55 protein-coding genes and 1 pseudogene (2 of these 56 cut by a window edge) are annotated in these 57,671 nt (G+C 36.0%); 6 read left to right on the top strand and 50 right to left on the bottom strand.

Annotated features, from left to right (window positions below; all coding sequences use genetic code 11):
- The 5 genes from ybaK to DBX25_RS20570 form a co-directional block, all read right to left on the bottom strand.
- Positions 1-114 carry the 5' portion of a Cys-tRNA(Pro) deacylase gene (gene ybaK, locus DBX25_RS09070; RefSeq protein ID WP_108670465.1) on the bottom strand. 363 nt of this gene lie to the left of the window's left edge, so the window shows 114 of its 477 coding nt (coding positions 1-114); the start codon lies at positions 112-114; its stop codon lies off the left edge, out of view.
- Positions 115-213: 99 nt separating this feature from the next.
- Positions 214-354: a hypothetical protein gene (locus DBX25_RS20820; protein WP_170110124.1), complete on the bottom strand. Its 141-nt coding sequence runs from the start codon at positions 352-354 to the stop codon at positions 214-216.
- A gap of 39 nt (positions 355-393) precedes the next feature.
- Positions 394-1,029, bottom strand: a complete 636-nt coding sequence (locus DBX25_RS09065) for an FMN-dependent NADH-azoreductase (protein WP_108670464.1) — start codon at positions 1,027-1,029, stop codon at positions 394-396.
- Positions 1,030-1,221: 192 nt separating this feature from the next.
- Positions 1,222-1,986, bottom strand: coding sequence for a MerR family transcriptional regulator (locus DBX25_RS09060; protein ID WP_108670463.1), 765 nt, complete (start codon positions 1,984-1,986; stop codon positions 1,222-1,224).
- 141 nt (positions 1,987-2,127) lie between these two features.
- Entirely contained in the window at positions 2,128-2,283 is a 156-nt protein-coding gene (locus tag DBX25_RS20570; protein WP_157950926.1) for a hypothetical protein, read from the bottom strand.
- Positions 2,284-2,531: 248 nt separating this feature from the next.
- Here DBX25_RS20570 and DBX25_RS09055 point away from each other — a divergent pair, with 248 nt between their 5' ends.
- Together DBX25_RS09055 and DBX25_RS09050 are read left to right on the top strand one after the other, a co-directional pair.
- Complete coding sequence (locus DBX25_RS09055) at positions 2,532-2,711, top strand: hypothetical protein (protein WP_108670462.1); 180 nt, start codon at positions 2,532-2,534, stop codon at positions 2,709-2,711.
- Between the two features lie 284 nt (positions 2,712-2,995).
- Complete coding sequence (locus DBX25_RS09050) at positions 2,996-3,400, top strand: hypothetical protein (RefSeq protein ID WP_240620223.1); 405 nt, start codon at positions 2,996-2,998, stop codon at positions 3,398-3,400.
- Positions 3,401-3,451: 51 nt separating this feature from the next.
- Here DBX25_RS09050 and DBX25_RS09045 read toward each other — a convergent pair whose 3' ends face one another.
- The 10 genes from DBX25_RS09045 to DBX25_RS09005 form a co-directional block, all read right to left on the bottom strand.
- A complete protein-coding gene (locus DBX25_RS09045; protein ID WP_108670461.1) occupies positions 3,452-3,880 on the bottom strand; it encodes a cytidine deaminase in 429 nt (142 codons plus the stop codon).
- A 61-nt stretch (positions 3,881-3,941) separates the two neighbouring features.
- Positions 3,942-5,840, bottom strand: coding sequence for a ribosomal protection-like ABC-F family protein (gene abc-f, locus DBX25_RS09040; RefSeq protein WP_108670460.1), 1,899 nt, complete (start codon positions 5,838-5,840; stop codon positions 3,942-3,944).
- Positions 5,841-6,051: 211 nt separating this feature from the next.
- Positions 6,052-6,183 carry an RAxF-45 family protein gene (locus DBX25_RS21755; protein WP_420812934.1) on the bottom strand — a complete coding sequence of 44 codons (132 nt, stop codon included), beginning with the start codon at positions 6,181-6,183 and terminating at the stop codon, positions 6,052-6,054.
- Positions 6,184-6,308: 125 nt separating this feature from the next.
- Positions 6,309-7,298: an LCP family protein gene (locus tag DBX25_RS09035; protein WP_108670459.1), complete on the bottom strand. Its 990-nt coding sequence runs from the start codon at positions 7,296-7,298 to the stop codon at positions 6,309-6,311.
- A 71-nt stretch (positions 7,299-7,369) separates the two neighbouring features.
- Positions 7,370-8,320 (bottom strand): phosphotransferase enzyme family protein, encoded by a 951-nt coding sequence (locus tag DBX25_RS09030; RefSeq protein ID WP_108670458.1) that lies wholly within the window; start codon positions 8,318-8,320, stop codon positions 7,370-7,372.
- Positions 8,321-8,492: 172 nt separating this feature from the next.
- Positions 8,493-9,701 carry a methionine gamma-lyase gene (megL, locus tag DBX25_RS09025; protein ID WP_108670457.1) on the bottom strand — a complete coding sequence of 403 codons (1,209 nt, stop codon included), beginning with the start codon at positions 9,699-9,701 and terminating at the stop codon, positions 8,493-8,495.
- A 208-nt stretch (positions 9,702-9,909) separates the two neighbouring features.
- Positions 9,910-10,104, bottom strand: coding sequence for a hypothetical protein (locus DBX25_RS09020; protein WP_157950925.1), 195 nt, complete (start codon positions 10,102-10,104; stop codon positions 9,910-9,912).
- Positions 10,105-10,193: 89 nt separating this feature from the next.
- Complete coding sequence (locus DBX25_RS09015; RefSeq protein WP_108670455.1) at positions 10,194-11,414, bottom strand: DEAD/DEAH box helicase; 1,221 nt, start codon at positions 11,412-11,414, stop codon at positions 10,194-10,196.
- 61 nt (positions 11,415-11,475) lie between these two features.
- Positions 11,476-12,801, bottom strand: a complete 1,326-nt coding sequence (locus DBX25_RS09010) for an ATP-binding protein (RefSeq protein ID WP_108670454.1) — start codon at positions 12,799-12,801, stop codon at positions 11,476-11,478.
- Between the two features lie 282 nt (positions 12,802-13,083).
- Positions 13,084-14,049, bottom strand: a complete 966-nt coding sequence (locus DBX25_RS09005; RefSeq protein WP_108670453.1) for a DUF4097 family beta strand repeat-containing protein — start codon at positions 14,047-14,049, stop codon at positions 13,084-13,086.
- Between the two features lie 364 nt (positions 14,050-14,413).
- On the opposite strand from DBX25_RS09005, the gene DBX25_RS09000 reads away from it, so the two are divergent.
- On the top strand, positions 14,414-14,971 hold the full coding sequence (locus DBX25_RS09000; protein ID WP_108670452.1) for a 3D domain-containing protein: 558 nt from the start codon (positions 14,414-14,416) through the stop codon (positions 14,969-14,971).
- Between the two features lie 318 nt (positions 14,972-15,289).
- Positions 15,290-16,357: a M20 family metallopeptidase gene (locus tag DBX25_RS08995; RefSeq protein WP_108670574.1), complete on the top strand. Its 1,068-nt coding sequence runs from the start codon at positions 15,290-15,292 to the stop codon at positions 16,355-16,357.
- 623 nt (positions 16,358-16,980) lie between these two features.
- On the opposite strand, the gene DBX25_RS08990 is transcribed toward DBX25_RS08995, so the two are convergent.
- The 3 genes from DBX25_RS08990 to DBX25_RS08980 form a co-directional block, all read right to left on the bottom strand.
- A complete protein-coding gene (locus DBX25_RS08990; protein ID WP_108670451.1) occupies positions 16,981-18,810 on the bottom strand; it encodes an ABC transporter ATP-binding protein in 1,830 nt (609 codons plus the stop codon).
- Positions 18,791-20,530 (bottom strand): ABC transporter ATP-binding protein, encoded by a 1,740-nt coding sequence (locus tag DBX25_RS08985; RefSeq protein ID WP_108670450.1) that lies wholly within the window; start codon positions 20,528-20,530, stop codon positions 18,791-18,793. Before DBX25_RS08985 ends, DBX25_RS08990 begins: the two co-directional genes overlap by 20 nt.
- A gap of 262 nt (positions 20,531-20,792) precedes the next feature.
- Positions 20,793-22,166 carry an aspartate kinase gene (locus DBX25_RS08980; RefSeq protein ID WP_108670573.1) on the bottom strand — a complete coding sequence of 458 codons (1,374 nt, stop codon included), beginning with the start codon at positions 22,164-22,166 and terminating at the stop codon, positions 20,793-20,795.
- Between the two features lie 201 nt (positions 22,167-22,367).
- Here DBX25_RS08980 and DBX25_RS08975 point away from each other — a divergent pair, with 201 nt between their 5' ends.
- Positions 22,368-23,228 (top strand): STAS domain-containing protein, encoded by an 861-nt coding sequence (locus DBX25_RS08975; RefSeq protein ID WP_108670449.1) that lies wholly within the window; start codon positions 22,368-22,370, stop codon positions 23,226-23,228.
- Between the two features lie 99 nt (positions 23,229-23,327).
- Here the strand turns inward: DBX25_RS08975 and DBX25_RS08970 are convergent, their stop codons facing one another.
- The 13 genes from DBX25_RS08970 to DBX25_RS08910 all read right to left on the bottom strand — a co-directional run bounded on the left by DBX25_RS08970 (position 23,328) and on the right by DBX25_RS08910 (position 31,506).
- Entirely contained in the window at positions 23,328-23,534 is a 207-nt protein-coding gene (locus DBX25_RS08970; protein WP_108670448.1) for a zinc ribbon domain-containing protein, read from the bottom strand.
- Positions 23,535-23,592: 58 nt separating this feature from the next.
- On the bottom strand, positions 23,593-24,318 hold the full coding sequence (locus DBX25_RS08965) for a CoA-transferase subunit beta (RefSeq protein ID WP_108670447.1): 726 nt from the start codon (positions 24,316-24,318) through the stop codon (positions 23,593-23,595).
- The gene (locus DBX25_RS08960; protein WP_108670446.1) at positions 24,315-25,145 is read right to left on the bottom strand and encodes a CoA transferase subunit A; all 831 of its coding nucleotides are present in this window, start codon (positions 25,143-25,145) and stop codon (positions 24,315-24,317) included. The genes DBX25_RS08965 and DBX25_RS08960 overlap by 4 nt, the downstream gene beginning before the upstream one ends.
- A gap of 13 nt (positions 25,146-25,158) precedes the next feature.
- The gene (locus tag DBX25_RS08955) at positions 25,159-26,490 is read right to left on the bottom strand and encodes a CoA-disulfide reductase (RefSeq protein ID WP_108670445.1); all 1,332 of its coding nucleotides are present in this window, start codon (positions 26,488-26,490) and stop codon (positions 25,159-25,161) included.
- Between the two features lie 72 nt (positions 26,491-26,562).
- Positions 26,563-26,817 carry a EutN/CcmL family microcompartment protein gene (locus DBX25_RS08950; protein ID WP_108670444.1) on the bottom strand — a complete coding sequence of 85 codons (255 nt, stop codon included), beginning with the start codon at positions 26,815-26,817 and terminating at the stop codon, positions 26,563-26,565.
- A gap of 36 nt (positions 26,818-26,853) precedes the next feature.
- The gene (pduL, locus tag DBX25_RS08945; protein ID WP_205685198.1) at positions 26,854-27,519 is read right to left on the bottom strand and encodes a phosphate propanoyltransferase; all 666 of its coding nucleotides are present in this window, start codon (positions 27,517-27,519) and stop codon (positions 26,854-26,856) included.
- A 13-nt stretch (positions 27,520-27,532) separates the two neighbouring features.
- Positions 27,533-27,811, bottom strand: coding sequence for a BMC domain-containing protein (locus DBX25_RS08940; RefSeq protein ID WP_108670443.1), 279 nt, complete (start codon positions 27,809-27,811; stop codon positions 27,533-27,535).
- 30 nt (positions 27,812-27,841) lie between these two features.
- Positions 27,842-28,117, bottom strand: a complete 276-nt coding sequence (locus DBX25_RS08935) for a BMC domain-containing protein (RefSeq protein WP_108670442.1) — start codon at positions 28,115-28,117, stop codon at positions 27,842-27,844.
- A gap of 52 nt (positions 28,118-28,169) precedes the next feature.
- Positions 28,170-28,472: a BMC domain-containing protein gene (locus DBX25_RS08930; protein WP_240620222.1), complete on the bottom strand. Its 303-nt coding sequence runs from the start codon at positions 28,470-28,472 to the stop codon at positions 28,170-28,172.
- The gene (locus tag DBX25_RS08925) at positions 28,469-28,756 is read right to left on the bottom strand and encodes a BMC domain-containing protein (protein ID WP_108670440.1); all 288 of its coding nucleotides are present in this window, start codon (positions 28,754-28,756) and stop codon (positions 28,469-28,471) included. Before DBX25_RS08925 ends, DBX25_RS08930 begins: the two co-directional genes overlap by 4 nt.
- Positions 28,757-28,776: 20 nt before the next feature.
- The gene (locus DBX25_RS08920; RefSeq protein WP_108670439.1) at positions 28,777-29,112 is read right to left on the bottom strand and encodes a BMC domain-containing protein; all 336 of its coding nucleotides are present in this window, start codon (positions 29,110-29,112) and stop codon (positions 28,777-28,779) included.
- Positions 29,113-29,120: 8 nt separating this feature from the next.
- Complete coding sequence (locus DBX25_RS08915) at positions 29,121-30,665, bottom strand: aldehyde dehydrogenase family protein (RefSeq protein ID WP_108670438.1); 1,545 nt, start codon at positions 30,663-30,665, stop codon at positions 29,121-29,123.
- A 46-nt stretch (positions 30,666-30,711) separates the two neighbouring features.
- A complete protein-coding gene (locus DBX25_RS08910; RefSeq protein WP_205685197.1) occupies positions 30,712-31,506 on the bottom strand; it encodes a class II aldolase/adducin family protein in 795 nt (264 codons plus the stop codon).
- A 284-nt stretch (positions 31,507-31,790) separates the two neighbouring features.
- Here DBX25_RS08910 and DBX25_RS08905 point away from each other — a divergent pair, with 284 nt between their 5' ends.
- The gene (locus tag DBX25_RS08905) at positions 31,791-32,552 is read left to right on the top strand and encodes a DeoR/GlpR family DNA-binding transcription regulator (protein WP_108670436.1); all 762 of its coding nucleotides are present in this window, start codon (positions 31,791-31,793) and stop codon (positions 32,550-32,552) included.
- A gap of 452 nt (positions 32,553-33,004) precedes the next feature.
- Here DBX25_RS08905 and DBX25_RS08900 read toward each other — a convergent pair whose 3' ends face one another.
- The 19 genes and pseudogenes from DBX25_RS08900 to DBX25_RS08810 form a co-directional block, all read right to left on the bottom strand.
- A complete protein-coding gene (locus DBX25_RS08900; RefSeq protein WP_108670435.1) occupies positions 33,005-33,253 on the bottom strand; it encodes a hypothetical protein in 249 nt (82 codons plus the stop codon).
- A 12-nt stretch (positions 33,254-33,265) separates the two neighbouring features.
- Positions 33,266-38,224, bottom strand: a complete 4,959-nt coding sequence (locus DBX25_RS08895) for a DNRLRE domain-containing protein (protein WP_108670434.1) — start codon at positions 38,222-38,224, stop codon at positions 33,266-33,268.
- A gap of 394 nt (positions 38,225-38,618) precedes the next feature.
- Positions 38,619-39,173: an SMI1/KNR4 family protein gene (locus DBX25_RS08890; protein WP_108670433.1), complete on the bottom strand. Its 555-nt coding sequence runs from the start codon at positions 39,171-39,173 to the stop codon at positions 38,619-38,621.
- Positions 39,174-39,313: 140 nt separating this feature from the next.
- Positions 39,314-39,610 (bottom strand): hypothetical protein, encoded by a 297-nt coding sequence (locus tag DBX25_RS08885; RefSeq protein WP_108670432.1) that lies wholly within the window; start codon positions 39,608-39,610, stop codon positions 39,314-39,316.
- Positions 39,611-39,781: 171 nt separating this feature from the next.
- Positions 39,782-40,210, bottom strand: coding sequence for a hypothetical protein (locus tag DBX25_RS08880; RefSeq protein WP_108670431.1), 429 nt, complete (start codon positions 40,208-40,210; stop codon positions 39,782-39,784).
- 291 nt (positions 40,211-40,501) lie between these two features.
- Positions 40,502-40,942, bottom strand: a complete 441-nt coding sequence (locus DBX25_RS08875) for an ACT domain-containing protein (RefSeq protein ID WP_108670430.1) — start codon at positions 40,940-40,942, stop codon at positions 40,502-40,504.
- A gap of 113 nt (positions 40,943-41,055) precedes the next feature.
- On the bottom strand, positions 41,056-41,442 hold the full coding sequence (locus DBX25_RS08870; protein WP_108670429.1) for a DUF5071 domain-containing protein: 387 nt from the start codon (positions 41,440-41,442) through the stop codon (positions 41,056-41,058).
- Between the two features lie 197 nt (positions 41,443-41,639).
- Complete coding sequence (locus DBX25_RS08865; RefSeq protein WP_108670428.1) at positions 41,640-42,173, bottom strand: hypothetical protein; 534 nt, start codon at positions 42,171-42,173, stop codon at positions 41,640-41,642.
- A gap of 217 nt (positions 42,174-42,390) precedes the next feature.
- On the bottom strand, positions 42,391-42,936 hold the full coding sequence (locus DBX25_RS08860) for a GNAT family N-acetyltransferase (protein ID WP_108670427.1): 546 nt from the start codon (positions 42,934-42,936) through the stop codon (positions 42,391-42,393).
- A gap of 122 nt (positions 42,937-43,058) precedes the next feature.
- Complete coding sequence (locus DBX25_RS08855) at positions 43,059-43,898, bottom strand: tyrosine-type recombinase/integrase (protein WP_108670426.1); 840 nt, start codon at positions 43,896-43,898, stop codon at positions 43,059-43,061.
- 235 nt (positions 43,899-44,133) lie between these two features.
- Positions 44,134-44,494: pseudogene (gene arsC / locus DBX25_RS08850) on the bottom strand (arsenate reductase (thioredoxin)).
- A gap of 16 nt (positions 44,495-44,510) precedes the next feature.
- A complete protein-coding gene (locus tag DBX25_RS08845) occupies positions 44,511-44,804 on the bottom strand; it encodes an aquaporin (protein WP_240620221.1) in 294 nt (97 codons plus the stop codon).
- A gap of 98 nt (positions 44,805-44,902) precedes the next feature.
- On the bottom strand, positions 44,903-45,658 hold the full coding sequence (locus tag DBX25_RS08840) for a hypothetical protein (protein WP_108670425.1): 756 nt from the start codon (positions 45,656-45,658) through the stop codon (positions 44,903-44,905).
- 20 nt (positions 45,659-45,678) lie between these two features.
- Positions 45,679-51,261 carry a DNRLRE domain-containing protein gene (locus tag DBX25_RS08835; RefSeq protein WP_240620220.1) on the bottom strand — a complete coding sequence of 1,861 codons (5,583 nt, stop codon included), beginning with the start codon at positions 51,259-51,261 and terminating at the stop codon, positions 45,679-45,681.
- Positions 51,262-51,683: 422 nt separating this feature from the next.
- The gene (locus tag DBX25_RS08830) at positions 51,684-52,889 is read right to left on the bottom strand and encodes an efflux RND transporter periplasmic adaptor subunit (protein WP_108670424.1); all 1,206 of its coding nucleotides are present in this window, start codon (positions 52,887-52,889) and stop codon (positions 51,684-51,686) included.
- Between the two features lie 13 nt (positions 52,890-52,902).
- Complete coding sequence (locus tag DBX25_RS08825; protein WP_108670423.1) at positions 52,903-53,559, bottom strand: hypothetical protein; 657 nt, start codon at positions 53,557-53,559, stop codon at positions 52,903-52,905.
- A gap of 556 nt (positions 53,560-54,115) precedes the next feature.
- Positions 54,116-55,057, bottom strand: coding sequence for a LysM peptidoglycan-binding domain-containing protein (locus DBX25_RS08820; protein ID WP_108670422.1), 942 nt, complete (start codon positions 55,055-55,057; stop codon positions 54,116-54,118).
- A 135-nt stretch (positions 55,058-55,192) separates the two neighbouring features.
- Positions 55,193-56,212, bottom strand: coding sequence for a LysM peptidoglycan-binding domain-containing protein (locus DBX25_RS08815; protein ID WP_108670421.1), 1,020 nt, complete (start codon positions 56,210-56,212; stop codon positions 55,193-55,195).
- 400 nt (positions 56,213-56,612) lie between these two features.
- On the bottom strand, positions 56,613-57,671 hold the 3' portion of the coding sequence (locus DBX25_RS08810; RefSeq protein WP_108670420.1) for a polysaccharide deacetylase family protein. Its footprint extends 45 nt past the window's final position; the window shows 1,059 of its 1,104 coding nt (coding positions 46-1,104); the start codon falls outside the window, past its right edge; it ends in the stop codon at positions 56,613-56,615.

Below are 57,671 nucleotides of genomic sequence, written 5' to 3'. Positions count from 1 at the left end.
TTGAGCAACAGAAACACCATCTATTTTCCCGTCATCCGTACTATAGGTCATCATTTTATAGTCTATTTTTTCTTTATCCAATATTCGCATGGCATTTGTTTTTACTTTTTTCATGGGTATCTCCTTGTCAGATATCATTGAAATAAGTATACAAAATTAAATGCTGCGACTCTATATACTTCTCCAAAAGAAAAAGAGCTATAACGATAGCTCTTAGTTCATAATATATGGATTTCCACTAATCAGTTTTCTCATTTCATCCGTTATTTGAAACGATTCCTGATTAGTCATTTCATCTTTTATCTCGTAGTTTCCTTGCAGACTTCCATCAAAATGTATGGGCTTTTGATCCATAGTTGTCACCTCTCCTATTTATGGTAATTATACCATTTATTAAAAAGTGTGAGCCATATCTTTTGCACGTGCTATAGCATTTTCTTTTATTTCTTTGGCTTTATCCGGCATTGCCGCATGACCCTCCACAAATAACCCATCAAACGACGGAACTCCATAGAACTGCATAATTACCTGCAAATACCGATGACCCATTTCCATAGCCGCCGCAGGTCCTTCTGAATAAATTCCACCACGTGCTTGAATATGTAAGGCTTTTTTTGAAGTCAACAGTCCAACAGGTCCTTCAGGTGTATATTTAAAAGTTTTTCCCGCCACAGAAACGGAATCAATGTACGCCTTAAGAATTGGTGGGAATGAAAAATTCCATAGTGGCGTTACAAACACATACTTATCAGCAGCTATAAACTGTTCACATAATTGGGAAAGACGACCAACTTTTGCTTGTTCTTCAGCGGATAACTCATCAAAACCTTTGCCACTTTGGAGTTTCCCCCAACCACTGAATACATCTACATCAATATGAGGAATATCTTCTTTATATAAATCAAGATGGGTAACCTGATCATCTGGATTTACTTCTTGGTACTTATCGATAAATGCTTTTCCTACAGCCATACTGTAGGATACGGCATCATCATGTGGGTGTGCTGTTATATAAAGAACGTGTGCCATTATATAGCTCCTTTATTGAAAGAATATCTTTTACTATGTGCAAATTCTTCAATAAATAAACATGTTATTAATTGAACGATACATAAATCTACACCGTCCCGAAAATTTTAATGAAGGATCGAATGACATTTAGTCTACCTCACCAAAAAAGACAATACCACATCAAATATGTAGCATTGTCTTTTAAATTAGTTACTTCCTAAAACCTGTATATATATGAACCGCATCTCTTAAAAACTCTGCTGTACCTGGTTGTTCTTTATCGTAGTATGCCTTAAATCTCTCGTCATCTACATACATTTGTGCAAGACCGGCATGCGCCTCTTTACTGTATTCACTCCAATAAAAGGTAAGCCATTTTTTATGCAAGTCTGCTGCTTTTTGAGCAATTTCACTAGCAGGGTCGCCGTTTTTGAAGGCTTTGGCTAATGTCTCTGTTACTTCATTTGCAAGACGAGTAACCTCATTATGTTGCTCCTGTGTCATATTTTTTACCTTTTCATTGCTCTTATTGACAACTTCGTCACCATACTTATCTCGAATTTCTTTTCCATATTTCTTCTCGTTTTCATCTATCATTTTTTGCTTAAAGCCTTCAAACTTTTCTTTATCTGACATTGTAATTCTCCCTTCAGTTAAGGCGATTGTTTTTTCCACATTAGCAATCAGTAAATCCAACTGCTTTCTTTTGTCTAGGAGTTTTTCACGATGTTCTTTAAGTGCTTTGGCACCATCAAAGGAAGGGTCAGTCACGATTTCCTTGATTTTATCTAAACTGATTCCGAGTTCTCTAAAGAATAATATTTGTTGTAGCCGATCCACTTCTGCTTGACCGTATATTCGGTATCCTGAAGAGTTCATTCTTGCCGGCTTAAGAATGTCAATCTCATCATAGTACCGAAGTGTTCTAGTACTAATCCCAGCCATCTGGCCAAGCTTCTGCACTGTATATTCCATCCTTCCACCTCCTGACAACTCTACTCTACACCTTAACGCTACGTGAAGGTCAATACAGATTGAATATAAAAAAGCTTCTTTGAGTACATTTTTACTCGAAGAAGCTAACTTATTGCAATTTCTATATTACTTTCACTAACGTTATATACAAAATTTAAATTGTTTATAAGTTATGCAATATTTTTTACTTGGATCCACTGGGTACAGATGATATGTCTCAACGAATTTCTCTTGAATATTCATTTCTTCCCTTTTCAGTTTAACCATTTCCTCAATTGTAAAGTGATTAATATTCACTGTAATCGCCTCCTTGTTCTTACTGTTAATATACGAAATTAACGAACAGGATACATTCTTCGGTAGTTTGATTTTCACCTACAACTTAAGGCTGAATTATTTTCCTACTTACTCAGCGACTTTCCTCAGACCGATGTCACTTTGCTTTTTTAAATTAACTCTGGATTACTTATTCCTTTTAATAAGAATAAAAAATTGACCAATCCCCAAACTAAAACTGTTTCTATTATTTATCGAAGGAGGATATTATGGCGAAACGAACACAAAAGCACGACGGTGATCAAAAGAATAAACAAGGCTTTAATGCGGCAGTTACCGATTCAGAATTTGGTCAAGAAATGGGTAGTGAAGTAGCTAATCAACTTCATAAAGAAAAAGCCAAAAAAGCTAGAAAATCAAATGCAATGGCTCAAAAAATGAATGATTAGTAAAACATACAAGATATAAGTGAAAGAGGGTGTCCATTGACACCCTCTTTCAGCGTTTGGTAATAAATTGATCTGTTTCGGTAATAAAATTGAGATTTTCGGTAATAAAAATCAAACGTTCGGTAAATTGTGATAATAATTTGGTAAAATCAGCTTAATCTCAGAAAAACCTAGTGTTTATAGTCACCTTTTTCCAAGCTACAATCATTACTATAAATATACTGTACTATTTCCTTTCCCCTCACAATAAAATAGAATATCTGTTCGTTGTGGAGGGGGAAACTTTGATAAATAAAAATGAATTGCTCATGACAGGTGATATGCTTAGCAAGTATTACGAGCTTAACAAGAAGAAAAAAGAAATAGAATTAGAGCTGAATGAATTAAAGGATTTATTTCACCAGTATTTCGATAACCAAATGGGAACAAAAGACAAAGCCGAAGTAACCATTAATGGCTACAAACTTCAGAGACAGATACGAAAAACAGAGAAGTTTAACGACGACTTAACTATTCAAAGACTAGAAGAATTAAAGATGAACGATCTTATACAAGTAATAAGAAAGCCCGATGATGTGAAAATTAAGGCCGCCATTAATCTTGGATTGATTAATCCAAATGATTTGGAGGGATGCATAACCACCTCCTTTTCTCCAGCGATTTCCGTCAAACCCGTAACACCAAGATAACAGGAGCCCAAGTGGCTCTTTTTTCTACTCCTTTTTTAATCAAACGATTGATTAAATTTTTGTCCTAGTATATTTCATTGGGAGTAAATCTGAGACATCACATTTCACGTTTTCTTGTTCGTACGGGATTATCACTTTCATGTCAATTCCATAATCGTTTAATAGCTCTCTACACATCCCACATGGAGTGACGACATTAATTTCTTGTATTTCCTCTTCTAAATCAGGATGGCGTACTGCAACTATCGTATCAAACTCTTTATAGCCTTCTGATATGGCTTTTCCTATTACCATAGCTTCTGCACATACCGTAATTCTACCAATATAGGCCTCTACATGTACCGCTGTAAAAATTTCACCAGACTTCGTTCTTAAGGCTGCACCTATATGGTGACGGTCTAATTCATAACACTTTTTTATTATCTCTTGAGCAGCTTGTATCAACTCATGGTCTTGTTCAGATAATTTCATGATATTCATTGCATTTTCCCCTTATCATGTAATTGGCAAAACAGCACAAAGGGGGTAAGTCCCCTTTGCCTTAGTTTAAAACGCTTTCTAAAGTACGATATAGTTCTTCTCTTTTTTGCTCTAAATCCCTTTGTTTAGTAAACATCGATTGGAGAGTGTCTAAGTCACTTTCGTTTTGCATAGAAGCTTCTATTAAAAGAAGCTCCCCTTCAACCATTTCAATTTCCTTTTCCAGCTGGTCTATATTCACGGTTTTTTCTTTCAACTTAACTTGGTTTCCAGTAGGTTTTGCGGATGACTTTTTCGGTGATTCGTTCATCCCTGACTTTATATCCTTCTCGTTTTTTTCAATTAACTTCTTTTTTGCCCATTGATACGGCCCTTCAAAAAAGTGCATGTTCTTATTTTGAATCCAATAGGTTTTATCGAATAGTTTATTTAATAAATAGCGGTCATGCGATACTGCTAAAATGGTACCATGAAAATCTTCAAGGGCATCCTCTAATACTTCACGGGAATCAATATCGAGATGATTGGTTGGTTCATCTAAAATTAACAGATTAAGATCTAGGTGCATTAATTGTGCTAGACGTAGTCGCATTCTCTCTCCACCACTCAATTGCTCCACTTTACGAAAGACGGCAGGTCCGTAAAATAAAAACTTGGCAAGTAGATGCCTAGCTTCTCCTTCTGCAACCTTGATTTCCTCTCTAAATGCCTCTAAAACAGTTGTATTAGGATTGTCAGTATATAAATGCTGTGACAAATAGCCAATCTTCACATTACTTCCAACGTATACACTCCCTATTTCTGGTTTCAGTTCACCTAAAATCATTTTCAATAAAGTGGACTTACCTGTTCCATTATCACCTACAATCGCAGTTCGATCTTTATATTGGATGTGAATGTCTACCGCCTCAAATAATGTTTTTGTCGCGAACACTTTACTAACATTCTTAATTACAACTACATCTTTTCCACTACGATCTGCCTTCTCAAATTCAAGGTCCATTTTCTTTCTATCTAAGATTGGTTTTTTTAGCTTTTCCATCCGGTCTAGTGCTCGTTGCATATTTGTTGCCCTCTTATGGAGGGCTGCACTTGGTGGATTAGAACGATTCGCCCAATCCCGCAATCGCTTAATCGCTTCTTTCATTTTTTTTATTTTTCTTTGCTGCTCTTGGTACGCCTGGAATTCATCTAGTAGCTTCTTTTCTTTTTCAATCATGAATCCAGAATAATTATGGTGGTACAAACAAATCTCACCATCCTCTAAATCCAAGATTTTATTTGTGACTTCGTCTAGAAAATAACGATCATGGGATACGATCACAACCGTCCCTTCATAATCCTGCAAATACTCCTCTAACCATTCGACAGCACTGATATCAAGGTGATTGGTAGGCTCATCGAGTAATAATAAATCAGGCTGTTGAAGCAGCATATACCCAAGACAAATCTTAGTTTGCTCGCCTCCACTTAGCGTCATAAATTCGGTCTCTAACAAACTTACTATCTTCAAACCATTTGCCACTTTTGAAACTTTAGCATCTATTTCATATCCATCTAAATGGATAAACTTTTCTTGAAGATTCCCGTAATCTTTGATTAGAGAATCTAGTTTGTCTGGATTTTGTTCGGATGACATGAGAATTTCAAGATCATTCATTTTGTTGAAAATTTCCCGCGCCTCAGAAAAAGCAGAGTATAATACTTCCTTACCTACTGTTTTTTCCTCAAAATTTGGAATTTGTGACAGATATCCGATTTTAGTACCCTTCTTAATATGGATGACTCCAGCATCTACTGGTTCCATTCCACTGATTAATTTTAGGATGGTAGACTTGCCACAACCATTGCGACCTACAAGACCTACTCTGTCCCTTTCCTGTATTTCGAACGACAAATCCTCAAATACTGTATTTCCTCCGAACATTTTTTTCACTGAGTTTAAACTGCACATTATCATATATTTAATCTCCTTAATTTCTAATTATTAAAAAACAAAAAAGGGTAAAGAAGCGGTATATGGACGCGCTTCCTTACCCTTGGATCGATTCTTCGATTGAAAATAATCGATACACAAAAAAGAGCCCAAAAAGGACTCTCATCATTAAACAATATGTTATGGATCCGTGTCATCACAGACTACTCATATGTTTAAAAGGCGAAGAGAACTTTTACCGTTTCAGTTTCGATATGCAATTTCTAAAAAAGGGCAGACTCCCCCCTTGAAATTTTGCACCATGAAAAATTGCACGAATTACATACATAAACTGTTGTTCTTCACGCAATATTACTGAACGGCTCATTTCTCTTCACCTCCTTATCATAATAGTTTAAATTATAAGAACATTGTATCAAAGTTCCCGCTTCAATTACAAGACTTTCCATCTACTTATTATTATGTAAAACACTCACTATCCGGAACGTCGATTTATTTAATCGTATCTCCATTTTTTGTAGAAGCTATATCTAAAAAATCTATCAGCGCTTTTTTGTTCATCTCGAGATCCGGAATCAATACTTGACCCGCATGTTTCACTCTTGTTTCTGAAAAGGAACCCTTAATCGGAATAATCATTGTTGTGATTTCACTCTTATTTAATACTATGTCTTTCACAATCCCAATAGCCATCATTGGCTCCATATTTGTATCAATATATGGCTGCACTGTTCCTATGATTTTTGGTAGTTTAGATATTCCATTTAAACTAATCAATTCATCCTTTAATGCATTCATTACTTTCTGTTGACGCTCAACTCGAGCAAAATCTCCTCTTGCATCATAGCGAAAGCGTGCATAGCCGAGAAGTTCTTTTCCATGTAATTTTTGAAGTCCCGGTTGTAACGTCACACCAATGTTTTTAGACATTTTTTTCTCTACATCTATTTCAATACCTGATGGCGTTAATGTATCAACAATTTTTTCAAACCCTTTAAAATCAACAAGCGCATAGTAGCTTACATCTATGCCGAAATTTTCTTTGATGGTTTTCCTAAGTAACTCAGGTCCACCTAAAGAAAAAGCAGCATTAATTTTGTTCTTACCTTGGTCTGGAATTTTAACATACGTATCACGCATTATTGACACAAGCTTTAAGGCTTCCGTTTTGGTATTAAACTGCCCGAGCATGATACTATCACTCCGTGAAGTCTGTTTCTCATTAAGTGAGTCTATTCCTAACAAAAGAATATTATATGTTCCTTCTAAAGGAGTACCTTCAAATGTTTCAGGCGGAGGTGGCTTGAATTCATATTTAGTTTCAAATACTTGGGATGGTGCTGCTTGTTTGACACCTTGATCATATTGATAAAAGGAAAATCCAACCCCTGCTACGATGAATAACAGTAAAACTAGGAGAAATCTTTTTACATACTTTCTAATTTTTTTCCGTTGCTGTTTTTTACCTACTCGTGTATCCACAACTAACCACCGATTTCTGTATTTATTAGATTGAATTTATTATTCTCCTAGTTGTCCAGTTATTTTCATGTTTACGAAAATTTACTCCAGAATTCCTGATTCATATCTCCGATGATTGCCCCGGACTTAATCCTTGATTCAATTTCAAGTATGGTATAGGATTGCCAATCCTCCATCACATTGTTTGCCCATACTTTTTTAAATAATGAATATAAGAAAATATCTCTCAATTGTAGAAATATTGGAGTTTGGTGCAGAATAGTGTTTGACAAAAAATGTTCTGAACGATATCCATCAAAAAATGGATCGATAAAATATGTAGAAAACGGTTCTTCGGTCTGAAGGAATGATTGACTCTGCCAATAAGCATGGAATATTGAAGCAGCAATATCCTGTGCAAACCAGTTATATGCACAGTCATCAAAATCAAATAAAGTAATTACATTATTTTTGACATAGAAGTTTCCTTGATGAAAATCATTATGTATCAGTCCATATACTGAATCATTCTTATAATAACGATTAACTTCATTTTGTAAGGTGAAAAATTGGCGGTTAACAAAGTCTTCTACGGGGGGCTCATCCATTCTATATAATTGCCTTGAATGTTCACTCCAACTTTTCCGGCTCATTTTTGGGAATTGCTTTGAAAGAGAATGCATTTTCCCCATTATTTTTCCCCAATTATAGAACATCCTTTTGTTCCATTTTCTTGAGTCAGTGACATCTACTCTCTCACCTTTAGCTACTTCAAAAGCACACATAAAGAGATGATTTTCAAATTCAATTACATTATTGTGTATAGGCCCAGCGACCGTAACTCCAAAATCCTTCAGCTCATCTAAAAATTTTAGTTCACTATTTAGCTCTTCCTTTGACCTGCGCCTTGATAAGCGGAGAATCCATTCCTTATTTACTCCTCTATATAGGAATACATCATTCTGAAATCCAGATGACAAAGGGATAATTTGTTCATGGTTACAGCCAAAATATTCGGTTACCTTTTTTATATATTTTTCCATACATTCTCCTTAGGAAGTCATTATCATCCATTAAACTGAATTATAAAAGTAGAAGCAGCTTTTCACGAAAGGAATACGTTTGAAGAAGGTATACTCAAAAGGGTGACTTTTAAGTCTACCCTCACTTTCCACCAAGGAAAAAATGAGATTAGACTTATTGTCACCCTCTTTGTCATATTTGAATTTCGAATCTATTTCCCAAAGTTGCCAAGCCTTGCTCAATATCATCCCACAGGTCTTCCCAAGATTCTAGTCCAACGGAAAGTCGGATTAGTTGATTCGAAATCCCCATCTTCAGCCTTGTTTCTTCCGGAATAACAGAATGAGTCATGGTCGCAGGATGTTGGATTAAAGTCTCTGCATCACCAAGACTGACAGCAATTTTTATTAATTTTAATGAGTTAAGGAATTTCTGAGCATCCTCCTTAGTTCCGTTAATCTCAAAGGAAATGAGTCCACCACCTTGTTTCATCTGACTTTCTACTATTCCATAATCGGGATGAGTGCGGTCACCAGGATAATAGACGTTTGAAATCTCTGGATGTTGCTTTAATTTTTCAAAGAGTTTCTCTGCATTAAAGGTATGACGGTCCATTCTAACTGGCAAGGTTTTTAAACCCCTAAGTAGTAGCCAAGCATCAAAAGGGGAAATAATACCGCCAATGTCCTTTTGTGTCGTCAGACTAACTCCTTGTATAAAATCCTTCTTCCCTACTACCAAACCAGCTACCACGTCTCCATGTCCACAAATATATTTCGTTGCACTGTGGATAATAATGTCACAACCCAATTCAAGTGGTCTCTGTAAATATGGGGTAGAGAATGTATTATCCACCACGACTGGAATTCCATATTCCTTTGCTACCTTTGCAACCATTCTTAAATCAATCACTTTCATGGTTGGGTTGATTGGTGTTTCCACATAAATACATGTCGTGTTTGGTTGAATGGTCTTTCTTAACACTTGTTCATCATCCATCGCACAAAAATCATGGTGAATATTATACTTTTCTTTCATTAGTTTAAGTAGTCCGAACGTACAACCGTATAATCCTTGCGAACAGACAATATGATCATTCGCTTTTGTCAAAGCAATTAAGACAGCCGATACCGCAGCCATGCCTGAACCAAAGGCAAGACCAGCCTCTCCTTTTTCTAGTGCTGCGATTCTTTCCTCAAGTGCTTTAACTGTGGGATTACCAAGTCGAGAATAGATATATCCATCTTCATTCCCTGCAAAGCGACGTTCCCCCTGCTCTGCACTATCGAATGTAAAAGTGGAAGTTTGAAAGATTGGTGTAGATAAGCTGCCTAGATGGTCCTTCGAATCATATCCTTCATGAATAACAGACGTTTCAAAATTCTTATAGCCTTCTCCCATACGTTCTCTCTCCTTTATATCTAGTTCCTTCACCTACTATCATATGTGATTTCCCTAATAAATGTAAGCGTTTTCTTTTTTTAGTAGCCATATGATAGCGCATAGGCAATCATAATTACCCTTTTTGACTGGGGATTAATCTCTTTTTATAAGGCCGTGTTTAACTCCCAATTTGATTTCTTCCTCCGGAAACCCAAAAAGCGCTCCATCAGCGGTTTACTGACATCTTCTTCAAGGGTTTTTGAACAACTTCAATGGTTTTACGACCAACTACAATGGTTTTACGACCAACTACAATGGTTTTACGACCAACTTCCACGGTTTTACGACCAACTACAATGGTTTTACGACCAACTTCCACGGTTTTACGACCAACTTGTCGAATCATCAGGCATAAAAACAATACTTCTCATTCATACGGGTACAAAATAAACATCTTCCTTTAACATAACCAAAATAAAAAAGAGCGCTAAAATAAGCGCCCACGGTGTATTATTTCCTTTTTCCTTGCCCAGAGAATGACTTCTTTGCAGTAGGTTTCCCCGATGAAGGTTTTGATTTCTTTTCCATCGGTTGTTTTCTTTCGTCTGCAATTTGGCCTTTGAAGAACACTTTTTTAGTTAGGTCAATCCCTAATTTATTTACTAATCGTTTTAAGTCCCGTTCCTCTTGTGGTGTTACTATGGAGATTACCGTGCCTTCAGCTCCGGCTCTCCCCGTACGCCCAGATCGGTGGGTATATTGTTCAATTGTTCTTGGAATGTCAAAATGAACAACATGTGTAAGTCCTTTTATATCAAGTCCACGAGCTGCTACATCTGTACTTAAAAGAATTGGATATTCCCCTTTACGAAAGCCCTTCATAGCTCGTTCTCGGTCCGATTTTTTCGATTCTGAATGTAGTGCAGCTGCCGTTAAATCTTTATATCCTAGCTTAGATAAAGTTAGAGTAATTTCACCGATATCCTTCATAAAGACGAGTCCCTTCATGTGAGGTAATCGAGCAATGCTCTCTAAAACTTTAATTTTGTCACGTGACTCAGAAATAAAATATAGATGCTCCACTTTGGCAGGTGGTAAGTCTTCTTTCCCTACCATGATCATCTCAGGTTCATTCATCATAGCTTTGGCTTGTTCCAATGCTTCTTTTTGAACAGTTGCTGAGAACATTAGTAATTGACGATCCTTCATGGTACTTTTAATGATTTTTTGAATAGTACCGCTATGTTCAGGGACTAATAAAGTGTCACCTTCATCAAGTACAATCGTCTTCACTTCATGCATTTTTAATTTTTTCAAGTCAATGAGCTCTTGAATTTTACCTGGAGTTCCTACTACAATTTGAGGACGATTTTTAAGCTTCTCCAGTTGCCTTTTAATATTGGCTCCACCGATGAATGATGCGGAAACTACCCCACTATCTTTTGACCATTTCTGGATTTCAGAGTGGATTTGCATGACCAACTCCCGTGAAGAAGCCATAACCACAGCCTGTACATTCTGAGAGGATGGGTTTATGTTCTCAAGTATTGGAAGCAAATAGGCTAATGTTTTCCCTGTTCCGGTTGGTGATTCAGCTATAACATCTTTTCCAGTAAGAACTAATGGAATTGATTTACTTTGTACTGCAGTAGGTTCTTGGAACCCTTCCGTTTCCCATGCCTTTTGTATAAATGGTTTCATACTCTTTATTGAAAAATTGGTTTGATCCATATTGTTCTCCTTTATCCGGTTGAATGAATTGTCATCCCATCTAATAAGCTGTTTCATTTTATCATATTTCAAGTTTATTGCTAACCGCATCACCAATTTCTTCATATAAAGGAATCTTTACTTTCACAGAAGTCCCAGATCTCTCCTTACTATGAATTTCAATTTTCCCATGATGTCTTTCAATGATTTTGAAACATACTGCTAACCCAAGACCTGTACCACTAGTCTTAGTAGAATAAAAAGGTTCCCCAAGGTGCTTTAACTTTTCTTCACCCATTCCAATCCCATTATCTTGTATAATGACACAAGCGTATTGTTCTATTTTCTGAAATTCAATGAAAATTTCCCCATGCCCCGTCATAGCTTCTAACCCATTTTTAATTAAATTGATAAATACTTGTTTTAATTGAGTGCTATCGCCATAAATGAACAAAGGATGAATGACCCTTTTTTTTACTACTATCTCAGTATCATGTAAGCTCGCTTGTGCATCCATCAATAGCAGAACTTGATTAATGATGTCCAAGAGATTTTCTTTTCTAAAAATGACATCTTGTTTTTTCCCTAAAATCAGCATCTCTCCAGCAATCAGATTGATTCGATCAACCTCTGAAAGCATAATATCTACATATGATTCATCAAAACTTTTGTTTTTTTTCATTAATTGTAAAAAACCTTTTATGGAAGTAAGTGGATTCCGCACCTCATGAGCAACAGCGGCAGCAAGATGACCAATGGCTGACATTTTTTCCGAGCTAATCATTAACTCTTCATCGCGTCGTATGCTTGTAATATCTCTAGCAATGCCAAACAATCCAATGATTTCTTCATCTACTATAATAGGGAGCAATGAACAACGCATAATTTTTTTTTCATTAAGAGCAGTAATGATTTTCATCTCAAACTTACTAGTACTGCCTTTCAGAACTTCTAAGTAATATTGATGAACCTGCTCGTGATCTTCTTTAACTATGAATTGTCTTGCTTGTTTACCCTTCAAAAAAGATTCTTTAAAACCAATTACTTCTTCACCTTCAGGGTTCACCCTTACGAAATTCCCCTCTTTATCTAACTCAATGACAGCGTCAGGATTATGATTAAATAATGATTGATAGTGTTCATTACTTGCTTGTAATAAAAAATCCTTTTCCATAAGCTCCATTTTGGATTGTACTACACGTTTTGTTTGACGATAAATTAAACCATATAAAATGAGTCCAGTAATAATGATATAAAACCACCCTTTTGTTCGTTGGAACAAAAGATAAACCTCTAAATTCTCATTCGCCAATTCCATTGACATATAGTCAGTAACCACTACCCAAATGATTCCTATCAAGGTATAGATCAAGGAAATTCTCAAGGCAATCTTATGAGATTGTTTCATGCTGCATTCACCTTTATCTTCCTATTTAAATGAAGGGAAGTCGATTTCCCCAATTATCCTTCTTATTTTAGCCTTAAACCCTTTGGTTTACAAAGACAGGATAGGTAAAAGAAATGATTCATTATTTTTACTGAAAACTATGGGATAAAGAATCAACGATTTACTAAAATTTAGGGATAGTCAACCTCATATATTCTATAATTGGAACTTGTCCTTCCTTCAATTGACGACATTACATACTTAAACAACAAAAACCGAACCATTTTGGTCCGGTTATATGTGTTATTCACGAATATCAAAATCTCCGGATGTGGTACGTACTTTAAGCAATACTTCACCATTTCCGATTTTTCCAACTATCCGACTTTCCGATTTCTCAGAAAAAGAAATACCTTCCATTTCTACAGTTCCATCACCTGAGGTGGAATCGAAATCGATTTCCAGTGATTTAGGGGTATCACTTATCTCCATTTTTACATCACCGCTAGTGGATTCTACTGTGATATTTTGATCGATTGTTTCTTGCTTCAATCGAATATCACCAGAAACCGTGTCGGCAAGCCCTTCACCATACATCTCTTCAAGCAAAATATCTCCAGAGGTGCTTTCAAACTCCCATTTCTTCGCATGTAGTTCCCTTGCTTTAATATCTCCACTGGTTGATTTCAGTAGCCCCCCGTTAGTTTCCAACTGATTGACATTGATATCTCCACTAGTGGTTTTACTAAGTAAGCTATCCATGATCTTTACGTTATCGATTGATAAATCCCCAGAGATTGAGGTTATTTCAATCATTTTCGATTCTAATTCCGTAATGGTAACATCGCCAGAAACGGTCGTAATCATTAACTGATCATACACTCTTTTTGGAATTGTTACTTCAAGGACGGCTTCCTTACGTCCCCAGAGCATATCAATGGGCCATGATGAAAAGGTTTGGTTATCATCTGTTCCGATTTTCATCTCTTCTTCACCTTCTGTGACCTGTATCTCATAATGGTCCTTATATCTCTTGCTTACTACTCCAGTCATCTCGATAGTCACTTCATCTTGATTTCGAACCTTTAAAACAATATCTGTCTTAGGAGAATCAATAGTAATATGACTAACACCCTTACCTTCGAATTCTTGCTTCTCATTCAACGAAACCGTGGAAAAAGAGAAGCCATTCATAAACTTACCCGCTACAAGTCCACCTGCAATAATCAGTAATAATACGATAAATACAAAACTCATCAATCGTTTCATAAAGGCACTCCTCTTCACAATTCCTCCGAAATCATACCCTTCCAATATATTATGTATTACTAAAATTTACCACATAAAATTCGGGAATATCCTTATAGTTAACACTTTGGACATTTAATTGACTACAAAATCCTTCTGTCTATAGAGGGATAGCCTAATAAACTTTTAGTTGAAAAATGTAAATTCTATTAATCCTAGTAAATAATTGTGAAATCTGAACTACATTTCTCCATTAATTGATGAAAAAGTAACAGAATGTTAAAGTCTTTTAATGTTTTGTAAAGTAAATAGAAACTCTATGAAACATAAATGAAATATTTAAGAGTTATAGTATTCTTATGTTAAATAAAGGAGACAAAAGAATTTGAAAAAGTTACTAGTCGCCATACTGTCATTAGGCATCCTATTATCCACTACAAATATTACAACTGAAGCAGCAGCATCTACATATACCGTAAAATCTGGCGATACATTATTCGGAATCGCTAAAAAACATAAGTTAACCATTACTCAATTAAAAAACTTGAACAATTTGAAAACCGATACAATTAAGCCAAAACAGGTGTTAAAGGTTGCAGCGGTTAAAGTAGCAGCTAAACCAGCTGTAAAAGTTGCTTCAACAAAGCCCGTTTCCAAAGTTCTAAGCATGACAGCAACAGCTTATACAGCAAGTTGCAAGAGTTGCAGTGGTGTAACTGCAACTGGTTTGAACTTAAAGAAAAACCCTAACCTAAAAGTAATTTCAGTCGATCCAAAGGTTATTCCTTTAGGGACGAAAGTATATGTTGAAGGTTACGGCTACGCAATTGCAGCAGATAAAGGCAGTGCTGTAAAAGGAAATAAGATTGACGTTTTCATTCCTAATAAACAACGTGCCCTTCATTGGGGTAAAAAAACTGTCAAAGTAACAGTATATAAATAATTTGTATAAAGAGGCCAACGATAAGAAATTTCTCATCGTTGGCCTCTTTTGTTTTGGAAAAAGTGTGTTGTTTCGGAGGCCCATGAATCTTTGAAAGTGTAATCGTCCATCTTTTCATGCTTTTTGTTCCTGGAGACTAACTAAAACCAGTGGGAAATAGAGGGATGTGAGAACTCATTGTTGGGTTTCCCCCCCTCCCCCAGACAACAATCTATGAGAGAAGTGGATTTATTTTAAACTCATGAAGGATTTCATCTAATAGAGGAGAATGTTATCAATATTATAGGGTAAATGGAAGGCATGGAGGTAATTCACATTATGGATGCAACATGGATGACAGTATTACAAGATTTAGTGAAAATAGATAGTTCTTCAAAAGAAAGAGCAAACTACGCAGTAGACTTATGCGCTACATGGCTAGAATCACTAAATCTCAATGTCGAAACACTTGAGAACAATGGTTATAAGATGCTTATTACCACGATTGGGAGTGGTCAGGAGACTATTATTCTCAACGGACATGTTGATGTAGTCCCAGCGAAGGAAGAGCACTTTCAACCAGTGATTAAAGATAACAAGTTATTTGGAAGAGGAACTGCTGATATGAAGGCTGGAGTTGTAGCATTTATGTGGGCTGTTTCTGAACTAAAAGATCAAATACTATCCAGAAAAGTTCAATTACAAATTGTTTCTGATGAGGAAACAGGTGGCCATCATTGTTCTGCATACTTAGCTCAAAACGGCTACACGGGTAATTTCGTTATTTGCTCAGAACCTACCCAACTTGGAATTGGTCTTCAAGCAAAAGGAATTTTACGGCTCGATGTCACCATTCGTGGAGCATCCTCTCATAGCAGCCGCCCATGGGAAGGAAATAACGCCATTGAGCTAGCATATGGTTTCCACAATCAGTTGAAACGACTTCCTTTCTCACAAGAGTCTAGTGAATGGTACTCCTCTCCTTCTATTAATTTGGCCAAAATAAGTGGTGGAGACGTTTATAACATGGTTCCTGATACTTGTATATTAAGTTACGACATCCGTTACTTGCCTGAGCAAAAGACTGAAGATATTTTATCGCAAATTCAGTCCATCCTTCCTGATAAGAGTGAAATCTACAAAATAACGGAAGCCCCTCCGGTTACAACTTCAAGGGAGAACCTGTGGATTTCAAAATTGTCTTCTTCAATATCTAAGTATACGAAAAAAGAAGCTGTCCTTTTTGGTCAGCATGGGGCGGCGGATACGCGTTACTTCTCTGAGATCGGAATACCCGCCGTAGAGTTTGGTCCTACAGGAGGACATTGGCACGGTGATGATGAATTTGTAGAAATCCAATCGATTGAAATATATAAAAACATGATTGTGGATTTTTGTAAGAAATAATCCTATTACTTTTGAAATCAAAAAGTGGGTTTAATGTGTATTCAAAAAGGTTAAATAACCTTTGATTAGAAAATTAGATGCGCCAAGTTTTAGCGAAGGCGTTGTCCCAAATACAAAATAATCCTATAACTTCTGTGTAAACGGATCACCTAACAATAGAATACGCGGAATATAACTTGACATTGATTTCAAATAGTGATAAAATGTTAATTCTGATTGACCCAACAATTTAGAAAGGTGTGGAATTTACTATGAAGATGAATGGCATTTTAGATTTTCATTTGAGTAGAACTTATTCACACTGGATCGGCTACGGAGCCGTAAGGATGTAAGAGAGGCAGGGCTTACGTCGTTTAAGTTCATAGACTCAAACGGCTATTTGAATATCATCGCGGCAATATTTAATACTTACAATATTTTATTCTAATAGAAGTTATATCTGCGTCAAATTTTCAGCCTTCCAAGTGTGTATGGAACGCTATCTGATTTGATCCTATGAAGAATAGTGTAATTGGCTCCACCCTGTAAGAACCATAAAGGCTTATTGAGTGGAGAATGAATCTATTCGAACTTAATATTTCTCATCTTTCAAAAAAAGCGAGCCCATTAGGCTCGCTTTTTTATTACACTTGTTCTGCGTGTCCACTGATATGGAGACTATGATAAAAACCTTTGCTTTTTAGCAACTCTTCATGTGTCCCTGATTCAATAATCGCTCCATCCTGTAAAACAATAATTTGATTAGCATTCTGAATGGTGTTCAATCGATGAGCAATGACAAAACTAGTCCTTCCATACATTAGTTTTTTCAATGCCTGCTGAATTTTTAATTCAGTTACCGTATCAATACTTGATGTCGCCTCATCTAATATTAGAATTGAAGGGTTTGCTACAAAGGCTCTAGCAATGGAAAGAAGCTGCTTCTGCCCTTGACTAATACCGGCACCATCTTGATTCAATAATGTATCATAGCCGTTTGGAAGCTTCATAATGAATGAATGGGCATTCGCTTTAATAGCAGCTTCCCTCACTTCTTCATCGGTTGCATCCAATCTTCCATAACGAATATTTTCTATGACAGATCCTTGGAACAAGAAGGAATCTTGTAAAACAAAGGCCATATGTGCACGAATACTTTCCCTTTTAAACCGTGTAATATCCTCACCATCAATATAGATGGCCCCTTCATGAAAGTCGTAAAAACGCGAAAGAAGATTTAGGACAGTGGTCTTCCCTGCCCCAGTCGGTCCAACCAACGCTACTGTTTCGCCGGGACTAGCATAAAAAGTAAGGTTCTGGACTGTATTCCCTTTACCTTCATATGAGAAAGAAACGTTTCTAAACTCCACTTCACCTTTTACGTATTCCATGTTATTCAGATTCTTTTCATGATGAAATTCTTCTTCTTCATCCAAAATTTCAAAAACTCTTTCGGCACCAGCAACGGCTGATAAAAGAGTATTAAATTGGTTGGCTAGATCATTTAACGGCCGGACAAATTGGCGGGAGTATTCAATGAAAATTACTATTACCCCAATCGACACCTGACCATTTAGAGCTAAAACCCCGCCCACTCCTGCGATTAAGGCAAAACTCATATTATTCAAGACGTTCATGAGCTTGGGGATGAAACCCGAATAAGTTAGGGCCCAAAATCCAGATGCTCTTAATCGCTCGCTTTTTCCTAAGAACTCTGAAATGACTTTTTCTTCTTGTGAAAAGGCTTTGACCATTTTTTGACCAGATATAATCTCTTGAATGTATCCATTTAAATTCCCAAGATTTCTCTGTTGTTCTTTATATAACCTACCTGTACGCTTCGTAATCCACTTCATCCCTAAAACCATTGTTGGAATAATCAAAAGAGTGATGATCGCAAGGATCGGACTTAGCCAGAACATAACCGCCACTGTACCTATTAGAATTAGAGTACTTGATGCTATTTGAATGACAGAACTATTAAGGGTGGAACTGACATTTTCAATATCATTGGTGATTCTACTCATTAACTCTCCTTGTTGCTTCTTATCAAAATAAGATATAGGTATTTTATGAAAATGTTTAAATAAATCCATCCTCATAGAAAAAACGGTCTTCTGTGCAATTCCAATCATCCAGTAGTTCTGTAGCCACAGAGCTACTGAATTCATAACATACAAAGCGGCAAGCCCTCCAAGAAGCCAGACGAACCCCTTAATTTCCTTCGTAACTATGTAATCATCAATGGCCATCCCGATGAGGTAAGGCCCTAGCAATGAAAATGCTGAACTCAGGATTACCATGAAAATGACCAGGATGAAAAGTATTTTGTGAACGGCTAGGTAATTCCAAATTCTTTTTACAGTATAAAGCATGTTTTTGGCACGTTTTTTCTCTGTAGGAGCCACCGTTTTTTCTTCATGCAAATTGATTACTCTAGGATAGGAAAAGGGTTTAGTAAGTTGTTTTAACATGTTCCGGTAGCCCCTTTCCGTTTTGTGATTCATAAATTTTTCGATATAATTTGCTATTTGCCATCAATTCTAAATGTGTTCCCTTTTCAATCAATCGTCCTTCTTCTAAAAGAAGTATTTGGTCAGCCGTCATAGCCGTACTAATTTTTTGAGTAATGATTAACGTGGTACAGGAATAATTTTTTAATGCATCCAGTAGTCTTGCCTCTGTCCTTAGATCCAAGGCACTTGTACTATCATCTAGTAACAAAATATTGGGCTTTCGCACAAGCGCACGTGCTATGGATACCCTCTGCTTTTGACCACCTGATAAATTGACTCCCCTTTGACCAATTTTTGTTTCATAATCATCGGGAAGCTTACTGATTGTATCTGCAAGCTGAGCATCAGTAGCTGCTTTTTTTATTTCATCGATATTCGCTTCGTCTTTACCCCAACGAATATTTTCTGCAATAGTACCTGTAAAAAGGATGGAATCTTGTGACACTAAACCGATCGCTTTACGAAGGGACTCTTGTTTCCATTCTCTAACATCTATATTGTCTATTAATACAGTACCTTCCGATACATCATATAATCGAGGAATTAATTGAAATAACGAGGTTTTCCCTGCACCAGTTGCTCCCATGATGGCAAAGGTTTCCCCTGCTTCTGCTTTAAATGAAATGTCTTTCAATACATAGGAGCTTGTTTCGGGATATTGAAAGGATACATTTTGAAATTCCACCACACCCTCTATTACTTCCTTTTCCTCACCTGCACCCTCGTCCTTCATCACTACCTCTGTTTCTAACACATCTGTAATCCGTTCCGCTGATGCTCTAGCTCTAGAAAAAGCCATTATTATGAAAGTGAAAACGGATAGAGCGGAAGTAATTCTCATGGAGTAATTGACAATCGCCACAACTTCCCCAACCTGTGCACCACCTGTATTCACCTCCATACTTCCAAACCAAAGCACACCCAGTATGGAGATGTTCATAAGCAATAATAGTACTGGCATTGTCACTTCCATCACTCGAAGAACAGAAGACGTATGTTTCATCAACTCCACGTTGGCAGCTTCAAACCGCCGACCTTCGTAATTTCTTCTTAGAAAGGAACGGATTAACTTCATCCCTGCCAAATTTTCCTGCATCACACTATTTACACCATCTAATTTTTCTTGAACGATTTTGAACATCCTTCTTCCTTTATTCATAAACCATATCAGGAAGAAGAATAAAAAGGGTACGACTACCGCCAAGAGCATTGCTAGTTTGGGATGAACTACAAAAGACATGATCAATCCACCGATAATTAACAAAGGGGCCCTCATCATGATTCTTAAACTCATGAATACTGTATTTTGTATTTGGGTAACATCATTTGTTAGGCGTGTAATCAAAGAAGATGAAGGGATTTTATTAAAATTAGCGTAAGAAAATGATTGGACTTTTTCAAACAATTTTTGCCTCACATCATACCCAAAACTTTGACTAACATGTGCTGCATAAAAAGAGTTCAATATCCCAGATGCAAAAGCCACAATGGATAATAAAACCATGAAACCTCCCCAAGTTAGAATGACCGACATATCATTTTTCAAAATTCCTTCATCGATAATTTTTGCCATTAAGAGTGGTTGCCAAAGCTCAACAGCTAATTCCGTCAGCATAAAAAACAAGGCTATTCCAACGGCTATCCTATACGGATTTAGGAAGTGCAATACTTTACTCATTTTATCCCCTTTCTGTACCATTCCTAGCTGCAACTAACCAACCTTTAGGAAACCGAATATCTCGAAGTACTGTAATGTTTTCTTTTATTTTACTATTTTATCTTTTAATTTTAAATAATTAGAATTCTTTACAGGATATTTCCATTAAACTTCTTCATGTGCTCGCTATAAATTCATCTTACAATGTGTCTTTAATTTCTTTCTAAAAAGCAAAAAATACTCATAAGGGAAGCATTTCACTTCCTATGAGTATTATGATTGATCAAACATTTGCGCCAATTAGTGACGGAGAAAAAAATTCTTGGTATAACGCATTTACCGCTTTATGTTCATCAATAGCCTTAATACCGAACATTATACTTACCTCTGAAGAACCTTGGTTAATCATCTCAATATTTATTCCCACATCCGATAACGCTTTGGAAGCACGTGCAGTAGTTCCTACACTATGTCGCATTCCCTCTCCTACAATCATGATCAATGCCAAGCCATGTTCTACTCGGACATCATCCACATCTAACTCCTTATTAATCCTGTCAATAATGACTGTTTCTTTATTTGCATCCAACAAATCTTCTCTTAATATAACAGTAATATCATCAATACCTGAAGGGATGTGTTCGTAAGAAACTCCGTTCTCCTCCAATATTTGAAGGAGCTTCCTGCCAAACCCGATTTCTCTGTTCATTAAGTATTTGCTGACAAAAATACTACAAAACCCTTTATCGCTAGCGATTCCAATTACCGGCCCATTTGTATGTTGCCTATTACTGACTATTTTTGTTCCTGGAGCATTAGGATTATTTGTATTTTTCACATTTACTGGAATTCCTGCTTTAAACGCAGGAATTAATGCCTCTTCGTGAAAAACAGAAAATCCTGCATACGATAGTTCCCTCATTTCCCGATAAGTAAGCTCCCTTATTTCTTTTGGTTTCTCCACAACGGTAGGGTTAACTGAATAAACCGCATCCACATCTGTAAAATTCTCATACATAGAGGCTTTTACACCGTTGGCAAGAATAGATCCTGTAATGTCTGATCCACTTCTTGAAAAAGTGACAACTTCCTTATCTTTTGTATAGCCAAAAAAGCCAGGAAACACTAGAATTCCCGAATACTCCCTCAACTTAAACAAATTATCGTAGGATTCATTTAACACTTGAGCATTCCCTGGTTCGTCACTTACGTATAAACCTGCAGAAAGTGGATTAACATAGGAGGCTTTTACACCTCTTTGATTAAAATACGAAGCTATCAGTCTTGCATTTAGATCTTCCCCACATGCTTTGATTGCATCTAAGTACTTTTCTATGGGAAGATGGTTAACCTTAAGAGTTTGTAATAATTGCGCTTCAAAATCATCAATCATTGTAGGATCCATCACAAGTTCGTCGATAATCGATGCATAACGATTTAAAATTAATCGAATTTGATGATTTGCCTGGCCACTCTCCCTCATATGAATTCCACAATCAATTAACAAGTCTGTAACTTTTCTATCTTCATCAAATCGTTTGCCTGGCGCAGATACAACAATAATTCTTCTTTGTGGATCAGAAAGAATGATATCAAACACTTTCTTTATTTGAGTTCCCGATGACAAAGAGGAACCCCCAAATTTCACAACTTTCATTGAAACATCCCCTAAACGTCGATTATGTTTTTCTTCGAATATGACTCTTATTATCTCTCCCTCTAATTCAAGTTGCAAGATATTTTTCCTTCATACGTAAACATTTGTATTTTTATAGTAGACACTAGTTAAGGAATTGACTTTTCATCTTTTTGATTTAACAATAGAGATAATAAAAAGAAAACAAGACAAGGAGATAATATGGATATCAAATCAAAAACACTTTACGATTTTTTGGTCGACCATGCTAAGGAATTTACAGAAGATTGGGTTACATATCAAACTGTAAAAGCAGGTTCTGATTATTCATTAGATGCTCCTCCCCATGTAATGAACAAAATTAAGGAACAGAATTCACAATATGTTCGTTTTGTTGCTCAATCCCTTCTTCAAACAGAGGAAGAAATGAAAGAAACTATTTCAAAATGGACGAGTAAGACAGCAGCAGATCGCGTTGAATCAAAGACTTCTTTGGATGAGGTTGCAAGAAATAACGGTATCTTCCGTAAGATTTACTGGGAATACGTAAAAAAGTTTGTAAAAGAAACCAGTCTAAACATTGAATTAGATGATGTTTTCTCTTGGGAAAGAAAAATAAACTATGCCCTTGATTATGTACTCGAAACCTTTATCGCCTATTTTATGGAGATTATGATTAATCGTTTGACATCTCAAGCGACTTTAATTAGAGAACTTAGCGCACCAGTCATCACATTAACGAACAAAGTCGGTCTTCTACCGATTATTGGAGACATTGATACTGTACGTGCCAAAAGCATTTTAGAATCAACACTCACACAAGCTGTCGAAGCTCAGGTAAACGTCTTAATCATTGATTTATCAGGCGTTGTCATGGTTGATACAATGGTCGCCCAACAGATTTTCCAACTAATTGATTCCTTACGAATGGTAGGGGTTAAAGTCATTTTAACTGGGATTAGACCTGAGGTTGCCCAAACGTCCATACAGCTTGGCATAGATTTCTCAGGTATCCAAACAGAAAACTCTCTACAAAAAGTAATTAGTCAATTAGCCAACACGAGTGGACTTTGTTTAAATTAAACTTTCATCCATTTCTAGTTTCACTCAACTGCAATTTTTCCCCCTCATGAACGTACAAAAAAGAGACTGGATTGAACATAGTTCATCCAGCCTCTTCCTTTATCCACCAAAAAACAAATCTAGAATATTAGACCCCATAGAGGCTTTTTTGTTATAGAATTCGGAATATCCACATTTCTTGCAATAGATGACGATAAACTGGTTGTGCTGAATATCAAACATTTTGGATAATCCTGTTCCCGTCATGGCCACTTCTTTCCTGTCTGTTTCAGTGTGACCGCATTTAATGCATCCTCCACCACTCATCTTTATTGCTCCTTTTACGTTACTTTCTTTTTAATACGAAACTGAACGTGTAAAAGTTTCAAAAAAATTCCAAAGATCGATAATCCTGAGGATCAATTCGTCTCAACACACTCAATTCTGCGTCCGTTGGCTTTTCTGTGTATTGAACCTTTTCATACAGTAACTGAAATCCAGTATTGGCTTGAACTTCTTCCAAGCTAGATGTCGGATGAATGGAATCAAGATATAGTTGTCCATCTCTAAATTCAAAGATACATAAAGGAGTCACGATTTTCCAAAGGTTTCCTCGCGTCGTGACAAAATCCACGTTTTCCACGAAGGTCCGAACATCATGTTTTGTTCTCCAAATAATCGTCTTTTTGGCAGTCGGAATAAGCACTGCACTTCCCGCTCCCCCTGGTAATCGGACCTTAGGTTTATGGTAGTCACCAATTACCGAGGCATTGACGTTTCCGTTTCGATCGAATTGAATTCCACCTAAAAAAGCCACATCCAATTTTCCTCTCATGGATAAATCAAATACTTCTTCTAATGGAAAATAAGCTTCAGAACTTTCTAGTAAATCTGACCCAGCAGAAGAATAAGAAGCTTTTTTTACCGATGTAGGATTGACTCCTCCAGGTATATTTAGATGGACCAGATTAGGGGCATGCGTTTGTTTTGCTAAATGCATCGCAACCATAGGAAGGTGGGAAGAGACGCCATGGAAGACTGTTTCACCATCAGAAAGCATTCTTGAGATAGCACAAGTCATGATATCACTCGCCCGGTAGTCCCCCATCATAGCCATCCCCTCCTGTTCCCTGCATAGTCGTTTGATTCAAAACTTTTCAAATAATTGTCTACTTCTAATGGTTCCTTACTATGAATAAAACGGAGTAGTGCCTTCTCATCGATGTCATATTTTTTATGTACGGAAGTTGGACTGGCCCCTTTTGGAGTATGGACAACGGCACTTACAAGAAATCCAGGAATATCAATTCGCTCGTTATGGATTTTCATTTTGCTTGGAAGGACAATTTGTTCAGTTGTCACAATGACCTTTTTAGCAGCTCTACTTAGTAAAACATCCTCGAACTTCGGGCCAGAAATCATGGAATTACCGTTTTCGTCGCATTCATGGACATGGATGATTGCCACGTCTGGAACGATACTTTTCACTAGAGTGACAGCCTCTCCTCCGAAAGGATCTTCCACTACCTTGAAATAGTCATTATGTTGCAAAAGCTCCCCGTACATTAACCCTTTAACCGGCATAAACGGGACATTCATGGAAGCGGCACGCAATGCACAAATGACCGTATAGCATGCATGCTCGTTTGCTTTGACTCGTCCTGTTTCTACTCCATTACGATAATGACCGGCTAATCCATATTTTGTTTCATAGCTGACAAATCCCGCATCTACCGATTCAACGCAGTCAAAGGCACATAATAAATCAATATCATGGGCTCCTGCTGTTTTAACCAGCTTGAGATTATGTTTACGTTGACGAGCCAATTCCCTAACAAATGCCATCGGGGCGCGATGAAGAACATTTCCTCCAATACCTACTGTATCCCCATCCTGCACCATGGAAGCGGCTTCTTGCAGATTTGTCACTTTCCCCATTTATTTCACCTCATCATTCCACTGCATTACTTGCTATATGGACTGCATCCCATACTCCTGCAAAAGGAGGAGCATAACATAGATCAACCATCCCCAATTCATCTGCAGTCATGGCGTTATGTATCGCAACTGCAAATACATCAATCCTTAAAACTGCTCCTTTATTCCCTATTGCTTGTGCACCTAGTATTCGTTTTGATCTCTTTTCAGTAATCAACTTAATCCAAATAGGTGTTTGATTAGGATAGTACCCTGGATGATCGACACTTTTCACAAAAGTGGTTGAATACTCAATTGCTAATTTTTTGGCTTCTTCCTCAGATAGTCCAGTCCTACCCATCTCTAAATCAAACACTTTTATAGCTGCACTTCCAAGTGTACCAACAAACTTTTGATGACCACCAAGCAAATTAATTCCTGTGATTCTTCCACATTTGTTCGCTGTTGTTCCAAGAGGAATAAAATCATTTTCCTCTTTAACTTTGTGATAGACCATCGCACAATCCCCAGCAGAATAAATATGCTCTATATTCGTACGCATCTCACGGTCAATGACTACAGCACCATTTTTCTCAAGAGCAATGCCTGATCCTTGCAAAAAGTCAGTCGCCGGCTTTACACCGATTGATAGAAGAACTAGGTCGGCTTTATAGGTTCCCTGATCCGTTTGCACCCCTTCTACGTTGCAATCACCGATAAAACCTTCCACCTTTTCCCCTAAGGTTAGCTCTACTCCCTGCTTAATAAGTTCCTCTTGGGCGAGCTCTGTCAATTCATGATCAAATGTCTTTAGAATCCGATCGCCCAATTCAATGACTCTTACATTTTTACCAATATGTCTCATAGCTTCGGCGACTTCAATCCCTATATACCCTCCACCAACAATCACAACTTCTTTGATATGCGGTTGATTTACTTTTTCCTTTAACCGAATGCCATCCTCTAGAGTCTTCAGTACATGGATATTTTCGAGATTCCCACCTTTAAAAGAAGGGATGATTGGCACTGTACCAGTCGCAATCATTAACTTATCGTAGGAATCAAGTAACATTTTATTGCTTTCTATATCTTTAACCATAATTTGTTTTTTTTCAGGAACTACCTTTACGACTTCATGACGGAGGAAAATTTTCATTCCTTTTTCCTCAAACTGTTCCTTTGTCCTGGCAATCATTTTACGGTAATCATCATTTTCACCTGAAACGTAATAGGGAAGACCACAAGCTCCATAGGATAAAAAACGCCCTTTTTCATAAACAATAACTTCTGCCTCTGGATTCATTCGCTTAATTTTTGAGGCTGCGGACATTCCTGCCGCAACCCCACCAATAACTACAATTTTCATGAGTTTGGTTCACCCGCAATCTTTAGTACAGTCTATCTTCAGACCATCTACTCTTACCTTACCCATTTCACCTTAAAGATTAATCTCATTGTCAACAATGCCTACGACAAGAGAGTCGATTGGAGCATCCTTCGTCAAACCGTGCTTGACCATGCTTCCATTAGCTACAAGGACAATTTCTCCTTCCCCTGCACCTAGTTCGTCTGCCGCTACAAATGTTTTTTGGCTATTATCATTGAGTGGTTGAATCAGCAAAAACTTATAGCCATTCAACTTTGTATATTTTCTTGTTGAAACAATTTTCCCAACGACTCTTCCCACAATCATGTTATACTCTCCCCTTCTTTCGAATCATCGACTCTTTCAAGGAAGGATTCGAACCCATTCATTACCTGATAATCCAAAAGCATTTGCGTCATCTGTATCAATGTGCATATCCAAGGCATAACGGTCTTTAACCCTAATAGTTACTTGTCCCATGATGCCTCCTTTTTCCCCTTCAATTAATACAGAAACTTTTTGCTGATCCCTAACACCAAATTGCAGGGCATCGTCTGGAGTCATATGGATGTGACGATCCGCAATGATACATCCTTCTTCTAGCATCACACTTCCAGCAGGACCCATAATGGTGATAGGAGAAGACTCTTTCACGTTACCTGAGTTACGAACTGGAGGGTTTAATCCCATCTTCCTCGCATCCGTTCTTGAGATTTCGACTTGAGTCTGCTCTCTTAACGGTCCAAGAATCCTAACATTTTCAATCATTCCCTTAGGACCTCTAATCGTCACTTTTTCTTCGCATGCATATTGACCCGGCTGAGAAATATCTTTCCACTTCTGGAGTGTGTACCCTTTTCCAAACAGCACTTCAGCATGATCTTTTTGTAAGTGAATGTGTCTTGCTGATACATTGACAGGAACGTACTCTTTTCGGATTGGCTCCTCAAATAAATGGTGCCTTCTTAATTCTTCTATGACTGATGCAGTGATGGTCTCAAGAAGCTGAGCTGTGTTGATTTCCTTCACGTGTCTTCACCACTCACTTTAATATTGGCAATAGTTTTTCTATATCGCTATGCGGTCTCGGGATGACATGTACAGCAACTAACTCCCCAACTCTCTGGGCTGCTTCTGCTCCTACTTCCGTGGCAGCTTTGACTGCTCCAACCTCTCCACGAACGATGACAGAGACAAGTCCTGAACCAATTTTTTCACTACCGACAATTTCTACATTTGCCGCTTTAAGCATTGCATCTGCCGCTTCAATAGCAGCTGTCAACCCTCTTGTTTCAATAATTCCTAATGACCCACCTTGCATTTTATTTTCCCCCTATTTTTATGAAGTGTTTTATCCTAAGAATGGCAATAATTTTGCAATGTCACCATGTGGTCTCGGAATCACGTGAACAGCCACTAATTCCCCAACTCGTTGTGCCGCTTCCGCTCCTACTTCTGTAGCTGCTTTCACAGCGCCAACATCGCCTTTTACAATGACGGACACTAAACCAGATCCAATCTTTTCGCTTCCTACAACCTCTACGTTTGCAGCCTTTAACATTGCATCTGCCGCTTCAATCGCTGCAGTTAACCCTCTTGTTTCAATAATTCCTAATGATTCTTTCATCTTAATGCCCCTTTTCTCATGTAGTTTTATTAGATATTTCCGACAATTCTCCTTACAAATCCACTTCTTGTTTAATTATGTACGACAATATTTCTGGATGTGGATTTGATATAGTTAAAGCCATTTTTATCGGGTTATGCTTTTGTGATTCCCCTATTCGTCTAGCGGTGTCTACTGCCACATTTACGTCTGATACACTTCCACCAATAATGACGGTGACAAGCCTACCCCCTAAATAATTTTCACTAGTTAAAAATTCAACAGCAGCCGATTTACACATCGCATCTAATATTTCCAGAGCGTACGTGAAGTACTGAGTTTCAATAACACCAATCGCATCGTAACGCCTCATCATTCTTCTCCTCTACGCATCCCCAAAAGTAAGTGGTTCATCTCAAGGTATGGCCGAGCAATAACGTTTGCGGAAAAAGCTCCTCCTTTACTGCTCGCCACTTCTTCACCTCGTTCTATTGCTGCTTTCACAGATGCCAGATCGCCTTCAATAATGATGGTGATCATTCCTGATCCCGTTTTTTCAGTAGAGATCACTTCCACAAAAGCCGATTTTACCATGCTATCAATACACGCCATTGCTGTGGCTGTACCGATAACTTCCAACAACCCCACCGAGCGGTCCATGTATCAACCACCCCTTTTTCTTAATTTGAGTGCCATGACTTTCTTTTCACCTTTCCTAATGGAAGCAACTTCATGATTTCTTCTGTCGCTGCAGGAATATAGTGTGTCAAAATGTCTTGGTCAGCCATATATTTTGATGCTTCTAATCTCGCCATTTCAAGGGCAACCTTCACATCAGAAACAGTCCCACTCAATTTGACTTGAATCACTACCGGGATATGTGCTCGGTCGCCTTCTGCCGGATTATTACAATCAATCCCTTCTACCCGGATATCGGCCGATTTACAGGCTTTATCCATTGCTGCCAAGGCTACGCTGTATCCTAACACTTCCAAAAAGCCAATTGCTCGGTTCATTTGTTCACCTACCCAATGATTCTGAACCCGCCTTCAGCGAGTACACATCGTCTTTCTCTTGTAAATGTTTGAGCCGAAGTGATTCCTTCTCCAGTAGGACCTGCAATCGTCATGGTCGTATGACCTTCTCCACCATAACCAACCCCTGCTAGGGATGAAGCATTTTTCACAAAAATAGTTGTATCGATTGCTCTTGCAAAAGCAGTCAATGCATCTACATTTTTAGAATGCATGATAGCTGTATGCCTATTTCCGTGTTCTGCTTGTACAGCAAGGTCGATGCCTTCCTGTAAATCTTTCACTCTTACAATAGGAAGAATTGGCATCATCTGCTCTAATTGAACGAAGGGATGTGAAAAACCAACTTCACAGACTAATAGCTTTACATTATGTGGGGGTTTAACACCTATTTTTTCAAGAAAAAGTGCCGCATCTTTACCAACCCAATCTTTCGCTACATGATAATCTCTTTTATTATTTAAAGAACAGCCCCTAGATTCCTCATACAAGTTTTCTTCTAATGCAAAACTCATAATTTGTTCTAGTTGCTGATGATCAAGCATGTAGGCTCCTTGACTCAACATGTTGAAAATCAAATCATCAGCTGCAGAGTTTAATACAAAAACTTCTTTCTCAGCAATACACAACAAATTATTATCGAAAGAAGCCCCTGCAATAATTGATTTTGCTGCTTGTTCCATATCCGCTGTATCATCAACCAATACTGGAGGATTACCGGCTCCTGCACCCACTGCTTTTTTTCCTGATTTCAGCAATGTCTTCACCAGCCCAGGTCCACCTGTTCCTACTAACATCCTGACACGGGTATCGTCCATTAACACCTGCAACGTTTCTAATGTAGGATTCTCCACCATAGCTACTAGATTAGAAGGTCCATTAACCGTTTGAATTGCTTTGTTAATTAATGACACCACATATTTACATGAATTCTTCGAAGACGGGTGAACGTTAAAAACAACTGCATTCCCAGCTGCCAGCATACTGATTGTGTTATTGATGATGGTTTCTGTTGGATTCGTTACAGGTGTAACTGCACCAATCAATCCAAATGGGGCTTTCTCCACGATTGTCAACCCTTCATCACCAGAATACGCATCGATTTTTAACACTTCTGTCCCAGGTGTTTTGGCTGCGGCTAATTCATGCTTCGCAACTTTATCTTCGTATCTACCAATCCCTGTTTCTTCATGAACCATCCGCGCCAAAGTTTCTTTTTCTTTCAATATTATGGTTCGGATACTTTGTAATATTTGTTCTCGATCTCTCATTTGGTACTTTTTCACATATTTGATTTGTGCCTTATGGGCTGCCTCGATTGCATCTTCCATTCTACTAAACACACCATCTCTCAATTTAGATGGAGGTTCATTTGAAGCAATGGATTGGGGATGGGAAGCTGGCTTCAGTTTAATAGGTTGTTGAATTGGATCAATCTCTTCTTTTGTCTGTGAATTTCCAAGTGCAGACTCTATATTTTTCATGACTGATTGAATAATCATTTGAATATCTTGTTCAGACATATTGATGGACATTCTACTTACCTCCTTTTCGCCAGAATTGCAGCAACTCTTACAATCGTTAATTCATCATTTTTTTCAAAACGTCTTCTGTTACCTTTTGTACAATCTTTTGTATCAAGTCCTCTTTATTTTTATCTTGATCAACTTTTTGCTGAATCTGTACATTTGTTTCACATACTGGAATCCCACCTGTTTTTATCCCCATTTTTTGACGAATATCAATCAAGTCCGAGATTTGGGTACAGTTTAATTCATTCACCTTATTGATGATATTGTTGGAGTACATCAACATCAAAGCATAATGTTCTAAAGATTCCATCCTATAGTATGCTTCTATGATATCTCTCCCCCAAGTTAGTGCACCATGATTAGCAAGCAAGACTGCGTTGTAATCTCTACAATATGGAGCAATTGAATCTGGAACCTCTTGAGTGCCTGGAGTTGCATAAGGGGCAACCGGCACTGTTCCTAAAATCACGACCGCCTCCGGTGAAACTGGTTGATCCAAACTGATACCAGCTATAGCAAAAGAAGTGGCTACTGGAGGATGAGCGTGCACCACTGCATTCACTTCTGGATTTTCACTATAGACTCGTAAATGCATTTTCACTTCAGAAGAAGGCTTCATCTTCCCAGAGAGTACTTTTCCTGACAGATCCATCTTCACCAACATATCTGGAGTCATAAAGCCTTTGCTGACTCCTGTTGGTGTGGTCCAAATCGTATTAGGGCCTACCTTTACTGAAATATTCCCATCATTAGCCGCAACAAAATTCTTATTGTATACACGTCTACCAATCTCACATATTAACTTTTTCGCCTCAAAATCTGAGGGGTAATTATTTCTAATCATGATGTTAACTCCTTTGATTATCCGTCAAACTAATTCTTATAAATTCTATTACATTGGTTTTCTCCCAGTTTTATACTTCAATTTTCTTATTTAGTCGTTGCCTTGTCAATTTATTATTTTGTTTTATAGTTATTTTATGTGGTTTTATTTCCGTTTTTCCTTAAAAACAAAAATAAATTCTGTAAATCTTATGTTCTATTCTAGTTTCTTCGATTTGTTTTCCAAAAAAACAGAACATGATGATATAATAATCACACAAATCTATTATGTTTAAGGAGCTCAAAATGCTGCCAATAGCACGGAAAAATAAGATAAAAGAATTGATTGTGGAGAAGAAGAGCGTCACAGTTTCGGAACTTACTTCCATATTCAACGTAACTGAAGAAACAATCCGTCGAGACTTAAAACAATTAGAGGATGAGGGATTTCTTAATCGGACATATGGGGGTGCATATATCTCCGAAGGCGTCCAAAACGATGTAGATGTCACAATTCGGGAATTCGTCCATGTGGAAGGTAAACGTAAAATTGCCTCCAAATGTCTTTCTTACATAAAGAATGGTGACTCCATTTTCTTAGATGCATCCACCACTTCATTAGTAATTGCCTCAATGCTTAAAGAATTAAAACTTACAGTAGTAACTAACTCCATTAAAGTGGTATCTACTTTAATGGATAACCCTAATATACGTCTTGTTATCATTGGAGGTACTCTAGCCCATTCCTCCTTATCAAACCTCGGAAGAAATGCAGAGTACAATATGAAATATTACTTTTTTGACACAGCCTTCATTTCTTGCCGATCAGTAAGCATGCAACATGGCATCACTGACTCTAACGAACAGCAAGCAGGCATCCGGAAGCTCGCAGCTGAACATGCCAATAACGTATTCCTGGTCGCAGACTATACGAAATTTGACAAGACTTCTTTCGCAAGCATTTGTGGTTTCGATTTGATTGATACGGTTGTTGTAGACGAGAAATTAACTGCAGACTGGCATTCCTTCTTACAAGACCAGAATGTCAGCTTGGTAGAGTGTGAATAACTGAGAAATGGCTCTGTTAAATGGTATTGTTGATTTTTTATTAGATAAAAAGCCGGTTTTTATACCGGCTTATTGATTTCCTTATTGAACTAAAGCCCCCTTTTGTTTAAGTGATATGTTTCACAATGTAAAAACTATGTATACATAATTGGAAAGCCAATAGCTCATTTTAGTTAATAATAAAACCAATTAGAATAATTGAAAAAAAACCGCATTCATTTTGAATACGGTCTACTATTTTTGAAAAAACTTTTGGCCACAATTGTTTTATTAATTCATTTGCAATAAGTATTGAATGAAAATTTATTGGATATAAATAAATTCTCTAACTCCAATTTCCAAATTTAGGTGTAATATTGCGTATTATATATCTGTTTAAGATAATATCATATACCTTTCCTATCCAGTGATTATTCATCGAATTCTATCCAAAAAAGCATAAGGTTATTGTATTAGAGACTATCCTTATACTTATCTGGTAAATTTGTTTCATTTACATGTTTCAATAATAATTCCTGAAGGTTTTTGTGCATGGATTGTAGCTCATCTAATTTACATCCAGTTATTTCATAAATTTCGTTTTCTCCACATTTATCCAAAACATATTTCATACAACTTTCATATACTTCAATTTCATCCTGAGAAAGTTTTAATTTAAAAACAGTACAATATGAAATTTCTTCATGACTTAAATACTCCATAATTACCTCCAATTATTTATACATATCAATTATTTGTTGAGCTTTTGCAGATGTAGGATAGTTATATCTTCCTTGCCTAATTAATGTTTGAACATTTCTATCTGTTCTTGTCAAAGTTGTAATATGTCTTTGACCATCTGGTGAAAGAACATGAACTCTACCATTTCCACCGCGAATAATAATATTTCCGTTATCTTCAATCAAAATATCTTTAGTCTTAGCTCGCTGAAGGTCATTTACTACTTGACCAACGGGTCTGTTTGAATTTTCTTTTCTATAAACTGAGTGTTTAGTTGAATCAGGTTTCCCTTTACTATTGTTACTGCTACCGTTTCCGCCTTTTGGGGGGCCAAATGGACCATTAGCATCAATCTTTTGTTTTTGTCTTCCAGTTGTTCCCTCAGGGTCTTCAAGCATGACTGGATTATTTAATACATAACTATAACCATTCTGTGTTAAAGGATTGTCTAAATTCCCACGTACAGGATCAATGGACAAGAATACTCCATTATCTGGATTATAATATCTAGCCAATAAATAATACAACTTTGTATTCTCATCGTAACGATACCCAGCATATCGATATGGGTTTTCAGAAGCCATTAGACCAGTCTGTGTTAATATATTCCCCCAAGCATCATAGGTATATGATGCAACAATGTTTCCATTTTCATCGGTTAATCCAAGTACATCCCCATGATGATTGTTTAGGTAGTAATAGTTTTGACTACCTATAGTCATTGTTAATGGATAACCAAAATCATCATATGTGTATTCTTTTATGACTTGGTTATTTTCATCTGTTTCATAAAGAACTTTATCGCCATCATAAAAGTAATAAGTGGTTCCTTTTGCTGTTGTGGAACTCTTTCTTTTTCCTTCTTCATCATAGGTATATGTCGCAATTACTTCTTGATTTGAGCTGACTTGCTCTAACTGATTAAAATCATTAAATTTGAAGGTTCTGGTACCGTCACTTTGCAAATTACCATTCTTATCATAGAAATAAGGAATGTTACCAACTGTTTCTAGCTGGTTTGCATTGTTAAATGTATAATTGACGATTGAGGTATTCCCATTTTTTGTGATACTTTTACTCTTTCGATTTCCAATTGTATGGTAATCATAAGAAATAACTGTACCATCTGGAAGAGATTCAGACTTTAACTGATTTAATTCATCATAGGTATAATCTGTTGTCCCACTATCAGTAGTGATAGTTTGAATATTCTTGTTCTTATCATATTTATAGCTCGCATTGTAGTACAATTGATTAGATTGATTAGATTGATTATGGATCTTGTAAGTATCCACCATACCATTGATGTAACCAATATCCATCATAATACCATTTGAATACGTTATTTTATTGGGATGGCCATTATCATGATAAGTAGTAGTGGCAAGAATCTGATCGTTTCTTTTCACTTCTTTTGTGCGATACAGTCCATCAGGAACATAATTAATTTTTACAGAAGGATTAGTCCCAATCTGATACTTGACTTCGGAATTGTACTCTACTCCTGAATAGGAGTATTCCATTTTATGAACGCCCTCAGTCACCAATTTCAACAAATCATTATTATAATATTCGAAAGTTTTGTATGGGGCAGTTCCACGCTTGATGCTTTTTAATTGAGTCTTATCATAGATATATTCCCATTTGAGGGTTTTACCCGTCCCTTCATCTAGATACACATGGGAGATACGATTCATATTATCGTAATCAGTAAAAATCTTGTGTGTATTTGGAAGTAAAATCTCTTTTAAGTTTCCATTTGGATAATATGAATAGTTGATTATGTTACCAATAGCGTTTTCTTCTATTTTAAGAAGATTTTGTCCATTAAAATCATAGCTAGATAATTGAACATTAATCGCCTCATTATCTGTGCTAATGATATCGGTGATATTCCCATTCGAATCATAGGCATATTTAATCTTTTGATCTTTTTCCTCGATAATAGGGTCGGTGACTTCTTCCATCTCATTTTTCTTGTTATTAACGTATGAATACTCATTGCTTTTTCCATCGATAGTATTCAATACATTCCCTTTTAAATCCGTAACAATTTTATTTTCAATAAATACACCGTCATTTTTTTGACTCTTATAAGTGATAGATTTATTCCCGTTGGCATAATCAATCGTGATAGATTCATTGGTGCCATCTGGATATGTTATCTTATTAATTTCCCCATAAACGTCGTAATCATAATTGGTTATTAACTTCTTCGTCGGAGTGCTGACATCTGGTATTTCCTCAATAGTATCCAAGTCACCATTCGCTAAATAGTTATAGGTAATGATTTTACCAGTAGAGTCTGTATGCGTTTTAATGTTGCTATAAGTGGTGTATGTAAATGTTTGGGTCTTGTTTTCAGGGTCTTCTGTGTGCAAAAGATTCCCATTGCTATCAAAATCATTGGTTGTGATTTTTCCATCTTCATTAACTGTTTTAATATTATAGTTGGCATCTAATGTGTAAGAGGTTGTCGAACCATTTGGTTCCACTATTTTAATAACTACATAGTTTTCATTCGTAGTATAAGTAGTTTTATTTTCTACTGGATCCGTCACAACTGATTGTTTTAATTCTGTATTTAGATTATATGTGGTACCCGGTCGATCTGGTGGGACTTGAATTCCGTTAAACTCTTGCGGCTCTTGGACTTTTTCTAAATACCCGTTTTTATACGTGTAATCTGTCTTTCTCTTATTTGGATCCTCTATTTGTGATAACAAATCATCATCATTATAATGAAATGATGTAATGGTAATGGTCCTTTCACCTGTTGTATCATCTTCTTCTTTTAATTCCTCAACAGTTGATAATTTAGTGCCATCGTATTTGTAAGTAAATTCGCTACCTTCAAAAGTTATAGTTTTGATCAATCCATTTGAATAATATGCAAATTCAATACTTTTACCTAAACCCTTACTTAAATCCGTATTAATTCGTGTTAATTGAGTAGCATTGTACTCATAATTGATTTTATTGTTGTGCAAATCAATTTGAGAGTCTATGTTAGCAACTTGGACATCTGTGTCAGGATTTATTGACCTAATCTTAAAGACGGATTTAATCCCATACTTATCTGTCATCGTGTAAGTATCGGAACTAGTTTTTTTGATTGTTAAATATTTTCCTGGACCTGAATAGTAGGTTGCAGTTGGTCCATCGTATGTGAATTCATGGTCTGTCCCGTCTTCGTCCTGATAGTTTAAAACATTAGCTGTCCCTTTAATGTTTAAGTACAATTTTTCATTTCCTGTGAAGGTCCATCCAAGTCCTAAAGCAGAGCTTTCTAAGGATTTACTGTTATAAGTCCTTGTGAATTGGAAGTCGAATCCACCATGACCTAAAACATATGAGTCATCATATTGAATGATATTGTTCAATGTGGTTAAGTTCGAATAACTGGTTCCACCTACTAAAGGATGGGAATCATAGGGCCAATATCCTTCTAGACCTAATCTTGCAATCGTACGGTAAGTCACGACCAATAACGGCTTATACTTGGCTGCCACGGTATGTTCGCTGGCCACAAATTTCTTATAGATATTGATAGCTTCCGTATCACTCTTTAATAGAAATCCATAGTTTGAAGAAGGTGAATTCTTCCAATCCTCTATGATCGATGTGGAGATTCTAAAGTTCTTCATATCTTGATCAAGAGTAGATGGTGCTGTTAAACCACTTACAGTCGCTAGCTTATTACTAGTTACATAGTCTCCCCCTTGGCTGGTCCAAGGAATGAAACTAGGGAGCTTCTTCGCATAGGTCCATGAAGCTTCATTTTCAGCCCAGTCTTTAGACATTTTATAAAGACTCACATCAATTGGAGAACTATTATTAGTCGATGAGAACCATAAGTTTAGACTAGATCCTAGAATCGTAGAATCCAATGGAATAGACGATAAATCAAATTTAATGAGCGAACGGATTACGTTCCCACTACTTGCTCCTCCACCTAATTCCCAGTCATCTCCCCCTGTTTGAGTCGGAAAGCTGCTGCGAAGATTCGTATCCTCTACAAATGGAGTTGATTGAAGTCTAACAATTGTTGGATCAATCGTGATGGGATACACACGATCTGGATCTTCTAACCAACTTATATTTGGGACAATATGTAGATACAATTGATTATCGATAACTTCGTGTTTCAATTCTACATCATAGGATTTGGCTTCTTCAGGTATGGACTTTATCCCCTCTGTGGATACAAATCCATTTGGGATATAAGAGTCGTACATATAAGGAGTTTCAAAATAAAACAAAGGTTTATTCGTCTCAACATCGTATAGATATAGGACTCCCGCTTGTTCCTTAACTTTTAAACCTTCTAAATTCATTTTGTAGGTGAATTGTTCTGGGAATCCATCTGTCGGTTTATCAGTATATATAATATCTTCTTTGATTCGATCTGATCCCACCGTATATTGTATATCTATGTCTGAATAGATATTAGGATAGACAACAGATTCTTCTTTAACAACAGCTCCAACCTCGGCAGGTTCTTCTTGGGTATGTTGAAGAGGTTCCATGGTCAATTGAGCAGAAATGTTATCTTCTGCGATTTCCATAAGAGGTTTGCTAGATTCCTGTTGTTGATCAAACTGAACGGTGAAAGCATTGGCTTTATTTTCGTAGACACCCTCAGTGTTATTAGAAACTATTTTATTATCAATGGGTTGCCACTGGTTTTTTTCATCCTTGAAATGAATAGGCTCTTGCGATATTTCAGCTCTATGAGTGCCATCCTCATTCAAGTATGTTTTGGAATTCTCTGTCCTAAGGCTAATAATTTCTTTGTTATCATCTACTACTATTGGATTGGAAATTGGGGATTCTTTTTCTTCAGCAGAAACGATTGAAACTTGTCTAGCTGGTAGAATACTGACCATCATGGCTAGTATTATCAAAAGTGTAAGCCCTTTCAATCCTTGATTTTTAATTGTCTCTTTCATGTTGGTAATCCTTTCTCTTGTTGTATTGATGGTTAACCAAACAAGATTCTAACACCTTTTGAGTCAAAATTCTTTAAAATTTCATAAATTTCAAACAGGTAAGTTTTGCCTATAAAACGTTTCTGTTTTTGATAGATTAATTTAAATACTATAGGATTGAATGTAGGCAAAAAAAAAAGACCCCTTTCACGGGCTGTCCCATATATTTGTATATTCTTTTATGAGAAATTCAGCATGAATCAAGATAATCTATTTTTTTATTTTGAACCATCTTAAAACTCACAATTATCCTTAACCTTATTGTGCTAACCTGCCCCTTTAGTCTAATAAAAAAGCCACCATTACAGCTGGTGGATCTTAAACTAATACCCCAATAGTTACATATGAAATAAGACTATGATAATTCATAGTAATTTTCAGCTGTATAAATAGACCACGACCAAAACTTTGCTCCTGAGCTAATGATAAATCTATCCAACCATAATTCAAAGTTCATTTTTAATGGAATTGCCTCTTCAAACTGTTCTATATGATCTTTCCAAAATAAATAATTCTTTTTCTTCTCACTATAATGCTTTGAATTTATTACAATATTGTCTTGATAAATGTAGGCTATATCAAAACATCCTTCAAATTCATCGTAATGTTCATTTAAATCAATTATCTGTTCAAGACTATAAAGTTCGATTTCTCCACCAGATTCAATATCATCAAATAATCGACATCCATTAGAAATTTTTAGAAACTCTTTATAATCATTTGGTAAGATTAATCCTGTTTGTCTTTCAAAATTCTTTATTTCCTCATCACTTGCTGGTGGATTAAATGTACATTTCACCCTGGATAAATAACCTTCCTCTCCTTGGATTTGAATAATATTGTCATTTTCCTTTAATCGTTTTTTTAACGTATTTAAAGTTTGTTTAACAATACTTCCTTCTTCAACCACTTATATCAACTCTCCTTTTATTATTATTTCAGCTTTCTTCCTCTCAAATTACTAAGATTGTTCTCTTAATAATATCATTCCTAATTGAACTATCCTGCCCCGTTTGTACAATAAGCGTCTCAATAAAAACTTTAATCCTTCTAATCGTCTCTTTTGTCTTTATCTGGCGGTTTAACAAATACGTCTTCTCCTGGTTCAAACCCTTCTGGGTCCCAGTTTTTCTCTTCGTATTCTTCTTTTTCAAAAATGTTTCTTAAAAATGCGATTGCTTCTTGCCAAGATGAGAAAACCTGAAATGAATATGGTGGTTGACCTATGTCATTCCAAACTGCCCAACTTTTAATTGGCAGCTCAGTGGCACTCCATTGAGCATCTTCTGGAATACGGAAAACAAAATATGTATTTGCAGAAGCAGATTTCCAATCAGAAAAACCCATTTCCCTAGCAAGCTCATCATATTTATTAAAGAATAAATTTCTAAAAATTTCACCTCGCTCCTTTCTTTAAGAGCCGATTGTTAATCAACTAAACTTCCCCGTTTATACAATAGAAACTTCTTATCGTATTCAATTAAAAAGAGCGATTATCCTTCTGGATCACCGCTCTTGTTACTTCAATAAGAACTCTTCTTTCACTTTACCAAAGTCAACCCATAACACGTTATCGTTTACAGGATATCTTTCTTTTTTTAACCGATTTACAATAAGTTCTAGAGCTTCCTTTAGATTATTAATAAGGTATTCCTTTATTTCCTTCTCACCAATTCCTTCCCATTTAGAACGAGGCATACCTATATCAACTGTTATATATCGATGTTTTTTACTAAGCCTTAGTTTTTCACATCCCTCAAAATTCCAGCTACAAACATCTCCATCTACTCGTAAAAAAGGTGCAAATTCATCTAGTTGAGACGAGTATCTTTTATTACAAAATCTATCTAACAATTCTACTAATTCATTTAAATAAGGTTCTACAACTTTTGCTGCATCCCTACCACCAATATCAGCACCAAGTGTAATATAGTAACATAAATCCATTAATTTCTACTCCTTTTACTTACCCTTTTTTACTAAAGAAACATCCTTATTACAATAAATATAGCGATAATCCTTATTGAATCACCGTCCACCGTTAACTGTCGTTGCCCTCATACTTCATGCTTTGAAGCTCTTCTATTTCCATAAATCCAGAAGTAATACCATTTCTCTACTCCTTCTTCATGCACTATCTTGTTCAACTTTCCTGCCATTTTTGTTCAATAAGTAAAAAAGCCACCTTAACGGCAGCTCCTGATCTTAAATTAACACATGCGTAAGTTATATATACTATTAATCAAAAGCGCAATAAATGGCTTTGAAAGCTTCTTCTTTATTCTTCGATTCTATAAGAACCCACATAGTATTGTGATTATCAGCAAATTGTAAAACTTTAATATTCTTATTAGATAAAGCAGTTATTACTTTTGAAACAATACCAGGTACTCCAGTAATCTCTGCTGTTCCATCAATTGTTATTTTCGTACAATTACTAGTGATTTCAGGTTTATATCCATTTTCATGCATAATACCTACTGCTTCTTCTGCAATCTCATTTTTTAAAGTAAATAAAACTGTATCTGATGTAGAAGTTACAAAATCAATACTAATGTTTGATTGAGTAAATAGATTAAGTAAGGTAACTAAAAATTTTTCTTTATAACCATTATTCTCAAGTTTAACTTGTATTATATTTGATTCAAGATCGATGTTTGTAATCAATGATTGGTTCATAAAAACTCCTATTGTTATAGTTTATTATCTTAATTTTATTAAAAAAATAAGAGTAAATAAACATTTTCTTATTGAACTAAACTGCACCTATAGTTTCACAATGATTTTTAGTTTTAGATTGTCTTTAGAATTTCTTTTGCAATTTCATTAAGTTCTTCGGCTAATTCATTTTCCGTTGGCTTTTCAGCTACTCTTGTTAGATATTCTTTAAAGTGGACTTTTGACTCTACTGGTAATTCAATAATCAAAAAGTGTAGGATAAACCACTTCCAGTTATCATCATCTGTAGATAAAACATCTTGCACATGGGGAACTATCTCTGTAGGAAATGTTAATAAAATCTCCAATATGGCAGGAGCAACTGGCCAGTTCATATCCTGAATAAATACGAGGAGGTCAGGCAATAACGGCAATATATTATTTCTATCCAGCTTTTTAATTTTTTCAACCCTATTAAAATCATTTTTATTTCTTGGAATGAGATCCTTATAGCTTTTCACCTTAACCACTCCACAGTATTTTATTGATGATCATATAATTTTACTCGTTATTGAACTACCTTGCCCCTTTAGCAAACAAACAAAAGACCACCGCAGCAATCACCCTCATTAACTCTTGCCCCCGTAAGTTGAACAAGAAAAGTTGCCAAAATAACAACTCTGATTTTCAACTCTCCTGTTAGTAAATATATAAGCACTTAGATTTTCAAGTCGTATATCTTATCTTGATGAACACCCATAGTTATAAATCTGACTTTATCCTTCATTTGCAATGCCTCTGGCCCACAATAATAACTTCCAATCTTCTTAAAACCTTTGAGAACTTTCTTTCTAAAATCCTTATAGAGTTCTAATGATATATTCTCTTTTGAACTCGTTGATATATGGCCACAAATAAGAAAGTTTTCTTTATGCATACCACCAGGCCAAAAGACGATTGATGAGCCATTGATTCTTTGATCAACAGCAAACTTTAATCCTCCTCTTTGTTGATGTACTTCTCTAATTTGCAATTCAATATTTTGGTCTAGTACAAGATAACTTTCAGATATATGGTTCCCAGAATGATTAATACCAAAGTCACCAATTTCACTAAAAGATGTATATATTGGAACTTCCTTATTATCAAACAATCCAGTTCTAACATATTTCACGTTGCGAGTGAATGTTAACTCTTTGAGCCCTTTTTCTAAATCAGCTTTAGTAGCAAAGAAATGTACCTCTTTTGACATACTACCTCCATCTTTTATTATCACGTTTTGATTTGATCCGTTTATTAATTTGGGGATAAAGAACTTTTCTAGAATCTATGAATGAAATAATTTAACAGGAAATCCAAGAACTCTTCTTCAGCTAACCTGCCCCTTTACTACAATAGGAAAAGCCGCCACAATGACAGCCTCGATTTTATCTATTCTCTATTTCGCTAAATTAGCTTATATTTATAAATTAATAAATTTTTGTTTTATATTCTCTATCTAAGATACTCATAATCACATCTGTTTCATATTTACCTTCTATTAAAGCCCCTTCTCTTTCTATCCCTTCTTGAGTAAAACCGCATTTTTCATAGCACTTTATTGCACGTTTATTATATTGAAGGACTCGTAAATCAACTCGATGTAGTTTAAGTTCATCAAAGGCATATTGCAACACTAATTGAGTTATTTCTGTTCCTAATCCTTTACCCCATACTGATGGATCAAAAATCCCCACAGCATAACGTGCACGGTTATCTATTTCACTGACCGATAGCCTTCCTTGTCCGATTAAGCGACTTTCAAATTCTACACACCATTCAAGTTTATTAGCACGGATGGTATCAACAAACTTTTGTGCTTCTTCAAAGGTTTTGGGTTTAATATTCCTTGTATCTCCACCATACAATCTTATGAGTTCTTTACTACTCTCTACCTGATAATAATCCATAACATCACTTTCTATTGGTTGCCGCAATAACACATTTTTACCTTGTATGACTGGAGCTACATTCATATAAAAACCACCCTTTTTCTATGGATAATTTTTATATTCTGCTAATTTCTAAATAATTCCTTCTTCTACTTAACTGCCCCGATAGTTCAATAAAAAATGCTGCAATAGCAGCACTTGAGTAATTAAAAGAACTTTTTATACAATTCACGTCTCAGTTGTCCACTTAGATAAGCGTACACTCTAGTTGTTTCGCTCTTTTCATGTCCCAATAAATTTTGTATTACTTCTAAAGGTGCTCCATTATTAATTAATGTAGTAGCATAACTATGTCTTAATTGATGTGGATGAATACATTTATTGATTCCTGCTCTTAATGATATTTGTTTTATAACGTATCTCATTTGTGCAATGCTCATCCGATGAGGTGCCCTAATTGTTACAAATAGGGCTTGTTGATCATCTTTTCTTTCTTCTAAGTATCTTTTTAACCAAATACTACATCTAGTGTTAAAATACACTTCTCTTTCTTTTTTACCTTTTCCAAACACAATTACGGACTGTTCCGAGAAGTTGATCGAATGTCTATCTAAGCTTACAACTTCTCCTATCCTGCAACCAGTTGAATACATAAACTCAAATAATGCTTTCTCAAAAGTAGTATCACATGCTTCACGTAGCAATTCAATTTCCTCTTCCGTTAAGAACTTAGGGATTCTACTATCAAGCTTAGGCTCTTTTATTGATGCCACAGGGTTGGTTGTAACATAATTCTCATCTAGGGCCCATTTAAACAAAGATTTTATAAAACGGATTCGATGACAAAGACTTGAAGCTTTCAACTCCGTAGCTACTTTTCCAAGATAAAGTTTAATAGATTCAGTCGTAAAATCAGTAATATTGACATCACCAAAAAAATTGATTAATAAGGATAATTGGACACTATACGCTTTTAAGGTTTGAGAAGAATAGCCTTGAATTTGTTTATCTGCTTTATATAGTTGCCACGCCTCAGATACAATCATTGTAATAACTCCCAGTTCTTTTTACTGGCAGTATTCACCTAAAAAACATAAATTATACTAGTTTAATAACTTTATTATTGAGTTATTGCCCCCGTTAGTTTAAGTGAAAGTTTTCACAAATTAAATTTAGGCAACTTAAAAGCCAAGGTATGGACTACCCTGGCTTTTTGGTTCAAGGTAATTCGCCTGTTTTTGCAAAGCGTTCAATACGCTTGCCAATCTCATCACGAACACGTTAGAATGCCCATTTCTCTTCTTCTGTTCCCCTCAGCTTTTGCAGGATCATCGAAACCCCAATGTTCCTTTTTGATATGTGAAGGTGTAACAGGACAATGATCTGCAGCATGACCACAAAGGGTAACGACTAAATCAGCATTATATAAGTTATTTGGATCTATTACATCTGATGTTTGATTTGAAATATCAATGCCTATTTCTTTCATGGCTTTCACAGCATTAGGGTTTAATCCATGTGCTTCAAGTCCAGCGCTTTTAACTTCCCATTTGTCAGCTAAGTGCTTTTTTGCCCATCCTTCTGCAATTTGGCTTCGGCAAGAGTTCCCAGTAGAATAGAAATAGATCGTTTTTTTAGACATGTTTGATATTCTCCTTTTAGTCATGAAGTATTTTATATATGAATGCTGCACAAACGGCACCCAATATTGTTACAACAATATTGACCCAAAGATGTTGAAGTGTTCCTGATACGATTGCTGGACCCATTGACCTTGCAGGATTCATTGAAGCACCACAAATCGGACCTGCAAACATGTCTTCTAAGCCTACTGTTGTACCAATAGCCAATCCTGCAAAGGATTTACAGCTTTTCCATGAACTGCTGAACCGAAAATAACCATCATCAAGAAGAATGTAAGGATTAATTCTAAAATATACGATTGTTCCCATGAACCACTTGGTAAGGTAGCACCTAAAAAGGGGAGACATTAAGGCTTCTTTCGACAGCCTTAATGTCTCCCCTTTAAATACAATAACCTAATTTTTATTTACTTAATTTCAGGTACATTCTTTTGAATAGTTCTATCCCAATCCTCTGGGTTTTGAGATTTTGTAAAGATCTCCATTTCCTCTGGATTACCAAAAGAATCAAAACCCAAATGTTGTTTTGCATTGGTTTCTAATTCATTTGAATCTAACAATTGTTTAATAGGTTGTTCCGTAAGAAAAGTGATAATTCCTTCATTAGATAGGAATTCAACCTTTTCCCATGGAAATGAAGAAATCTTTTCTTCCCCAAAGAAATCTACAAATAATTTCCCAAAGTAGTTGCACCAAAATACCCCAGGTAATCTATTATATAAAGTACCTGTTGTATGCTGTCTACTAACAACATTTGAATGGCTAACATATCCATAAACTGGTTCAGTTACTAAAACACATTCTTTAAAAAGTGTTATTATTTCCTTTTCGAATTTTTTAAACGTCTTTATAGGAAAGAAAAAAGTCAAGGTACTTAACTGACTTCGATTAGGATAATTCCACCAAGAAACAATAAATTCAAAAGAAGGAGATTTGGATTTCCCTAAGAATCCACCGGCTGTCCATTCCTCTTCTTCATCTTTACATTCCTCTACTTCTGTCCACATTTTAAGAGCTTTTTCAAAAGTATATACTTCTCTAAGTGGTTCATATAATCCAATTTTTTGAATAGATAAATTTAACTGTTCTAATTGTTTTAACACACACTCTGCTATATTGGCTGTACCTATATGTTTTGTAGTATATATTTTAACTTCAATCATTTGAAAATCCTCCATGAATACTAAAGAGATATATTAACATATCTTCCATCTATTGTTCTTTTTCTAATATACCCCCCACTATCTTTAATTACCTCTTTGACTGGCCTACTTATATAAACATTTCTATGGGAAACAATAAGAACAATTTTTCTTTTTCCCCTATTTCTTTCATAATTTCTAAACTGGCTGTTTTTATAAACAGAAATTGCGTCTTTAATTTCATAAATGGTTTTTGAGGTTAAAGCATCTGGAATGCTACTTCCAATTTTTGATGATTTATTCTTTTTTAATCCTAATTCTTCAAGAACCATAGCTTCATAGTCCTTACCCCTTTTTAATTGTTTAGGGCTTGGGCTTCTTAAAATTGGCTTACTATTTGTTGGTATTCTTAATCTTCTGTCCCCATCAGGATCGATATAATTTACCGGATCACTTTGAGTATATAGATATTGATTTAAAGAAGTTGGCTCATCATCATATCCATGGAAGTTATCCCTTGTTATAAATCGAGCTGTATTTGGATCATAATAGCGAGCCATCAGATAGTAAAGTCCAGTTATTTCATCATATCGGTAACCAGCATATCTATATGGATTAGACGAAGCCATTGTTCCTGTTTGAGACGTAATGTTACCCCAAGCATCATATTGATACTGAGCAACTGTAACACTATTGGTATCTGTAAGTGCAGTAACATCACCATGTCCATTTACATGGTAATAATATGTTACACCGTTCTTGGTCATACTAACCGGATTACCTTGGGCATCCCATGTGTAGGAAGCTACAATATTGTTATTAGCATCAGTCTCGTAAATCACTTTATCTTCACTATAGTGGTAGTTAATCGTTCCACTCGCTGTAGTCATACTTAAACGCTTGCCATCTTTATCATAGGTAAAGCTTGCCAAAGATGTTCCAGCAGAATTCTTCACTTCAATCAGACGGTTTTCTACGTCATAGATAAACGTTTTTGCTCCGTTATTTGTCAGGTTTCCATTTGGATCGTACGTATACGCTTGACCGTTGACAGCGGTAAGTTGGTTTGCAGCGTCATAAGTGTAATTAGTTGTCGTTGTATTTCCACTTTTGATTACAACCTTCTTCGTACGGTTACCAACTGCATCATACTCGTAAGAAATCGTAGATCCATCTACCAAAGTTTCCTGTGTTAACTGATTTAACGCATCGTATTGATAAGAAGCCGTACCAGCACTTGTGATTACACTAGTTTGGTTGTTATTGGCATCATAAGAGTACGTGTAGGTATACAATAATGCTCCAGCAACATTGTAATTTTTTAATGATTTCAAACGGTCAGCATCATCATACTCGAAAGCAGTATACGTACCATTCCCCTTTTTGGTAGAAATGACATTTCCACGCTCGTCGTAAATGAATTTCGCTTGGTTTACACCGTCCCGAGTTACTGCCGTCATCTCATTCAATGAATTGTAGCTATATCCATTGGTAATTGTCGTCGCACCTGAAATAACAGTTAATGAAGTAGGATTACCGTTATTGTCATAGGCATAATTAATCCTGTTTGACGCCCCTACAGCCTGTTGAGTAACACGGTTGTTTTTATCATAAGTAAAGCTTGTTGTTTTGCCCGTATTATCGGCATACCAAGAGATATTTCCGTTGGCATCATAACCCAATCCCCACTGTTTGATGCCATTATGGTAGATACCGTCCATCCTATTCAATGCGTTATAGGTGTAGGATACGGAGTCACCTTTCGGGAAAATCAGTTTTTTCGTATTCCCATTCTTGTCATATCCCATTTGAATCACTTGATTTAATGGGTTCTTAATCTTTGAAACCTGATTAAATTCGTTGTATTCGTAAGTGTTGACATTGTTTTTAGCATCTGTTAGAGTAGTTCGATTTCCAAATGCGTCATACCCATAGGACGTTGTTTTTAAATGAGCATCGGTTACGCTGGTAAGCAAATTACGTTTGTCATAGGCAAACGACGTGGTTTTTCCTTTTCCATCTGTAACACTTGTATTATTTCCAACTGCGTCATAGCTGAATTTCACGTTATTTCCAACGGTATTGTCCACTTCGGTGAGATAGTTTCCACCCGCGTCATAGGTGTTAAAGGTGTGAGAAGCTCCTTTTTCTAAACGCATCGCATCAAACCAAGCAGTACCCAACTGATCATTGTAGAGATAAAGCACATCAACGGAATTGAAAGCTTTCGTCGGTTTTACTTGTGCAGCCACATGCTGCCAATCTTCTGTTGTTTTGCTGAAAACATTAGCAAAAGTACCCACAGATAAATCTGTATAATTAATCTGGACTTGCACAACATAACTTCCACCATTGTAGTCAGCCCCTAATTGTTTCGACCAACCTGAGAGTGTCAATGGAGTAGTGGCATCTCCGGAAAGATTGATACGTTGCTTAATATATTTGTTTTTAGTCTTTTCACCAGTCAATTTTAATGAGTATGATCCAACATAGACGTTATCTTCACCAGTTGCGTTTTGATAAATACCGTCATTTGCTGACAGGTTGGAACTGTTTGTCCAGCCAAACGGAAGCTTATCGGAAGTCCCCGCATTTCGTTCAAAACTGGAGTTTTCAACTAAGTTAAATGCAGATAGAGTGGTTCCTTTCTCTACCTGAATTCCGTCAAAATATGCTGTTCCTGTTCCAGCATTAACTCCTGCAGCTACTGATATTTTGGTAGTACCCGGTGGTACATTATCAATTACTGATTGTAAACGGGTCCAGTCATGAGTACCTTTAAGTTCAGAAGAATATGCTGCTTCTCCCTTTTTTTCATTCTGATCGTTTAAAAATTCAAATTTTAATAGAGCTGTACCAGTTGTATTGTCCGTTTTTACAAACCCGCTTACAATATATTTTTCTCCTTCTTTGTAATTAAACGTATCAGTTCGGACTAATGCCCAACTAGATGGGTTTGAAATACTAACAGATTTACCACCAAATTTACTTGTATTCGACCAAGAGTAAGTAGCGGTACTATCCTTATCTTTTTCCTGTACCCAGTTATCTGGCCAATTGTTACTATCTTGATCTATTTCATAACTTGAATTCGCAATCAAGTTGTCTGCGGCAGACATAGGATGTGTATCATACTTTACATTTCCATTTGAATCATGCCTACTTGCAGACGTCTGAACGTTTGCGTCAGTCGATTCGATATTTTTGTTATTAGTATCGTAATCAGACGTACTAACGTTATTGTTAAAGTCCTGTTCCTTTACTAAGTTATTTTGACTATCGTAAGTGTAAGAAGCCGTTTGGTTTTCAGGAGTCTTTACGCTTGTAACGTTTCCATTCTTATCATAGGTGTACACCCACGTTGCTGTTCCGTTTGCCTTATTTGTATTGGCATCTTTAACTTCCGTTAAGTTATTGTTGTTGTCATAAGTATAAGAACTTATCGCTTTATTGGCAGCATCTAATGGATTTTCTGTTACCTGTACAACATTGCCATTGGCATTATACGTGTAATCAACTCGACGGCCTTCTCCATCAGTCACAGAAGTAACCAAATTGGTTGTATCATAAGCATAAACGCTTGTACTTGTTTGCTGAACTCCGTCGATTGTAATCGGACGGCTGATGGTTGAGATACGGTCAGATGTGTCATAATCGATTGTCGTTTTAATGTTACGAGCATCCGTAATTCCTGTGATGTTATGATCTGCATCATAAGTAAAAGTTGTTAATTTTCCTTCAGGATCAGTCACTTTTGTGAGGTTACTTGAAGCATCGTATGCATAACTCGTTACCCTGCCTGCCGGATCAGTCACACTTGAAACATATCCGTTTGTACCATAATTAACAGTCGTTTCCCGTCCAGAAGCATCTCGAACTTTTGTTAATTTTCCAGAAGTGTCATACACGTAAGTAGATGTATTATCATTTGTGTCGACAATTGAGCTGATTTTTCCATTACTGTTGAAGTTCGTTTTAGTGCCATCATTTCCGGTAATCGTATATGTTCCGTCAATGTTCTTGACTAAATCAAGGTAAATGCCACCAGCAGCTTCATAACCGCCTCCGACTTTTTCTCCAAAAATGTGACGAGTGTTATCTTCATCAATTAAAGTGATTGGTCCACTTCCTGAATCAACGATTAACGGTTCAAGATTAGTAATCCACCCGTATCCGAATAAACCTTTATAAGAAGATTTTCGACTATTGAAAGTTCGGGTTAGGCTTACAACTGGGCCACGTCCCTGAATCTCCACATCGGATTCCTGGTATACTAGGTTTCCATTTGCGGGGTTTACACTATCTTCCGTATTAGTCCAGAAGGATTCTTTACCAATAGCTTCCACTCGGTAATTAACCGTTAAACGGGGAGTGTTATTTCCACTATTAACTGAGTTAAATGACCGATATGGAGATGTACCTTCGTTTTGCTGTTTTAACATCATTCCATGATTAGCTTGGATTCCGTTATACCAATCTTTAGCAAGTTTAGTAATATCCCATTGCCAATAATCGTTTACTTTATTGTCCGTGGTAGTAGTTTCAGGTGTTCCTCCAATTGTTGGAGGTGTATTCCATGTTGCTGAAGCCCCAGTCCAACTACTGTTTACACGGAAAATGTCAATCGATGCAGTTGAAGTATCGCTCTTAGCTTGAAAAAGATTTAGAGATGCATCTGTAATAACACTATCACTTGGAAGGCTAGGAAGGTAAAATTGGATCAAGGACCGTGTTGAACCAAAATAACCATGATACCCTGTGTTCATAAATGTCTCGCTTGAAAAAGCTGAGGAAGGATAATTACTTGCAATAAAAGAATCACGGATAACATCCCATTCATTTATGGTTGGGTCGATCGTTACAGGATATTTAGTATTTGAGTCATTTAAAAACTCTTGATCAGCGATCACATCAACAAAAGTTGACCCATTTTCATTTCTAAGTTTAAGCGTAACCTTATCAGAATATTGATTATTACTATCTATCATGTATGGTTTTTCAAGGTACCATTTCAAATTACCTTTTTGATCTTTAAACACAATGGTTCCATCTTTTTGTGTTACAGCTGTTACTCCTTTTGCTTTTAACTTAAAGGAAAAAACATTGGTGCTTGGTAAACTATTTAGGATAATGTCTTCTTTAACTGCTAATCCTTTTACTTTATAACGCAAATCTATATTGTCATAAATGCCTGTATAAGTGATTTCATTATTTTTAACATTTCCCTTTACTTTTTTAGCATTAACGGGAATTAAAGAAATAGATTTTTTATCATTTTCTATTGTTACGACTTCTTCTTCATTAATTTCATTTGCAAAGGTGGTTATAACTTCGTTTGCCTCGTTTACATGTTTAGTTGGATTTTTCTCATCTTTTTTAAGTCTATTATTGATTTTTTTCCACTTTTTATCGTTGGAATCTTGATAATATTGAGGCTCTAAAAAGATTTCTTCTGTAAAACTCCCATCTGGATTCAAAAATCTTTTAGAGTATTGAGTTCGTTTACTCTCTAACTCTATTTTTTGTTTTGGAAGTTTCTTTGGTAATTCTCCAATATCCACAGTTACAGTTTGTTTTTTATTTTTTAGGGGTTCTTTTTGCTTCGCCTTGAGCAGCTTCTGCAAAATGAGGTCCAATGGAGCTAAAAATAAGAATGAGAGAAAGTATAATAGCTATACTACGAAAAAAAGGTTTGTATGATGACATGCTGTGTGATAACTCCTGTTCAATAGAATATTCATCCGGATGACCAATTTATTATAAGCAGGAATTATCTTTAAGAAATATACTCCAAATGGTGGAAGACTTCGTTTTGTTTCAAATATTACTGATATATTAAAGGAATATTATGATTGCCAATTTTTGTACATATCAATTTTCGTAAATAATATTTCAACCTAAATGCAAATAAAAAAGATTGATTTCAAATTACAAAAAATGAAATCAATCCTTTTATTAATAAAACTTACTGTGATTCAAAATTCATTAAAAGGCAATTTGATTAGCACTCAAAATCCTATAGAAATACAACATGACCAGAATCAGTCTAAATTTCAAGCAATCCGTGTAAAATAAAAATTAGTATATTTTTTGATGTTAATGAGTTCTCTTTTGTTAATCTATCAATCAAAAGGGGTGTAACAAAATAGTTATTTGTCCTGTATGAACTAGGTTTTGCACTATACCAATGCACGTCAGATAGACCAGATTTTATCTCTATGAATTGGGAATCGTGTATTCCGATTGATACAGGGGTTTTTACAATAATACCATTTTTATTAAGAACGTAAATATATGGTTTATCCCCATCTAATTGAACAGCAGATTCCTTAACTGTTAATGAATTAATAGTTGCCTCTGTGATAATTTCTGTATCAACATGATAACCTTGTTGCAATTTATCTCCATTTTCGGAGATATCGACGAATAAGGTGTACAAGGATTTATTAGCTAAATTTGGAGTTACATTTGGGAATAATGGAACCTTTCCAATAAAACTTAGAATAGCTTGTTTTAGATTATTTGAGTGTATGAAAACAGGATCTTCCTTCTCAATAATTGAACGCTCTCTCTCCGTTAGTTCAATTTCCACTTTTTTCTCAATAGATACAATTGTCATAATTGGATTATTCACATCATATTTAAGCATTTCAACATACCCATTAAATGTACTATTGACTGTAATTTCGTCACCTTCTTGAAAAGTATTTTTCTTATTTTCATACAAGTTTATTTGGCTTAATATTTTGTCCTGTTCTGCAACCTTCTGAAGAATAGTTTGTTCCAGAGAAAATGAAGTAGATTCGGTTTCTTTAATTGAATTATCGTTAGTTGTGTTTAATCCATCTTTGATTGAAGTCTTGAGTTCTTCGAGACTGTCAATATGGTTAACAACACTTTCAAGTTGGAGTTGTAACTGATTTATTTGAGCATCTAGTAGATCTCGCTGTTGCTTAGCATTTTCATTAGAAAGTGAATATAAAGGGGTGCCAATTTCTACTATATCACCTTCTTGTACTAAAAAATTCTTGAATGCTTCTTTATCTTGAACATAAATATAATATCGTTCCCTTGGTTGTACGATACCATTTTTCCTAAATCCAGCTTTTAAATCCTTAACTTGAGCTTTACGCCAATCTTTTATTTGATAAATTCTGTCGATCTTTGAATTGGAATTAAAAAGTAGAACTCCATTTATTCCTACAAAAATAATAACTAATAGTAGAATACATATTCTTATTTTTTTATTCATATACCTTCCCTACCTATAAAGCCCTTTGTATTAAATTACCTAATGAAATAAACAGACTTCCAAGAACATTAATAAATAAAATTACTAATAAAATTTTCCATCGACTTAATTCTGACATTTGCTTTAATGCATTATATTGTAAGTAAATTGTCCATATCTTAAAAACAGTTATACTGCCAAAAAATGAAATCCAAAAGGATTTATTTGTTTTTATTTGGGATATCACACCAAGTGAAAATGGTGAAGAATACCATGGAATTGACAAATAAATATGCAATAGCAAGTTAACCGTTTTTTCTATTAAAATTATCGATAAAACGAAACATTGTGTGACCAAAAGCTTTTGAAAGGGTATTTCTGATAATGTCCAAAACCAAATTGATCCTAAGTAAAGGATGATGGCTGAATATAAAATAGAAGAAATCCAATGGCCGAATGCGAACCACCATTTTTTCTCTTCAAATTGTTCTATTGGTATGTTTACGATATCTCCCGAAATAGATTCTGTACCTATACCAAACCAAGATGAAATCATTGCAATGCCTAATGGAAAAATCAATAATATGATTATCTGTGATGGTAAGTTTCGAATTTGTTCTGCCTTATGTAAAGATAAAAAAGTGTCTTTTGGTGTTCGGATACTTTTCAATAACTTAATATCATACTTCATTGTGTACCTCACATGTCTGTAATAAAAATATGTATTATTTTCCTCTTTCTTTCACATTTTATTCCAAAATAAGAATTTATTTATAAGGAGTAAGAAAAAACGTACAAACCCTTTCGGTCCGTAGATTTCGGAGAGATAAAAATGTAGACAGTGGATTATTAAAAATAGTTCCAACGATAAAATCATATTCTTATATTCTCTATCACAATAAAGCATCTTCAGATCCTAATGATTCTCTATAAATAAAATATTTACCCGAATTGATTCTAACTTTAAAAGGACAAGGAAATAGTTTGAAAAAAGTTTGGTCAAAAAACTTCGAAAACCAATATTTTTAAAAAATGAAAAGAATCCATTTTGAAAAGGCTGATCAAAATGGATTCTTCTATAGAGCTTTAAATTGTATTTATATTTAAGATTGAACATTGCTTCCTAGCTTACTTACAAACTACCCTTTTAATTCAATACCTATCCCCAAAATTGCACTTATATATTAAAGGTCAATAAATAGTCCAGCTAATGATTTTACTTTTTTGATACATATGTGCAAGGCAGCTTATGGGATAATTAACTTTTGGCCAACCCATAATAACGAATTAGGATTGATACTGTTAATATTAGCTATGCTTTCAACACTTACACTGTATCTTTGTGCGATTTTCCACATAGAATCTCCGGATTGAACCGTGTATATCGGAATGGTTAATTGCTGCCCTACTTGAAGATACTTGGTGGGGTCTATGCCACTCCAATCTGCTATAAAGCCTATTGATACAGAGTATTTCCTTGAGATTTGGTATAATGATTCCCCTTTTACGACTGTATGTATAGGAAGACCTACACCTGGTCTCTTAAAATTAACCCGAGACCACTCAAACAACTGCCCTGGATCCGTTTTTCTCCCAACAGCATATTCATCATGCCCCACCACATAAGTTTTACTTCTTCCTATAGAAGGATGACGATTAAAAATCCCTTTTAATAGGCTATTAAGAGAACGATATTGAGCCTCTGTATACCCGATGTTGTTGCGAGAAATTAAATTATATGTTTTTTCGGACATCATTGGTAGCATTTCATTCTTGGTGCCAATTGCCAACAATTCTATACCAATAGAAAACTCGTTCATTCTATCGGTATAGGCAGGGAATTCCGGCAAACTCCCCTTCCCTGCATGGAAGGCAACACGTTCTTCTCCGACCAAACGGAAAATGGCCCCATTCCTATCAATCATATAGTGAGCTGAGATACCGTTTTTTGAGAATAACTGATAAATATCCTCTATATTATACGGATTCTGTGGTTTAGTGGCCGCATTTGAAATGAAGTGGAGCATTACGTGAGTGATCTTTTGAGTACGAATCGTTGAATTTTTTACCGGAAGGTAAAGGTTATGAATTGGAACAGTATTCACACTGGCTTTTGTTGGATTGGGTGCTAAATGGACTGTGAACCCAAAAATCAACATGTATGTACACAATAACTTAATATACCTCATAATCGGTTTTTTCCCCTTTTATTTAGGATTTTCTTCTGGTTTATTTTTCACGATTAAATGGTATAATATGCGCTTGTTTGAACACACAAATATACCCCGGAATGGAAACCGGGGCACTTTGGTTTTTACATAAAGTCATAAAGGATTTCGCCAGGATGATGAAATCTCATGCATTTTTTGCCTTACAAGAGGATAGAAATTTTTTTGAGCATTATCAGTGGAGTTTCCTCCGAAAAATCCTGTTCCTGGACAGGTCTTAATAGCATGTCCTTCACTATTATCTAACACTCTCTCGCCTGTATTTATATCCCACCAATGATGGTAGGTGATTGTGTCTATTGAAGGAGTTAAGCCAAACCTCATCATTAGCAAGGCAGTAACGGTTAATATAGTTTCCCTTTGTTCTGTAGTCATCTGGTTATTACCTGCATCAAAGTTACCTACATTTTCAATAGCCAAGGCATCAGCTTCAATCTCACGCATGGCTGATTCATTAAGGAGGCCAAAAGAACCTTCAGGCGGTGTATTAAATGGCCTTCCTACCGCTATTTTCCCATCAGGGAAAGTGGTCAATTGCTGACTAATTGTGCTCCAACCCATATCCTTTACATGGTACTCCTCCATTCCCTTCATAAGGACAAAATGATTGTTTCCCGTAAATTGCTGATAAGCCGGCTGATAGGTGTGGTGCTGCTGGATTTTGCCGATTCTTCTTGTAAACTGGTGGTTAAATAACCAGTCCCTAAATTCCTCTCTTGTCATTAGTACATACTTACCCTGTATGTTCAATCTTTTAGGTGGAATCTTTAATTTTTGTCCGATATTTATTATATTTGACGACAGCCCATTTGCTTCTTTTATTAATTGAACGGTTGAGTTAAACCCAAAGGAGAGTTTCCATAAAGTATCTCCGGGAACCACTTCATACATGATCGGCACTCTTAATTTCTGACCAACAAAAATGAAATCTGATTGCAGCCCGTTAATGAGTTTCAGGTCTTCAGCAGATGTCCCATAGGTATTGGCAATTTTCCATAAATAATCTCCAGGTTTAACATCATACATATTCCGAGGATTATTAATGGCATATGCAGAAGATAAATTGATTTGTGTGAATAAAACCAAACAAAAAAGAAAAAGGGATATTTTTTTCATTCAATTTTTCCTTTCATTTTTTAATAAGCATCCATCACAACGCCGTATCCTTTTTAGTTTGCAATGGAGGAATTAAAGTATTCGAGGATAAAACTGATAATTTTTTTCTATTGATATTTCTAATTAATACTTTGGAAATTATTGTTAAAGTTTACCGAAAATAACATTGTTTTGGTTACTTAAAGAATGGGGGAAATAGTGACAAATTTTTAAGTCTAATATCAAAAACCAGAAATTTAAATATTCCTGGTTTTTACATGTTAATCATCTTTAAATGTTTAATTTATTTATAACAGATTATTAAATATCCTTATTAGGGCTGGTAAGGATATGTCATTTCACCCAGACTTTTACCACCTAAAACATCTTCGGCTGGTTTTTCTCCTATATCCTCTAACGGTTACTGGTTTGGATTGGGAGTCTCCGTTTGGCTTGCTAATAAAGTTTGGATTGTTACAAATCTATAGCCTTTGGCTTTAAGTTCATCAATTATCTTCGGCAGCGCTTCGACTGTACCTATTAAGCGGTCGGACTGAAAATTATGCTGTAACACAATCCCTCCAGGCGATATGTCACGGTGAACGATTTTTAAAATATCTTCTGCGGTTGTACCGCTCCAATCAAGTGTATCAACAGACCATAAGATATTACGGATTCCAAGTTCATTTAATAAACGCATATCAGCTTTTGAAAAGGACCCATATGGCGGGCGGAATATATCAGGTTTTTTGCCAACTACTCTTACCATTTCTTCCTGAGTAGACTGAATTTCTTTTCGTAACTGATCGGTCCAAATCACTTTGCTATCATTGTGATTATAGGTGTGGTTTGCTATTGCATGTCCTTCATTGACTATTCTTTTCATGTCATCGGGAAATTGTTTAATTTGTTTTCCCATGACAAAAAAAGTTGCTGGTACACCTTTTTCTTTTAATATGTCTAAAATTTTTGGTGTATTGAGAATTTCCGGTCCATCGTCAAACGTAAGGGCAACAAGCTTTTCTGATGTATTTGCCTGTTTAATATTATTTGCCTTAACCGAATAGTTGGTCGTAATAAAGGTTCGCGCTAAACTAGCATCATACCTTACATCCATCCCTAATTTTTTTGCCACAGTAATTAAAGGAACAAAAGGTACTCCATTAAAATCAAGCGTTTCTGTTGGTAAAGAGGAGCGCTTCCAGGTACCTCCAACATAGTCATCGGAAAATTTTTTTCCTACTGGTAATGCAAACTTTATATTTTTCATGCTAAAAACTACCGATCTATACTCTTCATTCCAATCAACATATGCTCCTGTGTCCTTAAGAAATAATGCAGGTACAAGCAAGTGCCCTTCTCTTAGGGTGTATTTTGTATCAATTGGTTCCCCATCAATATAAATCGGTGCAACAGGCAACATGGATTCGTTAGCACTTACGGTTTTAGTGAGGGCGGGAAGAAAAAGAAATAAAATCAT

The sequence above is a fragment of the Peribacillus acanthi genome, from assembly GCF_003073175.1.
Classification (GTDB): domain Bacteria; phylum Bacillota; class Bacilli; order Bacillales; family DSM-1321; genus Bacillus_BN; species Bacillus_BN acanthi.
Note: the sequence above shows the minus strand (reverse complement) of the source record. Positions and strands in the feature narration are given on the sequence as shown.

Coding starts and splice junctions, on each gene's coding strand:
- DBX25_RS08825 (WP_108670423.1), bottom strand. CDS start 53,559: ATGAAGTATGATATTAAGTTATTGAAAAGTATCCGAACACCAAAAGAC.
- DBX25_RS08880 (WP_108670431.1), bottom strand. CDS start 40,210: ATGGATTTATGTTACTATATTACACTTGGTGCTGATATTGGTGGTAGG.
- DBX25_RS08940 (WP_108670443.1), bottom strand. CDS start 27,811: ATGCAAGGTGGGTCATTAGGAATTATTGAAACAAGAGGGTTGACAGCT.
- DBX25_RS08855 (WP_108670426.1), bottom strand. CDS start 43,898: ATGATTGTATCTGAGGCGTGGCAACTATATAAAGCAGATAAACAAATT.
- DBX25_RS08840 (WP_108670425.1), bottom strand. CDS start 45,658: ATGATTGAAGTTAAAATATATACTACAAAACATATAGGTACAGCCAAT.
- DBX25_RS08860 (WP_108670427.1), bottom strand. CDS start 42,936: ATGAATGTAGCTCCAGTCATACAAGGTAAAAATGTGTTATTGCGGCAA.
- DBX25_RS08935 (WP_108670442.1), bottom strand. CDS start 28,117: ATGAAAGAATCATTAGGAATTATTGAAACAAGAGGGTTAACTGCAGCG.
- DBX25_RS09010 (WP_108670454.1), bottom strand. CDS start 12,801: ATGAAACAATCTCATAAGATTGCCTTGAGAATTTCCTTGATCTATACC.
- DBX25_RS08960 (WP_108670446.1), bottom strand. CDS start 25,145: ATGGGGAAAGTGACAAATCTGCAAGAAGCCGCTTCCATGGTGCAGGAT.
- DBX25_RS09045 (WP_108670461.1), bottom strand. CDS start 3,880: ATGAATATCATGAAATTATCTGAACAAGACCATGAGTTGATACAAGCT.
- DBX25_RS08815 (WP_108670421.1), bottom strand. CDS start 56,212: ATGAAAAAAATATCCCTTTTTCTTTTTTGTTTGGTTTTATTCACACAA.
- DBX25_RS08980 (WP_108670573.1), bottom strand. CDS start 22,166: ATGAAAGTTGTGAAATTTGGGGGTTCCTCTTTGTCATCGGGAACTCAA.
- DBX25_RS08820 (WP_108670422.1), bottom strand. CDS start 55,057: ATGAGGTATATTAAGTTATTGTGTACATACATGTTGATTTTTGGGTTC.
- DBX25_RS08875 (WP_108670430.1), bottom strand. CDS start 40,942: ATGAACCAATCATTGATTACAAACATCGATCTTGAATCAAATATAATA.
- DBX25_RS08830 (WP_108670424.1), bottom strand. CDS start 52,889: ATGAATAAAAAAATAAGAATATGTATTCTACTATTAGTTATTATTTTT.
- DBX25_RS08990 (WP_108670451.1), bottom strand. CDS start 18,810: ATGTTAAAACAACTTACTAAACCCTTTTCCTATCCTAGAGTAATCAAT.
- DBX25_RS09055 (WP_108670462.1), top strand. CDS start 2,532: ATGGCGAAACGAACACAAAAGCACGACGGTGATCAAAAGAATAAACAA.
- DBX25_RS08920 (WP_108670439.1), bottom strand. CDS start 29,112: ATGAACCGAGCAATTGGCTTTTTGGAAGTGTTAGGATACAGCGTAGCC.
- DBX25_RS08950 (WP_108670444.1), bottom strand. CDS start 26,817: ATGATTGTGGGAAGAGTCGTTGGGAAAATTGTTTCAACAAGAAAATAT.
- DBX25_RS08885 (WP_108670432.1), bottom strand. CDS start 39,610: ATGGGTTTTTCTGATTGGAAATCTGCTTCTGCAAATACATATTTTGTT.
- abc-f (WP_108670460.1), bottom strand. CDS start 5,840: ATGATAATGTGCAGTTTAAACTCAGTGAAAAAAATGTTCGGAGGAAAT.
- DBX25_RS08965 (WP_108670447.1), bottom strand. CDS start 24,318: ATGATGGGGGACTACCGGGCGAGTGATATCATGACTTGTGCTATCTCA.
- megL (WP_108670457.1), bottom strand. CDS start 9,701: ATGGGAGAAGGCTATAAGAATTTTGAAACGTCTGTTATTCATGAAGGA.
- DBX25_RS09065 (WP_108670464.1), bottom strand. CDS start 1,029: ATGGCACACGTTCTTTATATAACAGCACACCCACATGATGATGCCGTA.
- DBX25_RS08995 (WP_108670574.1), top strand. CDS start 15,290: ATGGATGCAACATGGATGACAGTATTACAAGATTTAGTGAAAATAGAT.
- DBX25_RS08900 (WP_108670435.1), bottom strand. CDS start 33,253: ATGGAGTATTTAAGTCATGAAGAAATTTCATATTGTACTGTTTTTAAA.
- DBX25_RS08955 (WP_108670445.1), bottom strand. CDS start 26,490: ATGAAAATTGTAGTTATTGGTGGGGTTGCGGCAGGAATGTCCGCAGCC.
- DBX25_RS08865 (WP_108670428.1), bottom strand. CDS start 42,173: ATGTCAAAAGAGGTACATTTCTTTGCTACTAAAGCTGATTTAGAAAAA.
- DBX25_RS08910 (WP_205685197.1), bottom strand. CDS start 31,506: ATGATTAGAAATAATTACCCCTCAGATTTTGAGGCGAAAAAGTTAATA.
- DBX25_RS08915 (WP_108670438.1), bottom strand. CDS start 30,665: ATGTCCATCAATATGTCTGAACAAGATATTCAAATGATTATTCAATCA.
- DBX25_RS09030 (WP_108670458.1), bottom strand. CDS start 8,320: ATGGAAAAATATATAAAAAAGGTAACCGAATATTTTGGCTGTAACCAT.
- DBX25_RS08985 (WP_108670450.1), bottom strand. CDS start 20,530: ATGAGTAAAGTATTGCACTTCCTAAATCCGTATAGGATAGCCGTTGGA.
- DBX25_RS09005 (WP_108670453.1), bottom strand. CDS start 14,049: ATGAAACGATTGATGAGTTTTGTATTTATCGTATTATTACTGATTATT.
- DBX25_RS09015 (WP_108670455.1), bottom strand. CDS start 11,414: ATGGATCAAACCAATTTTTCAATAAAGAGTATGAAACCATTTATACAA.
- DBX25_RS21755 (WP_420812934.1), bottom strand. CDS start 6,183: ATGAGCCGTTCAGTAATATTGCGTGAAGAACAACAGTTTATGTATGTA.
- DBX25_RS08925 (WP_108670440.1), bottom strand. CDS start 28,756: ATGGACCGCTCGGTGGGGTTGTTGGAAGTTATCGGTACAGCCACAGCA.
- DBX25_RS08905 (WP_108670436.1), top strand. CDS start 31,791: ATGCTGCCAATAGCACGGAAAAATAAGATAAAAGAATTGATTGTGGAG.
- DBX25_RS08970 (WP_108670448.1), bottom strand. CDS start 23,534: ATGAGTGGTGGAGGATGCATTAAATGCGGTCACACTGAAACAGACAGG.
- DBX25_RS08930 (WP_240620222.1), bottom strand. CDS start 28,472: ATGATGAGGCGTTACGATGCGATTGGTGTTATTGAAACTCAGTACTTC.
- DBX25_RS08895 (WP_108670434.1), bottom strand. CDS start 38,224: ATGAAAGAGACAATTAAAAATCAAGGATTGAAAGGGCTTACACTTTTG.
- DBX25_RS09060 (WP_108670463.1), bottom strand. CDS start 1,986: ATGGAATATACAGTGCAGAAGCTTGGCCAGATGGCTGGGATTAGTACT.
- DBX25_RS08845 (WP_240620221.1), bottom strand. CDS start 44,804: ATGGGAACAATCGTATATTTTAGAATTAATCCTTACATTCTTCTTGAT.
- DBX25_RS20820 (WP_170110124.1), bottom strand. CDS start 354: ATGGATCAAAAGCCCATACATTTTGATGGAAGTCTGCAAGGAAACTAC.
- DBX25_RS08975 (WP_108670449.1), top strand. CDS start 22,368: ATGGATATCAAATCAAAAACACTTTACGATTTTTTGGTCGACCATGCT.